49 protein-coding genes (2 of these 49 cut by a window edge) are annotated in these 56499 nt (G+C 69.1%); 17 read left to right on the top strand and 32 right to left on the bottom strand.

All coding sequences use genetic code 11. The annotated features are described in order from the left end of the window. Positions 1-58, bottom strand: the 5' end (the start) of a protein-coding gene (locus MLE64_RS07875; RefSeq protein ID WP_243317230.1) for an aminotransferase-like domain-containing protein. The gene continues 1415 nt to the left of window position 1, outside the view; 58 of the gene's 1473 nt are visible here — the first part of the coding sequence; it begins with the start codon at positions 56-58; its stop codon lies off the left edge, out of view. A gap of 50 nt (positions 59-108) precedes the next feature. Continuing rightward, on the bottom strand, positions 109-1248 hold the full coding sequence (locus MLE64_RS07870) for a TIGR03118 family protein (RefSeq protein WP_243317229.1): 1140 nt from the start codon (positions 1246-1248) through the stop codon (positions 109-111). Positions 1249-1421: 173 nt separating this feature from the next. On the opposite strand from MLE64_RS07870, the gene MLE64_RS07865 reads away from it, so the two are divergent. Next, entirely contained in the window at positions 1422-2480 is a 1059-nt protein-coding gene (locus MLE64_RS07865; protein ID WP_243317228.1) for a hypothetical protein, read from the top strand. Here the strand turns inward: MLE64_RS07865 and MLE64_RS07860 are convergent, their stop codons facing one another. Next, entirely contained in the window at positions 2481-3167 is a 687-nt protein-coding gene (locus MLE64_RS07860) for a cupredoxin domain-containing protein (RefSeq protein ID WP_243317227.1), read from the bottom strand. It lies immediately after the preceding gene. A gap of 54 nt (positions 3168-3221) precedes the next feature. Here MLE64_RS07860 and MLE64_RS07855 point away from each other — a divergent pair, with 54 nt between their 5' ends. Next, entirely contained in the window at positions 3222-5357 is a 2136-nt protein-coding gene (locus MLE64_RS07855; RefSeq protein WP_243317226.1) for a serine/threonine-protein kinase, read from the top strand. 7 nt (positions 5358-5364) lie between these two features. On the opposite strand, the gene MLE64_RS07850 is transcribed toward MLE64_RS07855, so the two are convergent. Next, the gene (locus MLE64_RS07850; RefSeq protein ID WP_243317225.1) at positions 5365-6180 is read right to left on the bottom strand and encodes an alpha/beta fold hydrolase; all 816 of its coding nucleotides are present in this window, start codon (positions 6178-6180) and stop codon (positions 5365-5367) included. A 37-nt stretch (positions 6181-6217) separates the two neighbouring features. Here MLE64_RS07850 and tsaA point away from each other — a divergent pair, with 37 nt between their 5' ends. The 3 genes from tsaA to MLE64_RS07835 all read left to right on the top strand — a co-directional run bounded on the left by tsaA (position 6218) and on the right by MLE64_RS07835 (position 8155). Beyond that, positions 6218-6742 (top strand): tRNA (N6-threonylcarbamoyladenosine(37)-N6)-methyltransferase TrmO, encoded by a 525-nt coding sequence (gene tsaA / locus MLE64_RS07845; protein ID WP_243317224.1) that lies wholly within the window; start codon positions 6218-6220, stop codon positions 6740-6742. 71 nt (positions 6743-6813) lie between these two features. After that, positions 6814-7377 carry a hypothetical protein gene (locus MLE64_RS07840; protein WP_243317223.1) on the top strand — a complete coding sequence of 188 codons (564 nt, stop codon included), beginning with the start codon at positions 6814-6816 and terminating at the stop codon, positions 7375-7377. Positions 7378-7381: 4 nt separating this feature from the next. Next, complete coding sequence (locus MLE64_RS07835; protein ID WP_243317222.1) at positions 7382-8155, top strand: class I SAM-dependent methyltransferase; 774 nt, start codon at positions 7382-7384, stop codon at positions 8153-8155. Here MLE64_RS07835 and trhA read toward each other — a convergent pair. After that, a complete protein-coding gene (gene trhA / locus MLE64_RS07830; RefSeq protein WP_243317221.1) occupies positions 8142-8900 on the bottom strand; it encodes a PAQR family membrane homeostasis protein TrhA in 759 nt (252 codons plus the stop codon). The two genes, MLE64_RS07835 and trhA, sit on opposite strands and share 14 nt — an antisense overlap. 45 nt (positions 8901-8945) lie before the next feature. On the opposite strand from trhA, the gene ggt reads away from it, so the two are divergent. Then, positions 8946-10622 (top strand): gamma-glutamyltransferase, encoded by a 1677-nt coding sequence (gene ggt, locus MLE64_RS07825; RefSeq protein ID WP_243317220.1) that lies wholly within the window; start codon positions 8946-8948, stop codon positions 10620-10622. 39 nt (positions 10623-10661) lie between these two features. Here the strand turns inward: ggt and MLE64_RS07820 are convergent, their stop codons facing one another. The 11 genes from MLE64_RS07820 to MLE64_RS07770 all read right to left on the bottom strand — a co-directional run bounded on the left by MLE64_RS07820 (position 10662) and on the right by MLE64_RS07770 (position 27539). Continuing rightward, on the bottom strand, positions 10662-13025 hold the full coding sequence (locus tag MLE64_RS07820) for a prolyl oligopeptidase family serine peptidase (protein ID WP_243317219.1): 2364 nt from the start codon (positions 13023-13025) through the stop codon (positions 10662-10664). Between the two features lie 352 nt (positions 13026-13377). Then, complete coding sequence (locus tag MLE64_RS07815) at positions 13378-16170, bottom strand: AAA family ATPase (RefSeq protein WP_243317218.1); 2793 nt, start codon at positions 16168-16170, stop codon at positions 13378-13380. Next, positions 16167-17288: an exonuclease SbcCD subunit D gene (locus MLE64_RS07810; RefSeq protein WP_243317217.1), complete on the bottom strand. Its 1122-nt coding sequence runs from the start codon at positions 17286-17288 to the stop codon at positions 16167-16169. The genes MLE64_RS07815 and MLE64_RS07810 overlap by 4 nt, the downstream gene beginning before the upstream one ends. Before the next feature lie 98 nt (positions 17289-17386). After that, positions 17387-19141, bottom strand: coding sequence for a 30S ribosomal protein S1 (locus tag MLE64_RS07805; RefSeq protein WP_243287752.1), 1755 nt, complete (start codon positions 19139-19141; stop codon positions 17387-17389). Between the two features lie 403 nt (positions 19142-19544). Next, complete coding sequence (locus MLE64_RS07800; RefSeq protein WP_243294882.1) at positions 19545-20105, bottom strand: NifU family protein; 561 nt, start codon at positions 20103-20105, stop codon at positions 19545-19547. 84 nt (positions 20106-20189) lie between these two features. Then, the gene (sufU, locus tag MLE64_RS07795; RefSeq protein WP_243317216.1) at positions 20190-20639 is read right to left on the bottom strand and encodes a Fe-S cluster assembly sulfur transfer protein SufU; all 450 of its coding nucleotides are present in this window, start codon (positions 20637-20639) and stop codon (positions 20190-20192) included. Between the two features lie 136 nt (positions 20640-20775). Next, a complete protein-coding gene (locus MLE64_RS07790; RefSeq protein WP_243317215.1) occupies positions 20776-22023 on the bottom strand; it encodes a cysteine desulfurase in 1248 nt (415 codons plus the stop codon). Beyond that, positions 22020-23300 carry a Fe-S cluster assembly protein SufD gene (gene sufD / locus MLE64_RS07785; RefSeq protein ID WP_243317214.1) on the bottom strand — a complete coding sequence of 427 codons (1281 nt, stop codon included), beginning with the start codon at positions 23298-23300 and terminating at the stop codon, positions 22020-22022. The genes MLE64_RS07790 and sufD overlap by 4 nt, the downstream gene beginning before the upstream one ends. Then, the gene (gene sufC, locus MLE64_RS07780) at positions 23297-24061 is read right to left on the bottom strand and encodes a Fe-S cluster assembly ATPase SufC (RefSeq protein WP_243317213.1); all 765 of its coding nucleotides are present in this window, start codon (positions 24059-24061) and stop codon (positions 23297-23299) included. The genes sufD and sufC overlap by 4 nt, the downstream gene beginning before the upstream one ends. Positions 24062-24165: 104 nt before the next feature. Continuing rightward, complete coding sequence (gene sufB, locus MLE64_RS07775; protein WP_243317212.1) at positions 24166-25605, bottom strand: Fe-S cluster assembly protein SufB; 1440 nt, start codon at positions 25603-25605, stop codon at positions 24166-24168. A gap of 80 nt (positions 25606-25685) precedes the next feature. Continuing rightward, complete coding sequence (locus tag MLE64_RS07770; RefSeq protein WP_243317211.1) at positions 25686-27539, bottom strand: tetratricopeptide repeat protein; 1854 nt, start codon at positions 27537-27539, stop codon at positions 25686-25688. Positions 27540-27602: 63 nt separating this feature from the next. Here MLE64_RS07770 and MLE64_RS07765 point away from each other — a divergent pair, with 63 nt between their 5' ends. Continuing rightward, the gene (locus MLE64_RS07765; RefSeq protein WP_243317210.1) at positions 27603-28124 is read left to right on the top strand and encodes a tetratricopeptide repeat protein; all 522 of its coding nucleotides are present in this window, start codon (positions 27603-27605) and stop codon (positions 28122-28124) included. 72 nt (positions 28125-28196) lie between these two features. Here the strand turns inward: MLE64_RS07765 and MLE64_RS07760 are convergent, their stop codons facing one another. Then, positions 28197-30167 (bottom strand): transglutaminase-like domain-containing protein, encoded by a 1971-nt coding sequence (locus MLE64_RS07760; protein ID WP_243317209.1) that lies wholly within the window; start codon positions 30165-30167, stop codon positions 28197-28199. Then, positions 30164-31990: a transglutaminase-like domain-containing protein gene (locus MLE64_RS07755; protein ID WP_243317208.1), complete on the bottom strand. Its 1827-nt coding sequence runs from the start codon at positions 31988-31990 to the stop codon at positions 30164-30166. The genes MLE64_RS07760 and MLE64_RS07755 overlap by 4 nt, the downstream gene beginning before the upstream one ends. Before the next feature lie 212 nt (positions 31991-32202). Between MLE64_RS07755 and MLE64_RS07750 the strand changes: the two genes are divergently transcribed. Continuing rightward, positions 32203-33012, top strand: a complete 810-nt coding sequence (locus MLE64_RS07750) for an MqnA/MqnD/SBP family protein (protein WP_243317207.1) — start codon at positions 32203-32205, stop codon at positions 33010-33012. 80 nt (positions 33013-33092) lie between these two features. Beyond that, the gene (locus tag MLE64_RS07745) at positions 33093-33527 is read left to right on the top strand and encodes an AtaL-like protein (RefSeq protein WP_243317206.1); all 435 of its coding nucleotides are present in this window, start codon (positions 33093-33095) and stop codon (positions 33525-33527) included. A gap of 6 nt (positions 33528-33533) precedes the next feature. Here the strand turns inward: MLE64_RS07745 and MLE64_RS07740 are convergent, their stop codons facing one another. After that, complete coding sequence (locus MLE64_RS07740) at positions 33534-34628, bottom strand: S1C family serine protease (protein ID WP_243317205.1); 1095 nt, start codon at positions 34626-34628, stop codon at positions 33534-33536. A 192-nt stretch (positions 34629-34820) separates the two neighbouring features. Between MLE64_RS07740 and MLE64_RS07735 the strand changes: the two genes are divergently transcribed. After that, entirely contained in the window at positions 34821-35282 is a 462-nt protein-coding gene (locus MLE64_RS07735) for an Hsp20/alpha crystallin family protein (RefSeq protein ID WP_243317204.1), read from the top strand. 48 nt (positions 35283-35330) lie between these two features. On the opposite strand, the gene MLE64_RS07730 is transcribed toward MLE64_RS07735, so the two are convergent. The 8 genes from MLE64_RS07730 to MLE64_RS07695 all read right to left on the bottom strand — a co-directional run bounded on the left by MLE64_RS07730 (position 35331) and on the right by MLE64_RS07695 (position 44606). Then, positions 35331-36530: an FG-GAP repeat domain-containing protein gene (locus MLE64_RS07730; protein WP_243317203.1), complete on the bottom strand. Its 1200-nt coding sequence runs from the start codon at positions 36528-36530 to the stop codon at positions 35331-35333. Positions 36531-36630: 100 nt separating this feature from the next. Further along, positions 36631-37989, bottom strand: a complete 1359-nt coding sequence (locus MLE64_RS07725) for an acyclic terpene utilization AtuA family protein (RefSeq protein ID WP_243317202.1) — start codon at positions 37987-37989, stop codon at positions 36631-36633. Between the two features lie 67 nt (positions 37990-38056). Next, positions 38057-38662, bottom strand: a complete 606-nt coding sequence (locus MLE64_RS07720) for a YiiX family permuted papain-like enzyme (protein WP_243317201.1) — start codon at positions 38660-38662, stop codon at positions 38057-38059. Further along, entirely contained in the window at positions 38659-39924 is a 1266-nt protein-coding gene (locus tag MLE64_RS07715) for an ABC transporter permease (protein WP_243317200.1), read from the bottom strand. Before MLE64_RS07715 ends, MLE64_RS07720 begins: the two co-directional genes overlap by 4 nt. Continuing rightward, positions 39921-41153, bottom strand: a complete 1233-nt coding sequence (locus tag MLE64_RS07710) for an efflux RND transporter periplasmic adaptor subunit (protein WP_243317199.1) — start codon at positions 41151-41153, stop codon at positions 39921-39923. The genes MLE64_RS07715 and MLE64_RS07710 overlap by 4 nt, the downstream gene beginning before the upstream one ends. A 241-nt stretch (positions 41154-41394) precedes the next feature. Beyond that, the gene (locus MLE64_RS07705) at positions 41395-42618 is read right to left on the bottom strand and encodes an ABC transporter permease (RefSeq protein ID WP_243317198.1); all 1224 of its coding nucleotides are present in this window, start codon (positions 42616-42618) and stop codon (positions 41395-41397) included. Beyond that, positions 42618-43865, bottom strand: coding sequence for an efflux RND transporter periplasmic adaptor subunit (locus MLE64_RS07700; RefSeq protein ID WP_243317197.1), 1248 nt, complete (start codon positions 43863-43865; stop codon positions 42618-42620). Before MLE64_RS07700 ends, MLE64_RS07705 begins: the two co-directional genes overlap by 1 nt. Then, positions 43866-44606, bottom strand: a complete 741-nt coding sequence (locus tag MLE64_RS07695; RefSeq protein WP_243317196.1) for a YIP1 family protein — start codon at positions 44604-44606, stop codon at positions 43866-43868. A gap of 227 nt (positions 44607-44833) precedes the next feature. On the opposite strand from MLE64_RS07695, the gene rocD reads away from it, so the two are divergent. The 4 genes from rocD to MLE64_RS07675 all read left to right on the top strand — a co-directional run bounded on the left by rocD (position 44834) and on the right by MLE64_RS07675 (position 49024). Further along, a complete protein-coding gene (gene rocD, locus MLE64_RS07690) occupies positions 44834-46045 on the top strand; it encodes an ornithine--oxo-acid transaminase (protein WP_243317195.1) in 1212 nt (403 codons plus the stop codon). A gap of 101 nt (positions 46046-46146) precedes the next feature. Continuing rightward, positions 46147-46557 carry a hypothetical protein gene (locus tag MLE64_RS07685; RefSeq protein ID WP_243317194.1) on the top strand — a complete coding sequence of 137 codons (411 nt, stop codon included), beginning with the start codon at positions 46147-46149 and terminating at the stop codon, positions 46555-46557. Positions 46558-46647: 90 nt separating this feature from the next. Then, entirely contained in the window at positions 46648-47229 is a 582-nt protein-coding gene (locus MLE64_RS07680; protein WP_243317193.1) for an isochorismatase family protein, read from the top strand. Positions 47230-47386: 157 nt separating this feature from the next. Continuing rightward, positions 47387-49024, top strand: a complete 1638-nt coding sequence (locus tag MLE64_RS07675; protein WP_243317192.1) for an acyl-CoA synthetase — start codon at positions 47387-47389, stop codon at positions 49022-49024. 6 nt (positions 49025-49030) lie between these two features. On the opposite strand, the gene MLE64_RS07670 is transcribed toward MLE64_RS07675, so the two are convergent. The 3 genes from MLE64_RS07670 to MLE64_RS07660 all read right to left on the bottom strand — a co-directional run bounded on the left by MLE64_RS07670 (position 49031) and on the right by MLE64_RS07660 (position 52438). Continuing rightward, the gene (locus tag MLE64_RS07670) at positions 49031-50254 is read right to left on the bottom strand and encodes an ABC transporter permease (protein WP_243317191.1); all 1224 of its coding nucleotides are present in this window, start codon (positions 50252-50254) and stop codon (positions 49031-49033) included. 42 nt (positions 50255-50296) lie between these two features. Then, positions 50297-51487, bottom strand: coding sequence for an MDR family MFS transporter (locus MLE64_RS07665; RefSeq protein WP_243317190.1), 1191 nt, complete (start codon positions 51485-51487; stop codon positions 50297-50299). Positions 51488-51595: 108 nt separating this feature from the next. Next, positions 51596-52438, bottom strand: coding sequence for a sulfurtransferase (locus MLE64_RS07660; RefSeq protein ID WP_243317189.1), 843 nt, complete (start codon positions 52436-52438; stop codon positions 51596-51598). Positions 52439-52499: 61 nt separating this feature from the next. Here MLE64_RS07660 and MLE64_RS07655 point away from each other — a divergent pair, with 61 nt between their 5' ends. Next, positions 52500-53045 (top strand): TlpA family protein disulfide reductase, encoded by a 546-nt coding sequence (locus MLE64_RS07655; protein WP_243317188.1) that lies wholly within the window; start codon positions 52500-52502, stop codon positions 53043-53045. A 55-nt stretch (positions 53046-53100) separates the two neighbouring features. Here the strand turns inward: MLE64_RS07655 and MLE64_RS07650 are convergent, their stop codons facing one another. Further along, the gene (locus MLE64_RS07650) at positions 53101-53751 is read right to left on the bottom strand and encodes an HAD family hydrolase (RefSeq protein ID WP_243317187.1); all 651 of its coding nucleotides are present in this window, start codon (positions 53749-53751) and stop codon (positions 53101-53103) included. Between the two features lie 35 nt (positions 53752-53786). On the opposite strand from MLE64_RS07650, the gene MLE64_RS07645 reads away from it, so the two are divergent. Next, complete coding sequence (locus MLE64_RS07645) at positions 53787-54374, top strand: hypothetical protein (protein ID WP_243317186.1); 588 nt, start codon at positions 53787-53789, stop codon at positions 54372-54374. A 95-nt stretch (positions 54375-54469) separates the two neighbouring features. After that, the gene (gene purF, locus MLE64_RS07640) at positions 54470-55840 is read left to right on the top strand and encodes an amidophosphoribosyltransferase (protein ID WP_243317185.1); all 1371 of its coding nucleotides are present in this window, start codon (positions 54470-54472) and stop codon (positions 55838-55840) included. Positions 55841-55846: 6 nt separating this feature from the next. Here purF and MLE64_RS07635 read toward each other — a convergent pair whose 3' ends face one another. Next, positions 55847-56499, bottom strand: partial view of a hypothetical protein gene (locus MLE64_RS07635; RefSeq protein ID WP_243317184.1) — the 3' portion only. The gene runs 64 nt beyond the window's last position; the window shows 653 of its 717 coding nt (coding positions 65-717); its start codon lies off the right edge, out of view — the gene reads right to left on this strand; its stop codon occupies positions 55847-55849.

The raw sequence follows: 56499 nt of genomic DNA, 5'->3' as shown, positions 1-56499 counted from the left end.
GGTACAGAGGCTCGGCATTGGATCGATCCAGCGCGATGGCGAGATCCCAGTTGCCCATCCGGCTCCCTGTCACGACCAGCATCCGGTTTGGGGATACCCCCGTCAAGGTCAGTAGCCGTATGGGCCGCCGCCCGTGCCGCCGCCCGTTCCGGTGCCGCCGTAGCTGATGGTGGCGAAGAGGCCGTGGGTCTGGCCCTGCGGGCCCGCCGCGAGGTAGAGCTGGGTGGACTTCCCGGCCGAGGCGTCGTTCCCGAAGGCCAGGCCCCAGAGGCCGCTGACGGCGATGGGTGTGCCCGCCGGCCCCATGAGCTGTCCCATCAGGGCCCCGGTGGCGGCGTTGTAGGCGGTGATGCGCCCGTCCCCGAAGTTGCCCACCAACAGCGCGCCACCGAAGGGGCCGAAGCTCGCGGGCGCCAGGGCCAGGCCCCAGGGCGCGTTGAGCGAGCCGCCCGTGGCGAGGCGCTGGACGAAGGTGCCATCGAGGTTGAAGACGCTCACGATGCCAAGCCCCGCACCGGTGGTCTCCCGCGGATTCCCGGCGGTGTACTGGGCGTAGGTCACATAGAGCTTTCCGCCCAGCACCTGGACGTTGTAGGGCGAGTAGCCGGCCGGCAGCGAGGGATCCACGAGCGCGCCCGCCGCCAGTGTCACGGGGGCATAGGCGGCGTCGAACACGTCGATGGTTCCCCCGGCCAGGTTGGCGGCGTACAGGTAGGTCGCGCTGGCCGAGATGCCCTGGGCCAGCCCGGTGTAGATGGCGCCGGAGGCGGAGTGGTCCACCCGGCGGGTGACCGCGGTGCCCGCGCTCCATCCGGAGATGCATCCGTCCAGGGAGGCCATGATGAAGATGTCCCCCTGGAAGCCGGAGCTGGCGTTGAACACCATGCCGGTGGGGCCGCCCACGGCGCGGCCCGCCGCGGGAGGATCGGATACCACCAGGGGCGTCGCCAGCATCTGGCCGAGCCCGTCATACACCGTGGCGTCGGCCGTGCCCTGGTCGGCCACCCAGAACCGCGTGGTGGGGCCGTAGGCCAGGCCCCAGGGGTTCACCAGGTGGGTGTCGGTGGTGGCGCCGGTCGTGGCCTGGTCCGTCACGAGGCTGGTGACCTGGTAGGTGGGCGGAGGCGGGGGCGGTGCGCTGGTGCCGCCGCCGCCACCCCCGCCGCAGGCCGCCAGGCCAATCAGGGCCGAGCCGAGGAGGCCGGTCGAGAGGGAACGCAAGGTGGGACCGGCTGAGTGCATGGGCATGGGTGCCTCCAGTTCGCGGGCGGGTCCCGGAGTCGGGGCCCGGGGTCGAATGGGTCCAGCGTGGGGCGTGGGCGGGTCCCCTCCAGATCCGGTCCGGAGATGGGAGACCCTCCGGTGCCTCGGGGAGGATCGGGGTGGGCTACCATCGCCAGGACCGCTTCCTTCGGAGGCTGATGAGACCGCTCGGCTGGATCCTCCCCCTGGTTGCCCTGGTCCTCGCGGCCCAGGAGTCCAGTCCCTTCGCCCCGGAGGCTGTCAACCCCTGGGTGCCCGCCTGGGAACTGACGCTCCGGGGGGACCGCCTCTCGGCCCCGGACGCGCCGGAGGAGGCCTTCCGCCGCGTGGACGCGCAGCTTCGCCTCCGCTGGGCCTGGGAGTCCGGCCCGCTGCGCCTCGAGGCCGGCGCGCGCTCCGCCGTGGGCTCCGACGGCAACCGCTTCAACGCGGCCCGCTGGGACCAGCAGCCCTCCAACGGGACCCAGGCGGACGTGGCGCGGGGGATCGCATCGTGGGTGTCCGAGCAGGCGTTCGGCTCCCTGAGCCTGGGGCTCCAGGGCAGCGGCCTCCTGGCCCCCCAGGCGCTGTGGGATCCGGAGCTGCGCTTCCTGGGGGTCGGCGGGCGGTTCGGGCTGCGCGGCGCCGGAGGCACGCTCGAGGAGGCGGGCCTCCGCGTGGCCGCGGGCCGGGTCCGCGACCTCCTGGGTGGACGCGTGGACCTCGCCGCCGGGCAGCTGGTCCTCCGGATCGACACCGGGCCCTGGTCCTGGACGGCCCATGCCGGGCGCTGGGATCTGGCCTGGGATCCCGGCGACGAGCGGCTCCGCCGGTTGCCGGGCCATGATCCGGCCGCCCGCCAGCGCCTGGTGGTGGACGCGGCCGGGGCCTCGGGCACCTGGCACGCGATCCTGCCTGTGGAAGCCGGGTGGTCCGGCATTCGGAACCGCGAGACCGGCGAGACGTCGGAGGAGGCCCAGGTCGCCCTGGGCAGCCGCGAGCGGGTCTACTGGCCCCAGCTCACCCTCACCTGGCAACGGCTGTCCTCCACGGGCACCCTCTATCCCGTGAACGGCGACGAGTGGTGGTACTACCGGCGGGTTCGGGGGCCCCGCGCCGACCTGTCCCTGCCGCTGCCCCACCGCTGGATCGCCTCGCTCGTGGTCCTCCGGCAGCGGACGGACGGCACGGATGAGTCCGTCACCCGGACGATGCTGGTGGTGCAGAAGCGGTTCTGATCAGTAGGCCCGGTCGTCCGCCAGGGGCGGATAGTCCTGCCCGAACTTGTTCTTGTGGGGCTCCAGGGCGGGCAGGGACAGGTCCAGGTCCCAGCTGCCGTGGGCCACTTCGGCGCCGATCCGCACGGTCCAGGCCTTCTCGCCGGATTCCGGATGCCAGAGGCGCAGCCGGTAGGTGCCCGGCGGGACCCGGTCGAAGGCCACCCCGGCGCGGCCGTCCAGCACCTGGGCGAAGGGCGTCGTCACCACCCAGAGGAAGGCGTTCATCTGGTGGTGGACGTTGCAGTAGAGCTTCACGAGGCCCGGCCGGGCCACCGTCACCTTCGGCGCGTCCCCGGGCCGGTACTGCCCCGTGTCGAAGCGGTTGCCCTGGGTGACGCTGAACACGTTGTGGAGGATGTGGTCGAGGTTGGGGAAGGCCACTTCGGTGCCGGGCGTGGCCAGGGAGACCCGGGGCTGGAACTGCTTGCCCAGGGTGCGGATGGCCACGGGCCGCGAGGGCCCGGGCGGCGGCACTGGCGCGTCGATGGGCTCCAGGATGGCCACGCAGTCCTTCAGGGAGGCTCGGATCCGGCCGTCCTTCTCGTGCAGCCGTACGGGGCCTTCCAGTCCGCCCGCCCGCAGGGGGACGGCCAGGGCCACGGCCAGGGCCAAGGTCCACAGGCCGTTCACGGGGACTCGAATCATGCTGGGCATCCGGGGTAGATTCGAGCCAGTATAGCCACCGACCGAGGAAGGCCGATGCCGCAGCCCATGAGCTGGTACCGAACGCTGGCGTGGACCTTCTTCCTCCGGCAGGCGGCGGCCATCGCCGCCCTCATCGCGCTCATCCTCTGGGTGGCCTACAGCGAGGCGGAGCGCGGCGCACGGGCCACGGCGGCCGCGAGCCTCTCCGCCGGACGGTACGTCGTGGAGCGCGCCTTCGAGCAGCAGGGCCGGTCGCTGGACGCGGGCCTGGAGGTCTTCACCGAATATTCGGGCAACCTCGCCCTCGTGGAACAGGCGCTGGAATCGGGCGCCTCCGCGAGCCTGGCGGACACGCTGGCGGACAACCTCCCGCGCCTCGGGGCCGACCTCGCCCTGGTGGTGAAGCCGGACGGCACCCTACTGGCCACCACCGGCCCCGGCGGCCGCACGGATTTCCCCGAGGCGGGGATCCTGCAGATGGCCCTGGCCCCCGAGGAGGCCGAGACGGCCGGCCATGCCGGACCCTCGTACCGGGGCTTCCTGCGCGTGGACTGGGGGAACCGCCCCGGGGTCTACCACGCGGTGGCCCGGCCGCTGCGGTCCCCCGGGGGCCGCGCCCTCGGGGCCATGCTCGTGGGCGTGCGGGTGGATGACCGGATCGCCCTGGACCTGCGACGCCTGGCTGTGGCCGGGCCCCAGCGGGGCGATCCCGCGCCCCATCTGGTCCTGCTCAGCCGCTTCCAGACGCTGGGCGCCACCCTCCCGGGCTCCGGGGAACTGGATCGCCTCCTGGCCCGGGAGCCGTCGCTCCTGGCGGTGCGGGGCCGGGTCCTCGATGGCCAGGGCTCCGGCGTGCTGCGCTTCCGGGTGGGCGGGCTGAGCTACCTGGGGCTGGTCTCCCCCATCCGGGGGGTGAACGCCCTCGACCTGGAGATGGCCGAGGTTCTGCTGATGCCCGTGGATCCCCTGCTGGCGCCGTTCCGCAACCTTCAGCGGGCCATCCTCGCCGCCGGGGCCGCGGGGCTCCTCGTGACCCTGGGCCTCAGCCTGCGCTCGGCCCGGAAGGTGACGGCCCCGCTGAAGGAGCTCGCCACGGCCACGGAGGCCCTGGCGGCTGGGGAGCATCCCGGGCCCCTGGCCCTGATGCCCAGCCAGGACGAGGTGGGCGTGCTGACCCGGACCTTCAAGTCGATGGTGGCGGAGCTGAAGGCCAAGGATGAGCTCCTGGCCCTGCTGGCCGCGACCCGGCGGCCGTCCGCCTCTTCCCCGCCGGTCCGCGACGACGAGGCCACCCTGCGCCTGGCGCCGCCCGCGGCCATGCCGGCGGACGAGCCGCTGCCCGGCCCGCTCCGGATCGGGGGGACCTTCGCCGGCCGCTACAGGGTGGAACGGCTGCTGGGCCGGGGCGGGATGGGCGTGGTCCTCCAGGTGCGCGACCTGCAGCTCGACGAGGAGGTGGCCCTGAAGGTGGTCCGACCGGCCCTGGCCTCGGTCCCGGCTTTCCTCGACCGGCTCAAGCAGGAGATCCGCCTGGCCCGGCGGATCACCCACCGCTACGTGCTCCGCATCCACGACTTCGGCGAGAGCGAGGGCATCCCCTTCGTGACGATGGAATACCTGCGTGGCACCACCTTGCGGGAGCTGCTGGAAGGGCGAGGGCGGCTGCCCCTGCCGCTGGCCCTTCGGATCACCCGCCAGGTCGCCGAGGGCCTGGAGGCGGCCCACCTCGTGGGCGTGATCCACCGGGACATCAAGCCGGCGAACGTGCTGTTCGACACCCGGGGCGACGCCAAGATCATGGACTTCGGCCTCGCCGCGCCGGCCACCACCCCGGCCCCCGGGGACTCCGGGAACCTCCTCGGATCGCCGCGGTACATGTCCCCCGAGCAGATCCGGGGCGGGGCGGTGGATGCCCGGACCGACCTGTACGCGCTGGGGGTCATGCTCTTCGAGCTGTGCGCCGGCAGCGCGCCCTTCGACACCCCCCGCATCGAGGATCTGCTGGCCCTGCACCTGGACGCGCCGCCGCCCTCCCTGGCCGAGGCCGTGCCGGACCTCCCCCCGGACCTGGGCCTCCTGGTGGCCCGGCTCATGGCGAAGCGCCCGGAGGACCGGCCCCAGTCCGCCGCCGAGGTGGTGGAGATCCTGAAGGCGCTGGCCGCCAGTGGCGGCGCCACGTCCCGCTTGTAAGCCGCCCTCAGCGCCGGGGCAGCCCGCCGACGAAGTCCGCCAGCGCCGCGAGCACCTGCGCCTCCTGATCCTGGTGGGGGGCATGCCCGCACCGGGGCAGCTTGAGCAGCCGTGTCTCCGGCACCTGCTCGGCGATGACATCGATCTGCCGCAGGGTGGCGTAGGCGTCGTCTTCGCCCTGGATGGCCAGGACCGGACAGCGGATGTCGCGCAGGCAGGCCTCGATGTTCCAGTCGCGGAAGGCCGGCGACAGCCAGGTGTCGTTCCACTCGTGGAACACCCGGGCCGCGTCCGCGTGGTGGCGGGCCAGCTTCCGGGGCCAGTGCGTGGCGGTCCAGGCCTTCCGGGCCGTCCGCAGGCCCGCCAGAGTCTCCTCCTCGACGAATTCGTGGGGGGCCAGGACGGCCACGCCCAGAGGCGCGTCCGGGAAGGCCCCGGCGAAGAGCAGCGCGATGCTGCCGCCGTCGCTGTGGCCGATGAGCACCGGGTGCTCGATGCCCAGGGTCGCGAGGAAGGCGGGCAGGGCCTCCTCCGCCTCGCGGTGCAGGTAGCGGGGCGTGCGCGGCTCGGGGTAGGGGTCGGAACCACCGTAGCCCGCGCGGGATCCCGCCACCACCCGGCATCCCGTGGCCTCCGCCAGCTTCCGGGGGAAGTCCCGCCACAGGGCTGCGCAGCCGAGGCCTTCGTGCAGCAGCACGAGGGTGGGCCGCCCTTCGGCGGTGGCGGGGAAGTCGCAGCATTCGAGGCGCAGGCCGGCGACGGTGAGGTGCATCAGCGGCGCAGTCATGGGCTCAGGTCGGCGCGCGGGGTTCAGGGCGTCCATGGCCCCAGGATAGCCGCCGGGACGCTACCCTTCGGACATGGCCTCTTTCACCTTCCACCCCATCGGAATCCTGCGCTCGCCCTACGTGACGCGCATCGATGCGCCCCACCAGCCCACGGTGGTCGAGGGCACGGAGACGGGCGCGCCGGCCGAGGCCACGCTGGAGCTGGACCCCTCGCTGCCGGAGACGGTGCTGCGCGACCTGGAGGGCTTCGAGCGCGTGTGGCTCCTCTTCGCCTTCCACCTGAGCGAAGGCTGGGCGCCCCTGGTGCAACCGCCGCGGGGGCCCCGGGCCAAGCGCGGCGTGCTGGCCACGCGCTCGCCCCACCGGCCCAACCCCATCGGCCTCTCCTGCGTGGAGCTGGTGGCCGTGGAGGGCCGCACCCTGCGCCTGCGGGGCGTGGACCTGCTGGACGGCACGCCGGTGCTGGACCTGAAGCCCTACGTGCCCTACGCGGACGCCTTTCCGGAGGCCCGGGCCGGGTGGATCGACGCCGTGGACGCGGACACGGGACACCGCTCCGCGCCCGGGCCCCGGAAGCCGCGGCGGCCGAAGGCTTGAGGCGGACTTGACGCGCCCGGGAGCCCAGGGCCACCCTACGGGCACCCCAACCCCTCACAGGAGCCCACCCCATGGTCCCGCTTTCCCATCTCTGGCTGCCCATCGTGCTGTCGGCCGTCGTCGTCTTCGTCGCCAGCAGCCTCATCCACATGGTGCTCAAGTGGCACAACTCGGACTACCGCGCCTTGCCCAACGAGGATGAGGTCCGCGCGGCCATCCGCAAGGGCTCCCCCGAACCCGGCCAGTACGTGATGCCCCGTTGCAACGACATGAAGGACATGGGCAAGCCCGAGGTCCAGCAGAAGTACAAGGAAGGCCCCGTGGGTTTCCTGGTGCTGGTCCCCAACGGCGTGCCCAAGATGGGCAAGGCCATGATCCAGTGGTTCCTCTTCGCCGCGGCCGTGGCCTTCATGGCGGCCTACGTGGCGGGGCACACCCTGGGCGCCGGCACCCACTACCTCCAGGTGTTCCGCGTCGTGGGCACGGTGTCCTTCCTCACCTATGCGGGCGGCAGCGTCCAGGCGGGAATCTGGATGGGCAAGCCCTGCGGCGCCGTGCTCAAGGATCTGCTGGACGGCCTCATCTACGGTCTGCTGAGCGCCGGTGTCTTCGGCTGGCTCTGGCCGAGGATCTGACGCCGTGGAACCCAAGCCCGACCGCTACGGCCGCATCGCCTACCGGAGCCTCATCGACTGGCCCCAGCGCCTGAAGCGCGAGGCGCCCCTCCTCCAGCGCGTGCTGGCCGGGGCGCCTTCGCGGCGGGTGCTGGACCTGGGCTGCGGCACCGGAGAGCACGCCCGTCTGCTGGCCTCGCTGGGCTTCGAGCCCACCGGCGTGGACGCCTCGCCCGCCCAGCTCGAGGCGGCCCGCGAGGCCGATCCGCAGGGCCGCTACGTCCAGGGCAGCCTGACGGATCTGGCGGGCCTGGTGGAAGCGGGCCAGGGCGGGGCCCTCTGCGTGGGCAACACGTTGCCCCACCTCACGGAGGAGGCGGACCTGCGCCGCTGCTTCGAGGGGCTGGCTTCGCGGCTGCTGCCGGGCGGGCTCTTCCTGCTCCAGACCTTGAACTACGATCGGATCCTGGATCGCGGCGAGCGCGCCCTGCCCGCGGTGGTCCTGCCCGGAGCGGACGGTGCGGAGACGGTCTTCCTGCGCCTGATGACCGCCCGGCCCGGCGGCCGACTGACCTTCACGCCCGTGCGCCTGCGTTGGTGCCCCGGCGTCCAGCCGCCCGTGGAGGTGGTGTCCGCCGAGGAGGTCCAGCTGCGCGCCTGGCGCCGGGCCGAGGTGGAGGCCCTGCTCGCCGCCGCGGGCTTCGAGGTGCGCGAGGCCCTCGGCACCATGACCGGCGAGCCCTGGAGCCCGGCCTCATCGGACCTGGTGCTGGTGGTGGAGAAGCTCAGCCAGGGATGACGTGGAAGAGCACCGCGAAGACGTGGCAGGCGCTTCCCGCCACCACGAAGAGGTGCCAGAGCGCGTGGTGGAAACGCAGCTTCTTCAGGCTGTAGATGGCGGCGCCCACGCTGTAGAAGATGCCGCCGCCGAAGAGCCAGTAGAGGCCGTGGGCGGACAGCGAGCGGCCCAGGGGCGCCGCGGCGATGACGATGATCCAGCCCATGAGCAGGTAGATGCCCGTGGAGATCCAGCCCATGCGCTTCACGAAGGCGGGATCCACGGAGGTGTCCGGCAGCGCGTGCAGGTGGTCCACCGGGGCGGGGCGCAAGGCCACCTTGGCGATGCGGCCGTAGAAGACGCCCTTGAAGGTGATGCCCGCCGCGGCGAGGGCCCACACCAGCCCGAAGACGGTCCAGCCCCAGCCCGGACTGACGCGTCCCAGGGCCGAGAGGCAGAAGGGCGTGTAGGTGCCGGCGATGAGCAGGAAGATGGCCGAGTGGTCGAAGACCTTGAAGACCAGCTTCACGCGGGGGCCGCGGAAGGCGTGGTAGAGGGTGCTCATGAGGTAGAGCAGGATGAGGGTCGAGCCGAAGATGGCCGCGCCCACCACGTCCCGGGCCGTGCCGTGGAGGGCGGCCTCCACCACCATGAGCACGAGGCCCGCGATGGCCAGGGCCGCGCCCAGCCCGTGCGTGAGGCTGTTGGCCAGCTCCTCGCTGGAGGTCTGCGGCGTCGAGCCGGGAATGACGGCGCTTCGGGACATGCCCCAAGGATGACAGACTCGAGGCATCCCCTGCTCGGAGCTCCCGTGCCCTTCCGCCCTTTTCTGGCCCTCGTTCTCGCCCTGACTCTCGGGCCGACCCTCGCCCTGCCATTGGGCGCCCAGCCTCCCCGCGGCATGGTGGTGAGTCAGGAACGCCTGGCCTCCGAGGCCGGCGCCCAGGTGCTCCGCGAGGGCGGCAGCGCCGTGGATGCGGCCGTGGCCACGGCCTTCGCCCTGGCTGTCGTTCATCCCGCCGCCGGCAACCTGGGCGGGGGCGGCTTCTTGCTGTCGAGGCCTACCCGGGGTCAGGCCTCGTTCATCGATTTCCGCGAGGTGGCGCCGGCCTCCGCCCACTCCCGCATGTGGCTCAAGTCGGACGGCGCCTACGATGAGGCGAAGCATCACGACAGCCTGGCCAGCGTGGGTGTGCCCGGCACGGTGGCGGGGCTGCACGAGGCGTGGCGGCGCGAGGGCCGGCTGCCATGGGCGAGGCTGCTGCGGTCCTCCATCCGCCTGGCGCAGGAGGGCTTCGTGCTGTCGGAGAACCAGGCCGCCAGCCTCGCGGAGCAGCTGCCCGCCTTCGCCCGTCATGCGCCGACCCTGGCCCAGTTCAGCCGGAAGGGCTCACCCCTCCGCGCCGGGGACCGCCTGGTGCAGCGGGACCTGGCCCGAACCCTGCAGCGGCTGGCCAAGGACTGGACCGACTTCTACCGCGGCCGGACCGCAACCCTGATCGTCCACGACATGAAGTCGAACGGCGGTCCGATCACCGCGAAGGACCTGCGTGGCTACCGGCCCGTGCGGCGCGAGCCCCTGCGCGGAACCTACCGCGGCTTCGAGCTTCTGGCCGCGCCGCCCCCCAGCTCCGGCGGCCAGGTGCTGATCGAGTCCCTGAACCTCCTCGAGGGCTTCGACCTGAAGGCCGCCGGTCCGGGTTCGCCCGCGGCGATCCACCTGGCGGCGGAGGCCCTGCGCCGCGCCTTCGCGGACCGGGCGCAGTTCCTCGGCGATCCTGCCTTCGCCGGGGACATCCCGATGGTGCGCCTGCTCTCGAAGGACTACGCCACGGAGCTGCGTACCACCATCCGGCCCGACCGGGCGTCTGTCTCGGATCCGTCCCGGTTCACCTGGGAGCCGGACCGCCCGCACACCACGCACCTGTCCGTCCTCGACCGTGCAGGCAATGCCGTGAGCCTCACCTACACCCTGGAGGAGAGCTACGGCCTCAAGCGCGTCGTTCCCGGCGCGGGCTTCCTGCTGAACAACGAGCTGGGCGACTTCAACGCCGTGCCCGGCCTCACGGACGCCACGGGCCGCATCGGCACGGCGCCGAACCTGGCCCAGCCGGGCAAGCGACCTCTGTCGAGCATGTGCCCCGTGATCCTCGTGAAGGACGGGTCCGTCGTCATGGTGAGCGGCAGCCCCGGCGGCCGCACCATCCCCGCCACGGTGCTGAACACCGTGCTCAACGTGGTGGACTTCGGCCTGGACGCCCGCGCCGCCGTGGACGCCCCGCGCTTCCACCACCAATGGCTGCCAGACCGCATCCAGGTGGAAGCGGACCTCCCCGCCGCCACCCGCGAGGCCCTGAAGGCCATGGGCCACACGCTCAAGGAAGTCCCGAAGCAGGGTTGCGCCCAGGTGATCCTGGTGCGACACGGCCAGGCCGAAGGCGCTGCCGACACCAATAGGTGGTCCGACAGCGGCGCCGTGGGGGAATAGGTCATTCCGAGGTGAATCAACCGATGGGATTCCCGAGCCCTACTTCAGGTGCTTGTCGAACCAGTGGAGCATCTCCCAGAGGGTGTGCTCGACGGATTCGCGGGCGACGTAGCCGTGGCTCTCCAGGGGCAGGGTGACGTAGCGGGCGGTCTGGCCGTTGCCCTTGAGGGCGGCGTAGAGGCGCTCGCTCTGGATGGGGAAGGTGCCCTGATTGTTGTCCGCCTCGCCGTGGATGAGCAGGATGGGCGCGTTGAAGTGGCTGGCGGACATGAAGGGGGACACCTTCAGGTACATCTCGGGGGCCTCCCACAGCGTGCGTCGCTCGCTCTGGAAGCCGAAGGGCGTCAGGGTGCGATTGTAGGCGCCGCTGCGTGCGATGCCCGCCTTGAAGAGCTTGGAGTGCGCCAGCAGGTTCGCCGTCATGAAGGCGCCGTAGCTGTGGCCGCCCACGCCCACGCGTTTCGGATCGATGACGCCCAGCTCGTCGGCCTTGTCGATGGCGGCCTTGGCGCTGGCCACGACCTGCTCCAGGTAGGTGTCGTTCACGGTCTTGGGATCGCCCACCACGGGCATGGTGGCGTTGTCGAGCACCACGTAGCCTGACAGCAGGAAGAACAGGTGGGACATGCCGCCGATGGTGGTGAACCGGTCCGTGGAGCCGCTCACCTGGCCGGCGGTACCCGCGTCCGTGAACTCCAGCGGGTAGGCCCAGACCACGGCGGGGCGGCGCTCGCCGGGCTTGTAGTCGGGCGGCAGGTACAGCGTGAAGCTGAGGGCCACGCCATCGGGCCGCGTGTACGTCACGAGCTTCTTCTGGATCTTCCGCAGCTCGGGCAGGGGGTCGGTGAAGGCGGTGAGCGCCGTCTTCCGGGCGTCCGGCGCCGAGGCATGCAGGATGTAGTTCGGCGCTTCCGTGGGGCTTTCGCGCCGCGTGATGAAGGTGCCGTCCCGCAGCAGCGCCACGGGAGCCTCGTAGACCCCTTCGCCGCAGCGAAAGAGGCGCTCGGTCTGGAGGGTGGCGGGATCGAAGCGGGCCAGGAAGGGGCGGTCGCCGGAGGGCGTGGCGCCGGATCCCGTGAGGAAGAGCTTTCCGGCCTCCTCGCGCAGGGCCGTGTGGCCGTTGGGCAGCAGGCGGGCGAGGAAGGTGCCCGGGGCCTTGTAGCGGTCGTTGGCGCTGAGGTCGAAGGCCAGGCGGGCCTCCGCGGGCTTCGCGAGATCCACGAGCCAGGTGCGGGTCCAGCGGCGGTCGCGCTCGAATTCGCGCACCACGGCCAGGCCGCCGCCTTCGCTCCAGTCGAGGGTCGCCATGCGGGCCTTGAGGCGGATCAGCTCCGCAGGCGCGATCTGGAAGGGCGCGGCCTGCGTCAACACGTGGTCGCGGAACTCGGCCTTCTGCCGAGGGTCGCCGCCGTCCAGGGCCTCCACCCAAGCCAGGGTCGCCGGCTCTGTGGGCCGCCAGTGCAGGCGGCGCGGCCCCGTGCGCACGCCCTCGATGGGAATCCCTTCAGCCAGGGGCAGGTCCGCGGCGGTGTGGACGAGCTTGCCGGCACGATCCCAGACCTCCTCGCGGACGGGGAACTGGGAGGCCGGCACCAGGAAGGAGAAGGGGCGCTGGAGGCGCGCCACCAGGAGCAGCTTCCCGTCGGGGGAGGGCTGGAGGTCGGCGTAGAGCCCCGGCCGGCCGATGGGCTTCAGCGCCCCGGTGGCGGGCTCCACGCGCACCACCTGGGCCTGGCCCAGGAACTCGAACAGGCGCTCGTCGAAGGCGTCCTTGAGCAGGTCCTGGTAGGTGGGCGCGGGGGCGGACTTGCCTTCGGTCTCCTGGATGCGGGGGCCGATGGGCACCTCCGGCGCCTTGGGTTCCGGCCCCTGGCCCGCGGGCACGGCCTTGGCGATGAGGCTGCCGTCCGGCAGCCAGTCGAAGGGATCCCCCAGCACGGCGTTGAGCTTCAGGCCTGGCACCCGGCGGAGCGTTCCGGTGGCGGCCTCCCCGATCCACAACTCCGTGGCCCCGGCGGCGGTTCCCGTCAGCGCGAACCGCGTGCCGTCCGGCGACCAGCGGGGCTGGCCCAGCGCCACGTCAGGCGGCAGCGCGACGAGCCGGGCGGGACCGCCCTTCACGTCCTGGAGGGCCAGGGCCTTCAGCCGCGGCGGGTTGTGGGGGCCGCGGGTGCGGGGGTTCAGCCGCAGGCCCGCCAGCCGCGCCATGGGCTGGGCCAGGGCCTTGATCGGCGGATGGCGCTCGAACTCCGCCAGCAGGAAGCGGTCGCCCGTGGGGCTGGCCAGCAGGGAGGGCGTGCCCGGCGCATCCAGCACCCGCTCGATGGCCTTGGGCGCCTTCTGGTAGGACGTGGGCTGGGCGGCGAGCGCCAGGCACAGGAAGGGAGCGAAGGCGCGCCGCATGGGAACTCCGTGGTTTTTGGGAGCATACCACTTTATGCGATGTATTAAAGCCGAGACCTCCTGGAAACCTCGACCATCCCTCCGTCCTCGTGCTGGTCACGGAAGCCACGGAATTCCACGGAAGGCACGGAAGGGTCCGTAGTTCTCGCCGCTCGGGCCCGCCGGAGGCGGCTTCCGGCGAAGCCGGAAGTGATCCCGGGGGCGCCGTGTCCTCGGAAGCACGGCCCCGGCGCCCCCGGGATGCAGCCCGCGCTTTCGGAGTGGACGTCCCTACCCCTTTTCCGTGTCTTCCAGCTTGTTTCCGTGGCTTCCGTGACCAGCGTTTTGCGCCGTGGCGCTCAGGCCCTTGGGCTCAGTCGACCCGGAACCGGGCGTGGCTGCCACCGGGCCCGGGCGTCACCTCCAGGCGGGCGGGGATGCGGGCCTTCACGTCGTCCAGGTGGCTGATGAGGCCCACCAGGCGGCCGCCCTGGTTGAGGTCCTCCAGGGTGCGGAGGGCCAGGTCCAGGGCCTCGGGGTCCAGGCTGCCGAAGCCCTCGTCGATGAAGACCGTGTCCAGCCGGATGCCGCCGGCATGGCGCTGCACCACGTCCGAGAGGCCCAGGGCCAGGGCCAGGCTGGCCTGGAAGCCCTCGCCGCCCGACAGCGAGCTCACGGCCCGGGCGCGGCCCGTGTGGGCGTCCGTGATCTCCAGCTCCAGGCCCCCGGCCCGCCGCAGGTCGCCGCCGGTGGTGGCCCGCCGCAGGGCGTAGCGCTGCTTGCTCATGCGGCGCAGCCGCTCCGAGGCCGAGACCAGCACCTCGTCCAGGAGGGCGCCCTGGACGTAGCGTTCGAAGGAGACGCGGATCCCCTCCTCGCCCCGGGCCACCCGAGCCAGGCTGGCGGCCGCGCGGTGGCGGCGCTCCTCCGCGCCCTGACGAGCTCCGAGCTCCGCCAGGGACGCCTCCAGGCGCTGGAGGGCGGCCTGTTCAGATCGGGCATGGCCCAGGGCCTCGCCGGTCTGGGCGAAGCGGGCCTGGGCGCTGTTTCGCGCCGCCTGGAGGGCCGGCAGGTCCGGCATGGGCACGCCTTCGGGCGGAGGCTCGCCGCCCGCCGCCGCCAGGGCCGCCGCGAACTCGGCTTCCGTCCGGCGGGCTTCCCTCCGGGCGGCCTCCAGGCGGTCTCTGTGTGATTTGAGGGCGGCCTCTGCCTCGATGGCCGCGGCCTGGGCCGCTTCCCGGGCTTCGCGGGCCGCCTTCAGTCCGGATTCGGATTGGGCTAGCTCCTCCTCTGCCTTCCCCCGCCGGGCCGCGAGCGCCCCGGGAACCCGCAGATCCTCCGACAGGGCCTCCTCGTGGACCTTCACCCTCGCCTGCGCGCCGGCCTCCAGAAGCGCCACCTCCGATAGGCGGTGGGTGGTGGCGGCGAGCTGAGCTTCGGCCTCCTTCTGAGCCTCCTCTGCCTCGGTCAGGATCCGCTCGGCCATGGTCAGGCTGGTCTCGGCCTGGCGGCTGCGTTCCAGAGCTTCCAAGGATCGCACCTCCTCGGCCGCCAGGCTCTCGAGGGCAACCTCCGTGGCCTCGCCCAGATGATGAGCCAGATCCTGTTGGCGGTTGCGGGCGGTCTCCCGGGCCGAGGAACAGGCGGCGGCGGCCTCCTGGGTGCGGGCCAGGGTTGCCTCTGCTTCATCCTGTTGCGCCTGAGCCTGCCGGATTTCCTGCTCGCCCGGTAGATCCACGGAGGGCCCGGCTGGCCGGGGATGGGCTTCGCTGCCGCAGACAGGGCACGGCTCGCCGGGTCTCAGGTTCCGGGCCAGATGGGCCGCCTGGGCCGCCAGGCGTCGTTCCTGGAGGTCGCGGAAGTGGTCGCGTGCATTCTTCACGGCCTGCTCGGCGGTGTCCCGGGCGGCGCGGGCAGTGTCCAGGGCGGCGGAGGCGCGCTCGACCGCCTGCTGGGCCTGATCGAACTGCCCACGCTGCGTCCGCTTCTGGTGGGCCAGGCGGAGCAGACCCTCGCGGCCTGCCAACTGGGAAGCCTCGGTCCGAAGCTCCTGCAGGAGGGCTTTCTGGCGCGCGGCCTCCTGTTCGGCGGCATCTCGGCGCCGGGTCTGCTCCTCGGCCAGCCGCTTGAGGTGCTGGTCCTGCCGGACAGCCTCCGCGGTTTCCTTTCTGGCCTGCTCGAGGGCTGCCAGCTTGGGTTCAAGGTCCTTCAACCGGCCGATGGCGCGGCGCAGATCCTCGCGGCGGGGCTCCTCGCGTTCCACCCCGACCAGGGCGCCTTCGGCTCTGGTGTTGGCCAGGGCCCGCGATGCCGCGGCCTCCGCCAGCCGGTCGACCTCCTGTTCCAGCGTGTGTACCCGGGCGAGGGCCTCCTCCAAACGCGTCCCCTCGCTCAGGACAGCCTCCGCCCGATCCAGGGCGCCCTGGGCTTCCTGCTGCTCTTGGATCCGCGCCTCCACCAGCTGGGCCGTGGCTTCGAGGTGCTCCGGCAGCTCCTGGGCGGCGGCCACGCCGGCCTGGGCGAGGAGCTGGCGTTCCTCGGCCTGGGCCGCGAGCAGGGCCTCCCGCAGGGCCTTCTCCCGCTCCGCCAGGGCCTCGGCGAGGGCGGCGTAGCGGGCGGTCTGGAAGAGGGTCTGGAGGATGGCCTGGCGCTCGGCGGAGCCCGCCAGCATGAACTCCTGGAAGCGGCCCTGGGGCAGCAGGACCACCTGCCGGAACTGGCTGGCCCTGAAGCCCAGCAGGTCCGCCACCGCCGCGTCCACCACCGTGGGCTTCTCCGTGGCCAGGGGCACCTCGGCGCCGTCCGCCAGCTCCCATAGGTGCGCCGCGTAGGGCTGCTTCTTGGTGCCGCCGCCGCGCACCTTCGGCACCTGCTGTTCTGGCGTCCGCTCCACCCGGTAGGTCTTCGCGCCCAGGGCGAAGTCGAAGGTCACGCGGGTGGGCGTGTCCGCTGGGGCGAAGTGGCTGCGTAGGTCGCGGGTCTCCCGCTGGCCGCCGCTGGTCTGGCCGTAGAGGGCGTAGCTGATGCCGTCCAGGATGCTGGTCTTGCCGGCGCCCGTGGGGCCGTGGATGAGGAAGAAGGACTGGTCGCCCAGGTCCGCGAAGTCCAGATCCTGTCTTCCCGCATAGGGACCGAAGGCTTCCAGGCTGAGCCGCAGGGGCTTCATTCGGCCTCCCCGGCGAGCAGCTTCCCGGCCACGTCCTGGAAGAGGGCCCGTTCCTCGCCGTCCATGGGGCGGCCGGCGGTGTCCTGGAAGAAGGCCTCGAAGAGGGCCGCGGGATCCAGGTCGCGGTCCGCGGCGCGCGCGATCTCCTGGGGCGCTGCCGCCGGCGAAGCGGGCTGGAGGCCGAGGATGTTCGGATAGACCTGGCGCAGGCGGGCCATGGCGTCCAGCACCGGACCCTCGTCCAGCAGGTCCAGGAACAGGTAGTCGTCGGAGTTTCCCTGGGGGCCGCGCATCAGGTCATCGAAATGGCCGCGCAGGCGCCGCAGGTCGCGGCGGGGCGTGAGGGGCAGGGACTCGATGTGGGCGGGACCGCGTTCCGGCAGCTCCACCAGGGTGACGGCCTTAGCGTGGGTGGCCTCGGAGGCGCTGTACTTGAGCAGGCTGCCGGCGTAGCGCACGTGGGGGAAGCCGGCCGCCTGCGGGCGGTGGAGGTGGCCCAGGGCCGCGTAGTCGCAGTCCCGGAAGAGCGCCGCGTCCACCTCGCCGGTGCCGCCCACGGCCAGGCCCAGCTCGGAGTCCGAGCCCTCGCCTCCGGCCACGAAGGCGTGCGCCACGGCGACGAAGCGGCGGCCCTCCGGATGGGCGGCGCGGGCCCGGGCCAGCTGAGCCGCCAGGGCGTCCTGATGGGTGCGGATGGCCTCGTCCTGGAAGGCGTGGCGGGCCATGACCGGATCCGCGTAGGGCAGGAGGTGGAAGGCGGCGCTGCCGATGAGGACCGGCTCCGGCGGCCCCAGGGGCCCGGCCACGTGGAGACCCTGGGTTCCCAGGAAGCTGGAGGCGAAGCCCAGGCGCTCGGGGCTGTCGTGGTTCCCCGCGATGATGAGCACGGGCACACCCAGGCCCCGCACGAGGCGGTCGAGGGTATCGTCCAGCAGGGCCACGGCCTCCTTGGGCGGCACCGCGCGGTCGTAGAGGTCCCCGGCCACCACCAGCGCTTCGGCGCGGGTCTCCTTCGCCATGGCCGCCACCTGGTCCAGGGCGTGGGCCTGGTCTTCCAGGAGGTTCGCATTGCAGAGGGTCTTGCCGAGGTGCCAGTCGGAGGTGTGGAGGAAGCGCATGGGATCCGTGAAAGCCAGAGGGGGCTTCCGAGTATCGCATCCCATCACGACGAAGCCCCCTCGCGGGGGCCTCGTCGTGATGAGTTGAGGAAGGAACGCTACTCGCGCTCGGCCTTGTTGAAGGCGTCGGCCAGCGTCGCCTTTTTGAACTCGGGCTGACGGGCCTTGGCGGCTTCCATGTCGCCGCGCTCCTGGTCCTGCTCCAGCTGCTTCACGGAGAGGCCGATGCGGCGCTCGGTGGGATCGAGCTTCACGATCTTCATGGTGAGATCCTGGCCGGCGGCGAACTCCTTCTGGATGTCCTCCACCCGCTTGCGGGAGAGCTCGGAGACGTGGACCAAGCCCTCGATGCCGTCGCCGAGGTCGACGAAGGCGCCGAAGTCGGTCAGGCGGGCGATCTTGCCGGTGAGGACGTCACCCACGTGGTGGCCTTCGAAGAAGATCTCCCAGACGTTGGGCTCCATCTGCTTCACGCCGAGGCTCATGCGCTGGGCCAGGGGGTCCAGGTTGAGGACCTTGGCGGTGACGCTGTCGCCCTTCTTCACGATCTCGCCGGGGTGCTTGATCTTCTTGGTCCAGCTGAAGTCGGAGACGTGGATGAGGCCGTCGATGCCCTCTTCCAGCTCCACGAAGGCACCGAACTCCGTGATGTTGCGCACGGTGCCCGTGACGATCATGCCGGGCTGGTACTTCTCGGCGATGGCCATCCAGGGGTTCGGGGTGATCTGCTTCATGCCGAGGCTGATGCGGCGGTTCTCGGAATCCACCTGCAGGATCAGGGCCTCGACCTGGTCGCCCAGGTTGACCATGCCCTTGGCGGACTTGACCTTCTTGGTCCAGCTCATCTCGGAGACGTGGACCAGGCCCTCGATGCCGGGCTCCAGCTCAACAAATGCGCCGTAGTCGGTGATCGAGACGACCTTGCCCTTGACGGTGGCCTGGATGGGATAGCGCTCCTCGACGGAGAGCCAGGGATCCGGGAACTTCTGCTTGTAGCCCAAGGACACGCGCTCGGTGTCCTTGTCGTACTTGAGCACGGCCACTTCGACCTTGTCGCCCACCTGGAACATCTCGCTGGGGTGGTTGAGCCGGCCCCAGGACATGTCGGTGATGTGCAGCAGGCCGTCCACGCCACCCAGGTCGACGAAGGCGCCGTACTCGGTGATGTTCTTGATGGTGCCCTCGACCAGCTTGCCTTCCTCGAGGCCCGCCAGGGTCTCTTCCTTCAGGCTCGCGTTGATGGTTTCGAGGAACAGCTTGCGGGACAGCACGATGTTGCCCCGGCGGCGGTTGACCTTGATGACCTTCATGTCGAAGGACTTGCCGAGGTAGGGATCCAGGTTGCGGACGGGCTTCATGTCCACCTGGCTGCCGGGCAGGAAGGCGCGGATGCCGATGTCCACGGCCAGGCCGCCCTTGACCTTCTCGAGCACGGTGCCGTGCACGGTCATGTTGGAACGGAAGGCCTTCTCGACCTCGTCCCAGATCTTCATCTTCTCGGCGCGCTCGCGGCTGAGGCGCACGTTGCCGTGGGCGTCCTCCAGCATCTCGAGCAGCACTTCGACCACGTCGCCCACCTGGACGCCCTGGGTGCCATCGGGATTGTTGAACTCGTCAAGGTTGACGGTGCCCGACCCCTTGTAGCCGATGTCGACGATGACGTCCTTGCCGCGGATCTCCACGACGACGCCACGGACGACCTCCTCCTCGCGGAGGCCCCGGGTCTCACCCTGCAGCGCGGCCAGGAACTCCTGGTTCTCTGGGCTGTCCTCTTCGAACGCCGCGTCGAGCACGCTGATGCGGCCCACCTGCTTGCGGGCCTGGCCCTTGATGATTGCTTCTAGCTTGGACATGAAGTCCACCTCGTTTGGTTGCGCCCGCTCTCTGGCGGTGCGCTGGAATCCCGGCACGCGAAGTCCGGCAGAACGCCCAGATTAGCCCAGAAAGCCTTCAGGGGCCATGAAATATCCGGAAAGGCCGACGGGGGAGGGTGACTCGAAAGGCTGTTTCACCGCGGTTGGCGTCTGTTTTTCCCGTGGACGGCCTCAGACGGAGATCACCACGATCTCCGGGTCCACTTCCTTCTGGAGCATGCCCTCGATGGCGACCAGGGTGCCGGTGAGGCTGGCGGGGCAGGAGCCGCAGGCGCCCCCATGTGAGCATCCATCCGGATCATCACCTGCTTCTCGTGCCGCCCGATCAACTCCAGGTCGCCGCCGTCCGCGGCGAGGGCCGATGGGGGCAGTTCAGGCCTTCTCAGACTGAGATGACCACGATCTCCGGGTCCACTTCCTTCTGGAGCATGCCCTCGATGGCCACCAGGGTACCCGTGAGGCTAGCGGGGCAGGAGCCGCAGGCGCCCATGTACCGGATCATCACCTGCTTTTCGTGCCGCCCGATCAGTTCCAGGCCGCCACCGTCCGCCGCCAGGGCGGGCAGGATGGCGCTCTCCAGCACCATGCGGATGTCCTTGAGCATGGGGTCGTTCTCGTCATCCACCTTGCTGAAGACCCGGGGACCGCCAGGAGGCGGAGCCTGTCCGCCGCCCGCGCCCGCCGCGGCCCGAATGGGCGCGGCCAGCAGGGGCAGCATCTCCGGCCAGCCCTTGTCGTCGGTCTTGGTGACGGTGAGGAACTTGTCCTGCATGAACACCGAGGTGACGTTCCCCACGGCGAAGAGGCCCTTGGCCAGCTCGTCCTGCTCGGCGGTCTCCGCGTTGGGGAAGGACTTCGGGAAGCCCAGGGCCACGGGCTCCTTCAGCACGAACTTCACCGCGTTGGGGTTGGGGGTGTATTCGATCTCGGCAATCTTAGGCATCGCATTCACCGCAGAGAACGCGGAGAACGCAGAGGAGAACCGATTTCTTTTCTCGGCGTTCTCTGCGCTCTCCGCGGTGAGGGTTCATTCCGTGCTCGCTTCCTCTTCGCCCTTCAGCGCGGCGTGGAGGGTGGCCCAGGGGAGGATGGCGCACTTCACGCGGCTGGGGAGGTCCTTGACGCCGCTGAAGAGGGTGAGCTTGCCCAGCAGGGGCGTCTGGGTGGCGGGATCGAGCTCGCCGCGCACCATGCCGCGGAACTGCTCGATCATGGCCTCGGCCTCGGCCACGGGCTTCCCCTTCACCGCACTGGTCATGAGGCTGGCGCTGGCGACATCGATGGCGCAGCCGCTGCCCTCGAACTTCACGTCCCGCACCACGCCTTCCTCGACCACCAGCGTCAGGTCCAGCTGGTCGCCGCAGAGGGGGTTGTGGCCCTCCGCGTGGTGCGTGCAGGGTTCAAGCTTCCCGAAGTTCCGGGGCTTCTTGTTGTGCTCCAGGATCACCTGCTGGTACAGCTCGCGCGGGTCGGTCATCGGGAAGATCCAGACGTAGAAAAGACATCCACGAAGGACACGAAGGGGAAAGGCAGGGCACGAAGATCCGGGGATGCCTCGTACGCACTTCCTTCGTGCTCTTGATTCATCTTCGTGTTCTTCGTGGAGATCCTTTTCATTTGAATAGCTCGATGGCCTTGAGGACGGCCGACACCAGGATGTCCACTTCCTCGCGGGTGTTGAAGTAGGCGAAGGAGGCGCGGGTGGTGGCGGGGACGTGGAAGCGGGTCATGATGGGCTGGGCGCAGTGGTGGCCGGCGCGGACCACGACGCCTTCGCCGTCCAACAGGCTGCCCATGTCGTGGGGGTGGATGCCGTCCACCACGAAAGAGAGGACACTGGCCTTGTCCCTGGCGGTGCCGAGGATGCGGAGGCCGGGGATGGCGGCGAGCTTCTCCGTGGCGTAGGCCAGCAGTTCGTGCTCGTGGGCGGCGATGCGGTCCAGGCCCAGGGCGGTCACATAGTCGATGGCGGCGCCGAGGCCGATGGCATCGGCGATGGGGGGCGTGCCGGCCTCGAACTTGCCCGGCGCGGGCAGGTAGGTGGTCTTCTCCCAGCTCACGGAGCGGATCATGCTGCCGCCCCCGTGCCAGGGGGGCATGGCCTCCAGGAGGGCCAGCTTGCCGTAGAGGATGCCGATGCCCGTGGGCCCCGAGAGCTTGTGGCCGCTGAAGACGTAGAAGTCCGCGTCCAGGTCCTGCACGTCCACCTTCAGGTGCGGCACGGCCTGGGCGCCGTCCACCAGCACGGGCACGCCCTTGGCGTGGGCCCGGGCGACGATCTCCCTCACGGGGTTGATGGTGCCGAGGACGTTGCTGACGTGCACCACGCCCAGAATCTTCGTGCGGTCGGTGATCAGCTCGTCGAGGGACTCCAGGATCAGCTCCCCGGCGTCGTTCATGGGGATGACCTTGATCGTGGCGCCCTTTTCCTGGGCCAGCATCTGCCAGGGCACGATGTTGGCGTGGTGCTCCATGGCCGACAGGAGGATCTCGTCGCCCTCCTTCACGGTCATCCGGCCGAAGGTCTGGGCCACGAGGTTGATGGCCTCGGTGGTCCCGCGGGTCCAGACGATCTCGCGCGCGGAGGCGGCGCCGATGAACTTCCGCACCTTCTCGCGGGCGGCCTCGTAGAAGTCCGTGGCCTCCTGGCTGAGGGTGCTCACGCCGCGGTGGACGTTGGTGTGCTCCTCGCGCTCGTACTTCGCCATGCGCTCGATGACCTGGACAGGCATCTGGCCGCTCACGGCGCTGTCAAGGTAGACCACGGGCTTGCCGTGGAAGACCCGGGAGAGCAGGGGGAAGTCCTGGCGGATGGCCTGGACGTCGAGGGGCTGGAGGCCGATGTTCGAGGGGGAGCTCATGCCAGGTCTCCCAGCGAGCCGGCCTGGGTGCGGGCCATGACGAGCTGGCGCAGGCTCCGGCGCAGGCTGGCCACGGGGACGTGGGTGAGCACGTCCGCCGCGAAGCCGTAGGTGAGGAGGTTGCGGGCGTCGTCGGCGTTCATGCCGCGACTCTGCAGGTAGAACAGCTCCTCGGGATCGAGCTGGCCCACGGCGGCGCCGTGGCTGCACTTGACGTCGTCGGCATAGATCTCCAGCTGGGGCTTGGTGTCCACGCGGGCGGCCTCGGAGAGCAGCAGGTTGCGGCTCTGCTGCTGGGCGTCCGTGCCCTGGGCGCCCTTGGCCACGAGGACCTGGCCGTTGAAGATGGCGCGGGCCCGCCCATCCACGATGCACTTGTGCAGCTGGCGGCTGGTGGCGCCGGGTTCGGCGTGGTGCAGGAAGCTGTGGGTATCGGCCACCTGGACCCCGTCGAGCAGGGCCAGGCCGTCCAGGGTGGCCTCGGCGCCCTCGGCCAGCCGCACGCGGGGCTCCTGCCGGGAGAGGCGGGCGCCGAAGCTGAGGGTGCGGGAATGGTACTGGCCGCCCTTGCCGACCTCGGCCTTGAGGGTGGCGAGGTGGAAGGCCTCGGGGCTCTCCCGCTGCACGCGCTCATGGCGGAGGACGGCGCCTTCGGCCACATGCACCTCGACCACGGGACAGCTGAGGTAGGCGCCCTCGCCGTGGTGTTCCTCCACCAGCTCCAGCTCCGCGCCCCGCTCCAGCACCACCAGGAGGCGGGGGAACACGGCCACGGGGGATTCGGCCTTCGTCACGAAGAGGAGGTGCAGGGGCAGGGCCACCTTGAGGTTCTTGGGCACGAGGATGACCGCGCCATCCTCGAAGCGGGCGGTGTTCAGGTCCTCGAAGAGACCCTTCGCCGCGCCGTTGCCGACGCTGCCCAGCGCGTGGCAGGCCTCGCTCGCATGGGACATGGGGAAGTAGCGCACCCCGGCCGGCACGGCGGAGGCGCAGCTCGCGTGGGGGGCGTGGTGCCCGTTCACGAAGACCTGGCGCGTGCCCACCATCTCGGGGAGCAGGTGCCCGGAGATGTCCACGGTGGTCTTCGGGGCGGGCCCGAAAGCACCGGCGGCCAGGGCCTTCAGGTCCGTGTACTTCCAGTCCTCGTCCCGGGTCGCGGGCAGTGCGCGTCCGGCCAACCGCAGCTCTGCCGCTTCGCGCAGCGAAGTCCATTCGGCGGGCCTGGGCGCGCTGAGCAGATCCACCAGCAGGCTGGAACCGACAACGGCCGTGGTCATCGGGCGCCCCCGGCGGCGGCCTCTTCCAGGACCCAGTCGTAGCCGCGGTCCTCGAGCTCGGTGGCCAGCTCCTTGCCGGCGCTCTTGAGGATGCGGCCGCCGGAGAGCACATGCACGAACTGGGGCTGGATGGTCTCCAGAATGCGGGGGAAGTGGGTGATGATCAGCAGGGCGCGGTCCGGGCGCTGGAGCTTGTTGACAGCGTCGCCCAGCACGCGCAGGGCGTCGATGTCCAGGCCGCTGTCCAGCTCGTCCAGGATGGCCAGCTTGGGTTCCAGCACCGCCATCTGGAGGATCTCGTTGCGCTTCTTCTCGCCGCCGGAGAAGCCCTCGTTGAGGCTGCGGTCGAGGAATTCCTCCTTCATCGACACGAGCTTGATCTTCTCGTGGATGAAGTCGTCGAACTCCAGGGGATCCAGCTCGTCACGGCCCTCGGCCTCGGCCTTCTTGTTGTAGGCCAGGCGCAGGAAGGCGGCGTTGCTCACGCCCGGCACCTCGATGGGGTGCTGGAACCCCATGAAGATCCCGGCGCGGGCCCGCTCATCGGCCGCCAGCTCGAAGAGGTTCCGGCCTTCGTAGAGGACCTCGCCGCCGGTGACTTCGTAGGCCGGATGGCCCACCAGCACCTTGCCCAGCGTGGACTTGCCCGAGCCGTTGGGGCCCATGATGGCGTGGATCTCCCCCGCCTTGATCTCCAGGTCGATTCCCTTCAGCACCGGCGTGCCGTTGATCGAGGCGGTGAGGTTACGAATCGAGAGCATCTAAAACTCCAAGAACAACAAATCAACCGCGAAAGGCGCGAAGGTTCGCGAAAGGCAATGGCCGTGAGATTTCGCGTCCATTCGCGTCTTTCGCGGTTTCATCGCTAGCCCACGCTCCCTTCGAGCTTCAGGGAGAGCAGGCGGGTGGCTTCGACGGCGAACTCCATGGGGAGCTCGCGGAAGACGTCCTTGCAGAAGCCGTTGATGATCATGCTGATGGCTTCCTCGGCGGGGATGCCGCGCTGCTGGAAGTAGAGCAGCTGCTCCTCGCCGATCTTGCTGGTGGTGGCCTCGTGCTCCACGCGGGCGCTGCGGTTCTGCACCTCGATGTAGGGGAAGGTGCTGGCGCTGCAGGACTGGCCGATGAGCATGGAGTCGCACTGGCTGAAGTTCCTCGCGCCCTCGGCCTTCGGCTGCACCTTCACCAGGCCGCGGTAGCTGTTGGAGCTGTCGCCGGCGCTGATGCCCTTGCTGACGATGGTGCTCTTGGTGTTGCGGCCGATGTGGATCATCTTGGTGCCGGTGTCGGCCTGCTGCTTGTGGTTGGTGAGGGCCACGCTGTAGAACTCGCCGATGCTGTCGTCGCCCAGCAGCACGCAGCTGGGGTACTTCCAGGTGATGGCGCTGCCGGTCTCCACCTGGGTCCAGCTGATGTGCGAAGCCTTGCCCTTGCAGAGGCCGCGCTTGGTCACGAAGTTGAAGATGCCGCCCTTGCCGTCCTTGTCGCCGGCGTACCAGTTCTGCACGGTGCTGTACTTGATGGAGGCCCGGTCCAGGGCCACCAGCTCCACCACGGCCGCATGCAGCTGGTTGGTGTCGAACTGGGGTGCGGTGCACCCCTCCAGGTAGCTCACGCTGGCGCCTTCCTCGGCCACGATGAGGGTGCGCTCGAACTGGCCCGATTCCTTGTTGTTGATGCGGAAGTAGGTGCTCAAGTCCATGGGGCAGGCCACGCCCTTGGGGATGAAGACGAAGCTGCCGTCCGTGAACACCGCGCTGTTGAGGGCGGCGTAGAAGTTGTCGGAGGAGGGCACCACGCTGCCCAGGTACTGCTTCACCAGGTCCGGATGGGACTTCACGGCCTCGCTGAAGCTGCAGAAAATGATGCCGACCGCCGCCAGCTTCTCCCGGTAGGTGGTGGTCACGCTGACGGAGTCGAAGACCACGTCCACGGCCACGCCCGCCAGGGCCTCCTGCTCATGGATGGGCACGCCCAGCTTCTCGAAGGTGCGCCGCAGCTCGGGATCCACCTCGTCCATGGAGGCGTACTGGGGCTTCTTGGGCTTGGGGGCGCTGTAGTAGACGATCTTCTGGAAGTCGGGCTTCGGGTACTCGACCTTGGCCCACTCGGGCTCGGCCATGGTCAGCCAGTGGCGGTAGGCCTTGAGCCGGAACTCCAGCAGCCAGTCGGGTTCTCCCTTCTTGGCCGAGATGAAGCGGATGACCTCCTCGCTGAGGCCGGGCGCGACGCTGTCCGCCTCGATATCCGTGACGAAGCCGTACTTGTATTCCTGACTGGTGACCACGTTGAAGGTCGAGGTCATACACCACTCCCGAGACATCCCATTCTGGAATCTCGACTAAAATTGTCAACTTAATACCCGGTGAGGTCGGTCACGCCTGCTCAGGCCTCGCCGGCCCCGTTCAATTCCTTCAACAGGCCGCGGATCTGGTTCTTCACACCCTTGGCCTGGGTGTCATTGAGATCGCCGGCCTCCGCGTCCAGCCCGGCCTTGAGCAGGACCCGGGCCTCCTCCCGCTCCCCCAGGCCCGCCAGGGCGGCGCCGAGCTGGAAGTGGTTGATGAGGGTGGGTTCTTTCTCGATGAGGGGGTCGATCAGCTCCAGCACCTCCTGGTGCCGCTTGAGGGCCAGGAGGTACTGGCCCAGCAGGGTTCGGGCCCGGGGTTCCATGCCCGGCAGGGGGTGGGCGTGGAGACGGCGGACCTCGATCAGGTCCTGCTCCGTGGCCTGGCCGTTCATCAGGCGGTAGGCCTGCCGCATGAGGGCGGCCTCCCAGGCGCCGGTGCTCTTGGGGTGGCGGGTGAGGAAGGCATCCAAGGTCCGGGCGATCTCGGCCTCGCGCTTCTGGGCCATGAGGTGCTCCAGGGCCAGGCGCAGGGCCAGGAAGCAGAGGCGCGGGTGGCGGTCCGAGCAGGCGAAGGCCAGGGCGGAGCGCAGGGTCTTCTCCGGGTCCTGGAGGAAGGAGAGGCGCAGGTCCAGCCACTCGGAGCGCTGGCTCTTCCCCTTCCGCCGGGCGCGCTTGAGCAGCATGGCGGCGGATTCCAGCTGGTTCTCATCCAGCAGGGTCTCGGCCTCGTCCAGCAGGACCTGGGTGCCGGCCTTGCCGTCCCGGGCTTCGCGTAGCTGGAGGTGGTCCTCGGCGTCCACCATGAGGAGGAGGTGGGGATCGCCGGGGTTCTGCGTGAGCAGCTCCTGGAGGATGGCGAAGGCCTTGGATCGGTCGCCCTGGAGGAGGTAGGCCTCGGCCAGGGACTCGCGCACGTGGAGGTCGCCGGGCAGGTAGGAGCTGGCCTCCTTGAGGGCGGGGACGGCCATGCCGCTCTCGCCCCGGGCCAGATGGACCTGGCCCAGCAGTAGCAGGGTCTCACCGTCCTTGCGGCGGGCCACGGCCTCCTGGGCCGCCTCCAGGGCGCCCTGGAGATCCTCCTCGTCCAGCAGAAGCTCCGCCAGCAGCATGCGGGGCTCGGCATCCTCGGGCCGCAGGTCCGAGGCCTGGTGCAGGGCCTCGATGGCCTGGTCCGCGTGCTCGGGCAGTTCCTGGAGCAGCTTGGCCAGCAGCATCCAGGCCTCGAAGTGGCGGGGGCTCAGGCCCACGGCCTTGCGGGCGAGGCTCTCGGCCTCCTCGAAGTTCTGGGCGGCCTCGTGCAGGGAGGCCGCCGTGAAGATCAGCTCGTAGTTCTTCGGATCCAGGGGCAGGGCCTGGCCCAGGCGCTGGGCGGCGCCGGGGAGGTCGGCCGCCTCCAGCAGGGCCGTGGTCTCCAGCAGGGCTCGCTTGAGCTGGGACATGGACTTGGGCCGGGCGATGGGCAGGATGCGGGCCCGGTAGCGGGTGAACAGCTCCCGGGCGCTGATGAGGTGCAGGTTCTCCTCGACGAGGCTCTCCCACCGTTCCGAGAAGGCGTGGGCGTCCAACTGGCGCTTCTGCTCCATCTCCTGTACGAGGGCCATGAGGCCGTTGCGCAGCATCACCTCGCTGCGCTCCAGCTTGCCCAGCTGGTCGGAGACGGTCTCCAGGTAGGTCTCCACGCGGCGGAGGGTCTCCTCCAGCCCCGTGATGCGCTCCAGGAGGTGCTCCTCGAGATCCTCGCCGCCCTCCGTCTCCTCGGGCTCGTCCTCCCAGGTCTGGTCCCCGGCGAGGATGAGCAGGCGGGTGCCGCACTTCACGCAAGTCTCCCGATCCCCGGGGTTCCAGGTCAGGCAGTTCTGGCAATAGGAACCGGGCAGGTCGTTGGCCATGATTCCAGGATAGCTGGCCCCAGGGGGCTGAAGGTTTTATCCTGATGCCCGCGAGGGCGGCCCATGAGCGACGAGCAGGAACGCCAGGACAAGCGGCAGGAGGCCATGGAGTGGGTGGGCAAGGCCTACCAGCTCCAGATGAAGGGGGAGATCCAGAAGGCCCTCGCCCTCTACACCAAGTCCATCGAGATCTGTCCCACGGCCGAGGCCTACACCTTCCGGGGCTGGACGCGGTCCTTCGAGAAGGACTACGCCTCGGCCATCGAGGACTGCCACCGGGCCATCGACCTGGACCCCGAGTTCGGGAACCCCTACAACGACATCGGCGCCTACTACGTGGAGCAGGGGGAGCCCGACGAGGCCATCCCCTGGCTGCGCATGGCCCTGAAGGCCAAGCGCTACGAGAGCTACTGCTTCCCCCACTTCAACCTGGGCCGCGTGTACGAGGCCAAGGGCCAGCTGGACAAGGCCCTGGAGCACTACCGGAAGGCCCTGGAGGAGAACCCCCGCTACACCCTGGCCGCCAAGGCCGTGGAGCGCGTCAAGGGCAAACTGGCGCCGAAGGATCCGGAGACCATCGGCTGAGGGGTGATGACGTCCGGCGAACACGCCCAGGCCGCGGAGCGGAACTGGGCGGCTGGTTGGCCGTCCGGTGACTCACCCCTTCACTTTGAACACCAGGGTGGGGACATAGAGCTTGGAATGATTCCCGGTCAGTTCCAGGAGTTCCTCGATCCGCTCCTTGGACTCGAAGCTCTTCTTCAGCGTCAGGGCTTGTTGGACCTGGAGTTTCCGCGAGCTGCTCTTGTAGGAGCCGCTGATCGATCCGAAACGGTTCTCCAACCGGAAGTCCTGGGGGACACGGGAGAGCCTCCAGGAGGCGGGGAAGGTCAGGACGATGTTCTTCCTGGAGGCCTCATCGTAGTAGATGCGGACCGGGTTCTGGCGATCCTTGGGGGCCACCTTGGTCTTCAGCCGTGAGGCAGGGGCGAAGAGGCCGCCCGTATTGAAGAGGACCTCCTCTGGGGTGAGGGTGACCAGGTTGTCGATGACATATTCCAGGTGCACCTTCAGCGGTTTCTTGTAGTCGCTTTGGTCCACGAATTCATACTTCGTGAACTCGACCTTGCCTTCGGTGTAGGTCAGCAGGCCCTTCAGCAGCTTCTCGGTCTCCTCCCGGTTCAGGTCGGCAAGGCTCCGCCGCACGCTGTAGGCGTTGGACCCCTGGAAGGTCTTCTCTTCGGTGACCCGGACTTTGCCGTCTTCGGAGAAGGTGAGCGAGTAGTCTTCGGACACTTCGTTGGTGGCCAGGTTGCCGGTGGGGACCGTGATGAGCTGGGCCGCGCCGGATGGCTCGATGGCAAGGGCTGTCTGCCCCTGGAACCGCTCGGGGATGATGTCCACGGGGAGGTTCTTGGCGTAGGGGAGCACCACGTAGGACCGGCCGCCGAGATCGGCCATCAGGGCCGGGATGTAGAGCTCTTCACTGGAGATGAAATCCTTGTCGAAGTAACCGTCTTCCGCGGAGTGGATGAGCAGGAAGCGGCTGTTGATCCCTGCCTTCCGAAGCATGCTCTGCGCCAGCCCCGTGAGCTGGTAGACCGAGCCCCTCTTGGCGGCCAGCACATCCGCGAAATTTCCTTTGGTGGCGCCGATTTCCATGTTGGCCTGGATCCAGCCCACCAGGGCCTCGAGACGCTCGCGGTCCGTCTTGCAGGATTGGGTGGCCTCGAGGGTGGTGCGGTCCACCCGCTGCGAGAAGATGGGGTTCTTGTCCATGACGTAGCCTTTGAACTCTTTGGCGTAGGCCTCCCAGGTCAAAGGGGCTGCGTAATAGGCTTTGCCGAGACTCAGCTGGACGACCATGATCTCCGCGTAATTGGAGACCTCCTTGAAGAAGGGGGAGAAAGGCTCCTTCTCGACGGCCGGGATGTCCTTGGCGGTGTAGGTCATGATGGTCTTTTTCGCCTGCTCATCCTTCTTCACCTCCACGGGCAGCGTCCGGCCCGGGCCTAGGGCCTTCACCTTGGTCGCCCACCAGTTGGGATAGAGGAACCGGTAGCTCGCCTGAAGGCAGGGGATCGAGAATTGCAGCGGAACCTCGTGATGGAGCGGAGGGGCGGCCCAGCAGTTCGCCTTCTTGATGACGTAGGCCTCGGTGATGACGCAGCCCTTCCGGACGTCCGGGTAGGCCAGCTTGTAGGTCACGAGGCCCTTGGAGTCCTTCTCCTGCTTGAGGTCTCCCACGCCGAACTGGCGGGCCTTCCCGTCCGTTCCGCGGATCTCCAGGGCCACCCGTTCCAGCTCGGAACCGGGAGATACCTGGACTTCAAACGTGGAGAGCCATTTCGCATCGGGGTTGAATACGACGTAGCTGCGGGTCTGGGTCTCGAAGAACGTCCAGGTGATGCCGCCTGGCCACCCGTCACTGGTGACATGTTCGAAGGACGTGTCGCGTTGAAGGTAGACACCGTCCTGCCCGGGGAAGCGCTTCTCGAGGGCTGGGACATCGAGTGGTGCTTTGACATCGGCGGCGGTCTGGGAGGGGAACGTGATGAGGCGTTCGGAGGTCTGGCAGCCGACAGCCAACAGGGCGAGCGCGGCGACGAGGACGAGGGCGGATTTCACGATTCGCTCCTTTGGAGGACGAAGAGCCTTCGGTTCAGCTGGAGGTACTGTGTGCAGAACGCCATGAATTCCGCCCTGGCTCCCTTGGGCAACAGCCGGAAGGGCTGCCTGAAGGTGTAGGAGAGACGGATATTCCCGGCCTTTCCGGAACAGGTGGCGGTGTGGTTCGCCGCACCCGTGCGGCCCAGCGAAAGGCGGTCCGGCCGCGGGCGTAGGCTGTCCGACTTCAGGTCAAGCTCGAGGCGATAGGCGTCGGGTCCTTGGGTATCCAGTGGGTGAGTGTCCCCCTCCCGCTCCAAGTAATCCGGCGAGATGGCGCGGAAGGGCGCGGATGGGGCATAGACACGAAGGTCGGTGCGGATGAAGAAATCCGTCAGGTCCGCATTTGCTTCGAGGACGACCTTCTCGCGGTCCACGTCCTTGAACCGGAAACCGTCCAGCGATAGCTTGGCCAGCAGCCGGTTCAGGCGGTTGGAGAGCGTGTTTTCCAGGTCCATGGATTTCAGGTCCCTGCGGGACCGGATGGCCTGGGTCCTCCAACTGTGGCGGAGGGTGATCCTGGCCTTGGCCTCGCGGGGCTTCGCCAGATCGCCTTCGATCTGGATCTCGACCCCCTCAGACTGCTGCTGCGAGGGGATGGTGACCATGCGTGGCCGGGCGGGGTCCAGCACCAGCGCTTTCACCAGGAGGTCGGGATCTGGAAGGTCCCCCATCTCGCTGTAGGTGGCCGTGGGGTCCATGAAGGTCAGCTGACCCTGCTCCTCCAGGGCGCAGATCACGTGATTGAAGAGCCCGGGGGCCAGCTCCGGGAAATCCGGTGAGGGGACCGTGGATAGCAGGACGGGATGGATGGATAGGCCATGGATCCGGCCCAGGGCCGTCAGGAGCCAGGCCTTGTCCTTGCAGTCTCCGTATTTCTTCTCCAGCACTGAGGCCGGGTCGTGGGGGACGAAGGCGTGCATGGCGCCTTCGTCCGCGATGTACCGGATCTCGGATTTCACGTAGTCGAACAGGATCCGGGCCTTCTCCCGGGGGGACGCGGCCCGGCGGAGTTCCTCGGCCAGCAACTGGTTCATGGCCTCGCTGGGCTTGGGCATGTCGCGGAGGAGCCCCAGGTACCAGGTCGAGAAGGCGTCCGGCGTTCCCGGGGTGAGGGGCGCGGCCCCCCTGCGGACGCCCAACAGCACGGCCGCCTGTAGGCCCTGATAGGGGTCGCAGGGGAACAGGCCGATCCGGGGAAGGTTCTGGAATACGAGGACGGTCCGGGTGGGAGCGCTACGGTCCTCCTTGAAGGGAAGATCGCCGTGCGGGAAGAAAGGCGTGAAGGTGATCTGGAGATCCGCAGGATGGTCGATCCTGATCTCGAATCGGACCACCTGGTCGATCGCCGGGATACTCGCGATCGGAAGAAACGCCAGGTCTTTGTAGTCCTCATGCCAGGAGTAGGTGATCGTGTCGCCGATCTTGAGATCGGCCGGGAACTCGAGCTCATGCACCCGGGCCGGGGGGATGAACGTATCTTCGAGCCGCGGGAAATGGAAGGTGATACGGTCCTGCTTCAGATCACGTCCCCGGCTTTCCCCCCTGAGCCCGCTGATGGTGGTGAAAGGCTGCTCCACCACATCAAAGGCATGAGCTCGGGCGGCCCGTTCCGTCAGCGCCGTCCGCTGGACCGTGGTTTCTGAGCTCAGACGGTAGCCCGCTGGCCCCCCCTTGATTTGGTAGTGGATCGTCTTCGAATAGGAAAGGTCCGGACCATCCGCGCCGGAGGCGACCGTCATGGTGCTGAAGGCGAGGAGGAAGGTAAGGAGACGTCTGATCATGGGGTCCGGGCATAAGCAGGCTCCGGAGGAACGAAAGTCCGGCGGGGATAGACAGCCGTTTCCAAAGCGGGGAATGGACCATCATAGACTAGGGCATCGGGAATGCGGTTCCCATCCTTGTCCACTTCCGGATTCGGCTGTTCCGTGACCCTCTGGGCCGGGTTCTGGATCGGACTCTGTGAATCTGTGCTGAACTGGAGGGGAGGTCCGCCATGAAGTTCACCATCGCCCACAGCCCCGATTCCGACGATGCCTACATGATGGCCCCCCTGGCCCTGGGGTGGCTGGACCCGGAGGAGTTCGAGATCACCTTCGTCCGCAAGGACATCGAGACGCTCAACGCCGAGGCGACGGAGAGCCGCTACGACGTCACGGCCATCAGCTTCGGCGCCTACCCGGAGCTGATGGGCCGCTACGACCTGCTGACGGCCGGCTCCAGCATCCAGGAGGGTACGGGGCCCCTGGTGGTAAGCGGGAAGCCCCTGGAGCCCGCGGGGCTGAAGGGGCTCACCATCGCCATTCCCGGGCGGCGCACCAGCGCCTACCTGGCCATGCGGATCTGGTGCAAATCCCTGGGCTTCGAGCCCAAGGTCGAGCTGGTGCCCTTCGACCAGATCCTGCCCGCGGTGGCCGAGGGCCGCTTCCAGGCGGGCCTGCTCATCCACGAGAGCCAGCTCATGTACCACGATGCCGGCCTGCGCCTGGTGGTGGATCTGGGCGCCTGGTGGAAGCACGCCTACGATCTGCCCCTGCCCATGGGCGGCAACGCCATCCGGCGCGACCTGCCTGCGGACGTGAAGCAGCGCTTCGCCGTGCTCATGCGCAGGAGCGTGGAGATGGCCCGCGCGCGCCACTGGGAGAGCGTGGACTACAGCCAGTCCTTCGGCCGCGGCATGGACCGCGAGATGATCGGTCGCTACGTGAACGCCTGGGTGAACGACTTCACGGTCGATCCCGGCCCTCGCGGCCGCGAGGCCGTGGAGAAGCTGCTGGGCCTCGAACCCGTGTGGATCCAGGGCTAGGATCCAGGGCCAGGATCCTGGAGTAGGCCCTGGCACGGGGGGGCCGGCGGGCGTAGCCTGGGGTCCCTTCCGGGGATCCCATGCCCAGGCACCGGGTTACCAGCCGCGTCGACGCCTCGCCCGAGACCGTGTGGGCGGTCCTCTTGGACAAGATGGAGCACCCCCAGCGCTACATCGAGGACGCGCTGGACGCCGAGATCCTGGAGCGGGGCGCCTCGGGCGTGGTGCGGCAGCTGGTGCTGCCCGGGGGCGTGGCCTTCCAGGAGCGCATCACGGCGGATCCCCGTCGGCAGACCGTCACCTTCACCTTGCTGGACCACCCGGTCTACGAAGGGACGGTGGTGAACCAGCTCCAGGTCTCGCCGGAGGGCGAGGTGGAGCTGGCCTTCGAGCTCGATTGGACGGCCCGTCCGGGCTGTGTGGATGATCGGGATCCCGAGGAACCACTGGCTCTCATCCGCAGCTCGGTGATGCACACCAAGCGGATCGCCGAGGCGCTCGAGAACGGCCGCTGAGGGCGCCTATTCCCGCGCCGCCTCCAGCCGGACCGGCACGCGCATCCGCCGGCCTTCGCGCTGGATGTCCAGCTGGGCGGAGCCGCCCAGGGGCAGGGCCTCGATGGCGTCCAGCAGGGAATCCCAGTCCTCGATGGCCTTGCCGTTCACGGCCTGGATGAGGTCGCCGGGAAGGACCCGGCGGCCCTCGGCGCCCACGCCCTGGAGGCCAGCCCGGGCGGCGGGCCCGCCGCGATAGACCTTCCCCACCATCACGCCCTTCTGGGGGCCGAAGGCGCGTTCCACGAGGCGGGGGGCCACGGGCTCGAAGCCCAGGTCCGCCCGCTCCAGCTTCCCGCGGGCGATGAGCTGAGGGACGACGCGGTTCACGGTGTCCACGGGCACGGCGAAGCCGATGCCGGCGCTGGCTCCGCTGGGGCTCTGGATGGCCGTGTTCACGCCCACGAGCCGGCCGGCGCTGTCCAACAGGGGGCCGCCGCTGTTGCCGGGGTTGATGGCGGCGTCGGTCTGGATGACGCCCGAGATGCGGCGCTGCGTCACACTCTGGATCTCGCGTCCCAGGGCCGACACCACGCCGGTGGTGAGGGTCTGATCCAGGCCGAAGGGGTTGCCGATGGCCAGCACCGCCTGGCCCACCTGCAGGTCCGCGCTGGCGCCCAGGGGAATGGGCCGCAGCCTGGGCGGGGTCTTCGTCATGAGGAGCACGGCCAGATCCTTGTCCGGGGCGCCTCCCACGTAGGCGGCTTCGTGGCGGCTGCCGTCCGCCAGCGTGATGAAGGCCCGGGCCGCGCCCTGGATCACGTGGAAGTTCGTCACCACATGCCCTTCGGCATCCCAGATGAAGCCCGTGCCGGATCCCGCGGGAACCTCCACCACATCGAGCCCGAAGAAGTCCCGGGCCCGTTCCTCGGTGGTGGTGATGTAGACGACGCTGGGGGCAGCCTCCTTGAACCGCTGGACCTGGATCTTCTCCCACTCGTAGAGGGCCCCCCGGGCCTCCACGGGCCGGGGCTTCGCGGGGCTGGGCGCGAGGGCGTGCCCGCACCAGCCGGCGAGGAGGCCCACCGACAACAGGCCGAGGATGAGGACGTTCCGACGCATGGGACCTCCAGGGCGGAACCCAATCTATCCGCTTCCGCGTGCGGGTCAACCCTTTGTAATCGAGTGTTTATGATTTTTTAGACCAGAGACTTGACATATGACTTACATGCACTAAGATTTTATTAAGGAACGCCATCATGGCCTGCGTCTCAGGCACATGAACGGGCGGATCCACGTTCAAAGGAGGACCTCATGACCATCCTTCGCACCCGCAACCCCCAGGCGCTGCCGGCCACGGCCGCCTCTCTGGAGCCCTTCCGCTTCATGCGCGACTTCATGCGCTGGGATCCGCTCCGGGACTACGACCTTGGTGCCCCGGCGGCCGCCTTCATGCCCAGCTTCGACGTGAAGGAGACCCCGGATGCCTACCAGTTCAGGGCTGACCTGCCTGGCATCCTCGAGGCGGACCTGGAGATCAGCCTCGAAGGCACCCGCCTCACCGTCGCCGGCAAGCGCGATGAGGAGGCCGTGAAGGACGGCGAGCGCATCCATCTCGCCGAGCGCAGCCACGGCCGCTTCAGCCGCACCTTCACCCTTCCGGAGGACGTGGAGGGCGAGAAGGTGGTGGCCGAGCTCCGCAACGGCGTGCTCACCCTCATGGTGCCGAAGCGTCCCGAGGTGCGGCCCCGCAAGATCAGCGTCCACCTCGGATAAGGTTGTCGCCAGACACGAAAAGGCCCCGGTCTCCGGGGCCTTTTCGTGTCAGTTGTAGAAGAACTGCGGGGGACCGAAGGTCCCGGGAGCGGCCGGGTTGTTGAACCGCACCACGATGTCGCCGTCCGCCAGCACCAGGTCCGGAAGGCCATCCCCGTTCATGTCACCGAGGGCCACGCCCATGGGACCCCAGGCGCCCCGGTAGCTCGTGGGCGTCAGCAGGGCGCCGGGGGTGGCAGGATCCTGGAGGAAGACAGACACGCTGCCGGGATCGCCGGGCAGGCCGGAATTGGCCACGGCCACGTCCAGCTTGCCGTCGCCGTTGAGATCCCCCACCACCAGGGCGGCGGAGCGGTAGCCGGTGGTGTAGTGGACCGGCGCCTGGAAGGTGCCGGCCGTCGCTCCCTGCAGCAGGACGCTGAGGCCCTGGGTGCCGGGGCTGAGGGTGGCGCCGTAGTTGGCGGTGAGCAGGTCCAGCTTGCCATCGCCGTCGAGGTCCGCGGCCTTGATGGCCACGGGCTGGACGCCGGTGGCGTAGTCCACGGCGCTCTGGGCGACGAGGGTTGGGGAAAACTGGAGCTGACGCAGGACGGAGACGGTGTTCGCGGTCGTGGCGACGGCGATGTCCAGCGTGCCGTCCCCGTCCAGATCCGCCACGGTGACCGCCTGGGGATCGCCGCCCACAGGGAACGTGACGGGGGCGAGGAAGGTGCCGAGGGTGGATCCCTGGAGGAACACCATGACGTTATTGGCGCCGCTGGCCGCCACCACGATGTCCATCTTCCCGTCGCCGTTGAGGTCACCCACCGCCACGTCCAGAGGAGTGCGGCCAGGCGTGGCGAGCAGGACGGCGGGCAGGAAGAACCCGGGCTTGGCGGGATCGGCCAGCCGCACGCTCACGGTCTGGTCCGTCGCGTTGGCCACCACGAGATCGGGGCGGCCGTCCCCGTCCACGTCCGCCACCACCAGGTTGGCCGGCTCGGTGCCGACGCCGAAGCGGGTGGGGAGGGCGAAGGTGCCGGCGGGCCCCTGGAGGCGGGTCGACACATAGCCCTGGGTGGCTACGCCGCCCAGGTCCGTGGAGACCAGGCCGAGGATATCGGGCTGCCCATTGGCATCGATGTCCGCCACGGCGATGGCGTTCACCAGGTAGCCGGACGAGGGACCGCCGTTGGAGTCGGATCCCGAGCAGCCCATGAGGGTGAGCAGGCCGAGAGAGCCGAGGAGGAAGGATGGGAGTAGGCGCATGGCGGCTCCGTGAACCTGTGGGAACAAAGATGTGCGATGAACCACGGACTTGCAAGAAGGCTGGAGAATGGACCCCGGGAGAGGTCCCGCGGTTGAGCCCTCAGACCGCCTCGACGCTCACCTTCCACTGGACCAGTTCCCGGGGCAGCAGGGCCGGCCAGTAGGCCACGATCTCCTGGGCCTTGGGCCGGCCCCCGGCGAAGCCGGTGACGCCCGCGGGGCCAGCGGTGACCAGCGGCGCGATCTCGCGGCCGAAGCGCTCCACTTTTTTCCGATCCGAGTCCTTCACGCTCAGGCGCAGGACGATCTCGGCGGGATCCTCCGGGGCGGGGGCGATGCCCGCGTGGACCGTGCTGGCGCCCAGGAACTCCGCGTCCGTGTGCTCGTAGACGAAGCCCGCCGCCTCCAGGCGCTTCCAGACGATGTCGGCGCAGAGCCGGGCCTTCTCCAGGGCGCGGGGGCCGCACAGGGTCAGCTGGCCCGAAGCCTTGTAGCCCTTGAGGTAGGCGCCGCTCACCTTGAGGAAGGGCGTGCGGGGCTTGCCCGTCACCCCGAAGACGCGCACCCGGTCGGGACCCGCCTGGTCCAGGCGGATGCTGGTGAAGTCCGCCACCACGTCAGGGGTGATGTAGTTCTGGGGATCCCCCATCTCGTAGACTAGCTGCTCGCTGACGGTGTCCACGGTGACCATGCCGCCGGTTCCCGCGTGCTTGGTGATGACGAAGGTGCCATCCTCCGAGACTTCAGCGATGGGGTAGCCCACGTTCCAGAGCTCGGGCACCTCCCACCAGCGGGTGAAGTTGCCGCCGGTGCTCTGGGCGCCGCACTCCAGGATGTGGCCGGCCACGGTGCCCGCGGCGAGCCGGTTCCAATCATCCGCGGCCCAGCCGAACTCATGGATGAGCGGCGCCAGGGTGAGGCCGGGGTCCGTGCAGCGGCCGGTGAGCACGATGTCCGCGCCGGTGTCGAGGGCCTCCACCATGGCCTGGGTCTGGAGGTAGACGTTGGCGCTGAGGATCTCCCGGGGCGCGTCGAAGAGACCCTCGCCCGTGTCCATGTTGGCCAGCTTGAGGCCCTTCTCCTTGAACTCCGGCAGCCGCGCCAGCACGTCGTCGCCGGTCACCGTGGCGATCTTCACGCCCTTCACGCCGAGTTTCCGCGCCACCTCCAGCACCGCCGTGCGGCATGCCTCCGGGTTCACGCCGCCGGCGTTCGCCACCACGCGGATGCCCTTGGCCTTGAGCTGGGGCAGCACCCGCTTCATGAGGTCCACGAAATCGCTGGCGTAGCCCAGCTGCGGGTCCTTCCGCCGCTGCTTCTGCATGATGGAGAGGGTCACTTCCGCGAGGTAGTCCAGCGTGAGGTAGTCGATCTCCCCCGCTTCCACCAGCCGCACCGGGGCGTCGATGCTATCCCCCCAGAAACCCTGCCCGTTGGCGATGCGCACAACCTTCGACATATGGAACTCCGATCGAGACGGACTTCCAGTCTAGCGGCCGGGACGGATCGGCCAAGGGGCGGACGGCTCACCGGGTGGCCACGGTCTCCAGCTCCGGACACTCGAACATGCGCTGGGGGGAGATCACGGGCTCGTCCAGCGGAGGCCGGCCCTGGTAGCGCTCCCGGAGCTTGGCGCGCACCGCCGGGTTCGACAGGTCGAACTCGCGGAGCGTCTGGAGGGCGCCCAGCTCGATGCCCGCGCCCTCCCGGTAGATCTTCCAGACCAGCTCGGAACAGTAGATGCGGTCGTCCGACCACTCGAAGGTCAGGTCGTAGGGACGGCCGAGGAAGTGCGCGCCGATGGACCGCATGTGGCCCAGCACCTCGGGCGTCAGCCGCTGGTCGCGGTCCTTCAGGCGCTTGACCACCACATGGCCCCCGACCCCCCGGTCGATCCACGCCTGGAGGGGCGTCCGCTTCACGGGCTGGACGGCTTCGTACACCAGCCAGCGCCGCCCGTCCCGGAAGAGGATCCCCATGTGGCTGTACCGGGAGTGGGTGGCCAGTTGGATGGCCCGGCTCTGCGGGGAGCGGGAGGTCTGGAAGAGGATGTCCCCCTCACGCAGCCCGGGCAGAGGCGCTCCGATCAGCCTGAGCGCTGCGAATAGGAGGAGGGCGACCCGAGACCTCACTCGTACCTCAGGGCCTCGATGGGATCCAGCTTGCTGGCCTTGGCGGCGGGGTAGAGGCCGAAGCCCAGCCCGACCGCGGCGGGGACGAGGAAGGCCGAGGCCACGGTCCAGGGGGGTACAAGGCCCACCTGCTTGAGCAGCACCTGGCTGAGGACGCCGCCCAACGAAAGGCCGAGCCCAAGGCCGATGAGCCCACCCACGAGACACAGCAGGGTGGCCTCGATGAGGAACTGGAGGAGGATGGTGCGGCGTCGTGCGCCCAGGGCCTTGCGGATGCCGATCTCGCGGGTTCGCTCGGTGACGCTCACCAACATGATGTTCATGACGCCGATGCCGCCTACCAGCAGGCTGATGGAGACCATCCCCCCGGCTGCCAGCATGAGGCTGCTGGTCAGTTTCTCGACCATCTCCACCTGCTTCTGGTTGGTGGACAGATCGAAGTTGTCCACGTCATCGCCCCGAAGTCCCCGCGCGCGGCGCAGGCTGGTGCGGAGAAGCTCTTCAGCCTCGACCATCTTGAGGGAGGGATCGACCTGCAACCGGTAGCTGATGTTGTCCCACATCCAGGGCTGCATGAACTCCTTGAAGCTGCCGAAGGGAATGAGCACCTCATTGTCGGTGCCCCACATGGCCTCGTCGTCCTGCGAGGCCTGGAAGGGGATATCCCCCTGCTTCTTGAGGATGCCGATGACCTCGGCGGTCTGGCCGTTGATGGTGAAGGTCTTCCCGACCGCGTGCTCCAGGCCCATCTCTTCGGCGATCTTGGCGCCGAGGACGACCACCGGGGCGCGGGTGCTGCGGTCTGTGGGGGTGAAGGGGCGCCCCTCCGCGAGCTTGAGGTTGGCGAGGTCCAGCCCGTTCTCGCCGATGGCGTGCAGCAGCACTCGGCGGCTCACATCACCCGCCTTGGCCACATTGCGGCCCCAGATCATGACGTCGGGGGACACCTCCCGGATCTGCGGCACCATCGTGCGAAGGTCGCGGATGGTCTCCGCATCCAGCGGCTGGCGCTTGATCTTCTTGCCGGCCCGCCAGTCCTTGTTGGACATGCCTGGACTCAGGAAAAACGTGAGGCTGCCCTCCTGGTTCACATCGGCCATGATGCGGGCCTCGAGGCTCTTGGTGAGGTTCACCACGGTGATGACGGAAGCCACGCCGATGATGATGCCCAGGGTCGTGAGCACCGACCGCAGGCGGTGGGACCAGATGCTCTGGAGGGCCGCGCGGAGCTGCTCCTGGGCCCGGAAGCGCCAGGCGATCACTTGGCCGCCCCGGCCTTCGCCAGCTTCACCTTCTGGCCGGCGGCCAGTCCGTTCAGGCCTTTGGCCGGGCCGGTGATGAGGGTCTCGCCTTCTTTCAGCCCTTCCAGCACTTCGGCCGTGCGGCGGGTGGAGGCCCCCAGGCGGATGGTGCGTTCCTCGGCGGTTCCGTCCTTCACCAGGAAGACCGTGGTTCGGGTGCGCGGCATGAGACCCAGCCCTCCGGATCGGTCCTCCCGTTCCATCACGGCCTGGAGAGGTACCGCGAGCGTGTTCTTGATCTCGTTGGCCAGCACCGCCACGCGGGCGCTCATGCCGGGACGGAGGCGGTCCAGGTCCGCGCGGTCGCCCTGCAGGATGACCCGCACCTTGTAGTTCTGAGGCTCCTGGTTGCTGCCACCGAAGAGGCTCTGGTTCTGGCCGCGATCAGAGCTGCTGGCCACGTTGAACACCTTGGCCTGGAAGACGACTCCGGGAAGGGCGTCCACCTGCACTTCCGCCGGCTGGCCCAGCCGCAGCTTGGAGACTTCCAGCTCGCCCACCTTCGCCTCGGCGAGGATCTCGCCCAGGTCCGAGATCACCATGAGCACGGCCCCGGCGATGGAGGTCTGGCCGGCGATGGCCATCTCCCCCTTCTCGGCCTTGAGGCCCGTCACCCGGCCAGCCATGGGAGCGCGCAGCACGGTCTTGTCCAGGGCATCCCTCGAGAGGGCCACCTGGGCCTCGGCCTGCTGCACGGCCACCTTGGCCCGCTGGAGCGCGATGTCGGCGTTGTCGCGGGCGAGCTTGGCGTCCTGGTACTGATCCAGGGAAAGCAGATCCTGCTTGAAGAGGGCCTCCTGGCGCTGGAAGCTGCCCTGCTGCTTCCGGTAGACCGCCTCGGCGTTCTCCCGATCCTGGTGGGCCATGCGCAGGCTCAGATCGGCGCGGTTCAGGTCCTGCTTGAAGCGCTCCTGGTCCAGGGTCACGAGGAGGTCGCCGGCCCTCACCGTCTGGCCGTCCTTCACGTGGATCTGCTTGATCTCCCCAGTGACGGTCGTGCCGACATTCACCTTCGACAGGGCCTGGATCTCACCGTTCGCCGTGACGCTCTCCTTTACGTCCTGCCGGCGGACGGTCTCCACCGTGAAGGCCAGGTCGGCCACCGAAGGGCCCGCGTAGGCCTTCCACGTGATGGCCCCTCCCACGAGAAGGGCGGCGCCACTGATGTAGAGCCATTTTCTGCGCGTCATGGGTTCTTCCTGAAACAGGCGTCGATCGATGGAGTCTTATTGAAGTGGCGAATTTGCCCATTTTAGGACATTTGCATCGCCTATGTTTGGAAAAACAGTGCCGGAGCCCGCCCCTACTCGTAGCGCAGCGCCTCGATGGGACGGGGCCCCATCCGTGAGCCGGAGGCGAACGGGAGGACACGCCGGGGGCGTGTCCGATCTGGGGGTTGTCGGCGGAGCCGCGGGATCCAGGGGCGCGGAGCTACTCGTAGCGGAGCGCCTCGATGGGATCCAGCTTGCTGGCCTTGGCGGCGGGGTAGAGACCGAAGAGGAGGCCGATGCCGGCGGGCACGGCCAGGGCGCTCACGAGGGCCCAGACGGGGACCGACCCCATGGTGCCCAGCAGCGCCTTGCCGATGGCCGCGCCCAGGATGAAGCCCAGGCCCACGCCCAGGGCGCCGCCCAGGATGCAGAGGAAGGCGGCCTCGATGAGGAACTGCAGCATCACGTCCCGGCGCTTGGCGCCCACGGCCTTGCGCACGCCGATCTCGCGGGTGCGTTCGGTGACGCTCACCAGCATGATGTTCATGATCCCGATGCCGCCCACCAGCAGGGCGATGGAGACCATGCCCCCGGCCACGGCGGTGATAGTGCCGGTGATGCCGCTGATGATGCCGGTGATCTGCTTGGGGCTGAAGACCTTGAAGCCGCTGGGCTCGGCGCCGCGCAGGCCCTTGATGCGGCGCAGGGATTCCTCCACCAGCTCGGCGCCGTCGTCGGCGGAGAGGCGGGGGTCCACCCGGGCCTGGAAGAAGAGCTGGCGCCGCTGGGCCTCTGTGAGCTGGGCCATGCCGGTGGTGAGGGGGATGAGGATGTTCTGGTCGGGGTCGTTGCCCAGCTGGGCGCCCTGTTCCTCCAGCACGCCGATGATCTCGAGGCTGAGGGTGGGCGTGCTGATGAGGCGTCCCAGAGGGTTGCCCTTGAGGCCCAGCTTCTCGATGACCCGGGGGCCGATGATGGCCACCTTGTTGCCCAGGCGCAGGTCCGAGGGCACGAAGTTGCGGCCGGCCACCAGGGCGATGCTGTTCAGCTCCAGGTAGGTCTCGTCGGTCATGATCAGGTTGACGTTGGCGCTACGGCCCTCGGCCTTCACCTCGGTGCCGTTGAAGAAGAGGGGCGTCACCTGGGTAATCTGCGGCACGGAGCGGGCCAGCCGGCGCATCTCGTCCAGCGTCATATCCTTGTTCTTGATCTTCGTGTACTCGGCGAAGGGCATGTCCATGGGGAAGACGGGACGGATGAAGATGGTCTGGCTGCCGGCCCGTTCCACCTGCTTCAGGACGCTGGTCTTGAGGCCCTGGACGAGGCTCACCACCACGATGACCGCGGCCACGCCAATGATGATGCCCAGCGTCGTGAGCGCCGAGCGCAGCTTGTTGGCCTTGAGGGCCCGGATGGCGGCGGAGAGAGGTTCGCGGACGTCCATTACTTCTTCACGTCCTTGGTCCGGGCCAGCTCGCTGTCGGACCTGACCCGCAGACTCACGGAGGCCCTGTCCTTCAACTCCTTCAGCTTGCGGATGGGGCCCGTGAGCACCTTGTCGCCCTCGGCCAGGCCCTCCTTCAGCTCGAAGAACTGGGTGTTGGCGATGCCCACCTGCACGGTGCGCTCCTCGGCCTTGCCGCCTCGGAAGACCATCACGATGTTGCGCGACGCCGGGGCCAGAAGGCCCTGCTTCTGGGCCTCCTCCAGGCTGCCTTCGCGCTCCAACACGGCCTGGAGGGGCACGCGCAGGACGCCCTTGACCTCGTGGGTGAGGATGACGGCGCGGGCGCTCATGCCGGGCCGCAGGTTGTCCAGATCCTCCCGATGGCCCTGGAGCACCACCTTCACCTTGTAGAGGTTGGCGTCGGTGCCGGTCTTCTCGGTGCCCGTGGCCACCTCGATGACCGAGCCCTGGAAGAGCTTGCCGGGCAGCGATTCCACCGTCACCTGGGCGGTCTGGCCCACCTTGGTGCGGACCACCTCGCTTTCGTTGACCTTGATCTCCGCCTGCATCTCGCTCATGTCGGAGATGATCATGAGCGTGGCGCCGGGCAGGTTGCTCATGCCAGGGATGGCCGTCTCGCCCTTCTCCGCCTTGAGGCTTGTGACGCGGCCCGTGATGGGGGCGCGCAGCGTGGCCTTGGAGAGGCCGTCCTGCATGCCCTTCAGGTTGGCCTCGCTCTGGGCCACGGCGGCGCGCGCGCTGCTGTACGACAGCACGGCGCTCTCCTTGGCCAGCTTCTGCTGGCGGAAGTCCTCGTCGGACATGAGGCCGTCCCGGCGCAGGGCTTCATAGCGGGGGAAGCTGTCCACGGAGCGCTTCATGGCGGCCTCCAGGCGGGAGGCGTCCTGGCGGGCGGCCTCGACGGCGGCCTGGGCCTGGACCATGGCCTGCTTCAGGCGCTCCTGGTCGATGGTCACGAGCAGGTCGCCGGCCTTCACGTCCTGGCCGTCCTTCACGTGGATGGCCTTGATTTCGCCGGCCACGGAGGTGCCGATGTTGATCTGGGTCTTGGCGCGGATCTCGCCGCTGGCGCTGATGGTTTCGCGGATGTCGCCGCGGCCCACCGCGTCCCAGGAGTAGGCGCTGTCCTCGTCCCGGGCGCCGCCGAAGGCGAGACCCAGGACGATCAGGACCAGGAGGGCGGCGCCGCCGCTGAGGAGGAGCTTGGTGTTCCTGGAGGCCATCTACTGCGCCCTCATCAGGCCGAAGCCGAGGGAGAGGAGCAGGGGCAGCAGCACACAGATCAGGGCGCCGGCAGTCTTCATGCGGACCAGGTAGCGGAGTGCCAGGAAGGCCAGGACCGCTTCGGCCAGCCGGAACAGCTCCACGTTGAAGAGGGCGGCCTGGAGGCGCAGACTCTCCGGGCGCAGGAAGTAGCCCAGGGACGTTGGCGCGATCCGATCGGGCGTGAGGCCGCCGATGGGCCGCATCAGGCAGATCGCGGCGATGAGGAGCATGAGGGGCAGCTTCACCAGGCCGGGCACCACCGCAGCGCTGAAGGCCTGGAGGTAGGAGGGGCTCTCATCCTGGGGCAGGGCCTTGCCCACCAGCCAGTAGAAGAGGCCCAGCACGGCCAGCACCGCGGGGGTGCCGAACAGGGCGCCCAGGATGCCGAAGGGCATGATGAACTTCTTCTGCATCTCGATGATCGTGTCGATCTGGGCGGACTGGACCTGGGGGTTCCGCTCCAGGATGGGCCGCAGCATCTCGTCCACGTCCACCTTCAGGCCCCAGATCACGGCCACCACCAGGCTGACGACGATGATGGCGCCCAGGGCCCAGCCCCAGCTGGGGGCCTTGTTGAGGCGCTGGAAGAGCTCCACGGGGGCCGTGAACACGCCGGCGATCTGGTCCACCAGGCCCGGCGGCTGCGGTCGGGGCGATTCGGGCTGGGTGCCGTACAGGGAGGAGGGCTGCTCAGTCATGGGGAGTCTCCAGGGGCATGGCGGCAGGGATAGAAGACGGCATTGTCTCACCTCTTCTTGTGATGGCCAGATCTCCCGTCCATCTCCCGTCTGCGGCGCGGAAGCGGGTCTTTCCGGGAATGACACTTCGTCAAGACCTTCCGGGGAATCCTGGTGGACTGGCCCGCCGGGCCTAAAATGGGCCTTTTCCCCCAGAGCCTCTTCATCCTTCCCCTTTCGGAGATCCCATGGCCACTTCCACCAAGTCCGAAGCCCTGATCCAGCAGGAGAACCAGTTCGGCGCCCACAACTACCATCCGCTGGACGTGGTCTGCACCAAGGGCGAGGGCGTTTTCCTCACCGACGTGGACGGCAAGAAGTACATGGACTTCCTGGCCGCCTACTCCGCCGTGAACCAGGGCCACAACCACCCGAAGATCGGCGAGGCCATGATCGCCCAGGTGAAGACCCTGGCCCTCACCAGCCGCGCCTTCCGCAACGACCAGTTCCCGCCCCTGCTCGAGAAGCTCTGCAAGCTCACGGGCTTCCAGAAGGCCCTGATGATGAACAGCGGGGCCGAGGCCGTCGAAACCGCCCTGAAGGCCATGCGCAAGTGGGGCTACGACAAGAAGGGCATCGAGTACGGCAAGGCCGAGATCATCGTGGCCGACGGCAACTTCCACGGTCGCACCACCACCATCGTGGGCTTCAGCACGGATCCCGACAGCACCAGCCGCTTCGGCCCCTTCACGCCCGGCTTTGTCATCGTGCCCTACGGCGACCTCGACGCCGTGAAGAAGGCTGTCAACAAGAACACCTGCGCCATCTTCATGGAGCCCATCCAGGGTGAGGGCGGCGTCATCATCCCGCCCAAGGGCTTCCTCAAGGGCCTGCGCGAGGTGGCGGACCAGAACAACCTGCTCCTGGTGCTGGACGAGATCCAGTCGGGCCTGGGCCGCACGGGCAAGCTCTTCGCCTTCGAGCACGAGGGCATCCGCCCCGACGGCGTCACCATCGGCAAGGCCCTCAGCGGCGGCTACTACCCCGTGAGCGCCTTCCTGGCCAATGACGAGGTGATGGATGTCTTCACCCCCGGCATCCACGGCAGCACCTACGGCGGCAATCCCCTGGCCTGCGCCGTGGCCAGCGCCGCCCTCGACGTGCTGGTGGACGAGAAGCTGGTGGAGAAGACCGCCGAGCTGGGCAAGCACCTGGAGGCCCGCCTCAAGGGCATGAAGACCGACAAGCTCAAGGAGGTCCGCGTCATCGGCCTCTGGGCCGGCGTGCAGCTCAAGCCCGAGGCCGGCGGCGCCCGCAAGTACTGCTACCTGCTCAAGGACCGCGGCATGCTCTGCAAGGACACCCACGTGGACACCATCCGCCTGGCGCCCCCCCTCGTCATCACCAAGGAGCAGGTCGACTGGGCCGTGGACCAGCTCGAGGCCGTGCTCCAGGCCTGATCGAACCTCGAAGTCACAACCCCGTGACTGACATGGTCTCGGGGAAATGGGAAAATAGGCCTCTGAGACGGGAATTTCACATCCCTCGACGAGGCCTTCCCATGCTCGAAACCCTCCTGACCTGTTTGGTGGCCCTGGCTTCCGCGCAGGCCGCTCCGCCCCTGGAGCCGGCCGGAGTCCACCTCTCCGGCACCATCCCCGCGTACCGGGGAGAACCCGCGCCCCCGGACTGGGTGCGGCTGGACTCCCATGCCCTGGCCGACCCGGACTGCCGCCACTATGGCTACGAGGTCTATGCGGGCGAAACCCAATGGCTGGTGCGGTACGTGATGTTCCCGGAGGGGAGGGAGGAGTTCCGCGAGATCGAGCAGGTGTTCCTGTTCCCGATGGTGAGGGGGAAGGCCAAGGCCGAGCGGATCGCCCCCACCGACCTCGTGATCGAGCCCACCGCGGCCCGGTGTAAGGGGCGGGTCTTCAAGCTGGTGGATCGTCGGGATCTGATCCGGGAGTGATCGCGCCTGACGGGAGGTCCCACCTCTCCGGGCATTGGTTCCCGGCGGAGGCCATGATCGAATGACTGGCCAGACCCGGAGGAGCGCCCCATGCCCGTGACAACCCTGGATCCGGGAACCGCTCTGGTCGTCATCGACCTGCAGAAGGGCATCGTCGCCATGCCGGTCGTCCACCCGGTACGGGAGGTGATCGCGAACGCGGTCCGGCTGGTTGACGCCTTCCGCAAGCGGGCGCGGCCCGTCGTGCTCGTCCGAGTGGGCTGGGCGGAGGATCGCCTTGATGTCATCCGCACCCGGACCGATGTGCCCCCGCCCGCAGGCGCGCCGGCCCCGGGGTTCTCGGACTACCTGGAGGAGCTGTGCGCCGATCCGCGGCGGGACATCCTGGTGCAGAAGCGCCAGTGGGGCGCCTTCTACGGTACCGATCTGGATTTGCAGTTGCGTCGCAGGCACATCACCAACCTGGTGCTCTGCGGCATCGCCACCAGCATCGGGGTGGAGTCCACGGCACGGGATGCCTGGGAGCGGTCGTACCACCTCGCCTTCGCCGTGGACGCGATGACGGACCGCGTGGCGGAAGCCCATGAACGGGCGGTCGGTACCATCTTCCCGCGGCTTGGAGAAATCGGGACCACGTCGGACATCCTGACGCTGCTCGACCGGCACACCTAGCCCAGCCAGAGAGACCACCCGTGCCGCGCTGGAGGGGCAGGGTGGATCGCGGCCCCGGGTGGCGGGTGGCCGTTGTGAGGCCCCGGATCCCGGGGTAGGCTTGCAACCAGATCACCCCGCACACCATCGCCGCGAACTGCTCCCTTGGAGGATGACCATGGGCCTCAACCCCTTCGCCACGGGTCTAGACAAGAACCAGGCCAACCACGTGCAGCTGTCGCCGCTCACCTTCATGGAGCGCGCCGCCATGGTCTTCCCGCGCAAGAAGGCCATCGTCCACGGCGACCGGACCATCACCTGGTCCGAGACCTACGCCCGCTGCCGGCGCCTGGCCTCGGCCCTGATCCGCCGGGGTGTCCAGCCCGGAGACACCGTGGCGGCCATGCTGCCCAACGTGCCCGCCATGTTCGAGGCCCACTTCGGCGTGCCCATGGCCGGGGCCGTGCTCAACACGCTCAACACCCGCCTTGATGCCGAATCCATCGCCTTCATGCTCAAGCACGGTGAGGCGAAGGTGCTGCTCACGGACCGGGACTTCGCCCCGACCATCCGCCGGGCCCTGGAGCTGCTGGAGGTCCGGGAGATCCTGGTGGTGGACGTGGACGATCCGGCGGCCAAGGGCGACCTGCTGGGTTCCATCGAGTACGAGCAGTTCCTCCGGGAGGGCGATCCCGACTTCGAGTGGCGGCTGCCCGCGGACGAGTGGGACGCCATCTCCCTCAACTACACCTCGGGCACCACGGGGAACCCCAAGGGCGTGGTCTACCACCACCGGGGCGCCTACCTCAACGCCGTGGCCAACGTCCTCAGCTGGAACATGCCGCCCCACTCGGTCTACCTGTGGACCCTGCCCATGTTCCACTGCAACGGCTGGTGCTTCCCCTGGACCGTGGCGGCCCTCTCCGGTGTCAACGTCTGCCTGCGCCAGGTGGACCCCAAGGCCATCTTCGACCTGATCCAGCGCCACGGCGTCACCCACTTCTGCGGGGCCCCCGTGGTCCTCGGCATGCTCATCAACGCCGCCCACCTCATCCCCGAGGGCCTGGGCCACCCGGTGTCCGCCGCCGTGGCCGGGGCCGCGCCGCCGGCCGCCATCATCGAGGGCATGGAGAAGCTGGGCCTCAGCATCACCCACGTCTACGGCCTCACGGAGACCTACGGCCCCGCGGGCGTCTGCGTGAAGCGGGAAGAGTGGGCCGACCTGCCCCTTGGCGAGCGCGCCCGCCTGAATGGACGCCAAGGCATCCCCTACCTGCTGCAGGAGGCCATGACCGTGATGGACCCGACCACCATGCAGCCCGTGCCTGCCGACGGCCAGACCATGGGCGAGATCATGTTCCGCGGCAACATCGTCATGAAGGGCTACCTCAAGAATCCCGCCGCCACGGAGGAGGCCTTCGCCGGCGGCTGGTTCCACACCGGGGACCTGGCGGTGCTGGAGCCCGACGGCTACGTGAAGATCAAGGACCGCAGCAAGGACATCATCATCTCCGGCGGCGAGAACATCTCCTCGCTGGAGGTGGAGGACGTGCTCTACCGCCACCCCGACGTGCTGGTGGCCGCCATCGTGGCCAAGCCTGATCCCAAGTGGGGCGAGGTGCCCTGCGCCTTCGTGGAGCTGAAGGACGGCGCCACGACGAAGGAGGAGGACATCATCGCCCACTGCCGGGCCCACCTGGCGCGCTTCAAGGTGCCGCCCATGGTGGTCTTCGGCCCCATCCCCAAGACCTCCACGGGCAAGATCCAGAAGTACGTCCTGCGGCAGCGCATGAAGTCCACGGAGGCGTTGAAGTAGCCCCGCTCACTCGTATCTCAGCGCGTCGATCACGTCCAGGCGGGCGGCTTTCAGCGCGGGCAGGAGGCCGGCCACGAGGCCGACCGCGCCACTGAAGCCCAGGCCCAGCAGGATGGCCCATCCCTCCGTGACCGCCGGGACCTGCAAACGGGCCAGGAGGGCGATGGCCACGAAGGCGAGCGCGACGCCGAGGACCCCGCCAAGCCCAGCGAGGGCCACGGTCTCCGAGAGGAACTGCCAGAGGATGGCCCGTCTCGTGGCGCCCACGGCCCGGCGCATGCCGATCTCCCGGGTCCGCTCGGTCACGCTCACGAGCATGATGTTCGAGATGCCGATGCCGCCGACCACCAGGGAGATGCTTGCGGCGACCGCGAGAAGGGCCGTGAGGATGCCTGCCTGCCGCTCCATGGCCTGGACCATCTCGTCCTGCTTCCGGATGTTGAAGGGCGTCACCTGGCTGAGGGGCACCTTCAGGTGCTGCCGGAGCAGGGCGGTGATCTCCGCCTCGGCGAGGCCTGTCTCGCCCTCGTGCGCGCTGACCACGATCCGCTGGATGGTGGTCCGTCCCATGACCTTGCGCATCACCGTCGTGTAGGGGGCCACGACGAGGTCGTCCTGATCGCCCCACATGCCGGCACCCTTGCGCTCCAGCAGCCCGACGACCTGGAAGGGGAGCGTGCCGACGCGGATGGTCTGCCCCAGCGGATCATCCCCGTACGGGAAGAGGGTGGCCTTGACGGTCTGGCCGATGACGCAGACCAGGGCCTGGCCCTTCACTTCGCCTTCGGTGAAGAAGCGCCCGGCCTCCAGTTCCCAGGCGCGGATGGTCTGGAACTCGGGCCCGGTCCCCTGGACATGGGTGATGAAGGTGGCGTTCTGGTAGATCACCGGGCGCGTGGTCTGGACCTGGGGCGTCGCGGCCCGCACGCTGGAATCCTGCAGCTCCGTCTGGATCAGCGCGGCGTCGTCGTCCTTGAGGATCTCGGCGCTGCCCATGGCCTGAGGGCCATGGTGGGTGTGGGTTCCGGGGGCACCCGGGAAGATGGTCAGCATGTTGGAGCCCATGTTCCGGATGATCGCGACCGAGGCCCGCTTGGACCCCTCGCCGATGCCGATCATTGCGATGACGGCGCCCACGCCGATGATGATTCCGAGCATGGTCAGCATGGCCCGGAGCTTGTTCCGCGCCGTGGCTACCAGGGCTTCCTTGAGCAATTCGAGAACCCCCATGGGCGCCTCCCGAATCCCGCTATGTTCCCGCTGGAGACCATTCTAGCCGGTCGGTCCAGGCGCCTTCTGGGTCATCGGCGTCCGGAACCTCGCCAGCATCAGGCCCGCGGCGAGGGAGATGCCGAAGGTGGCGATCCACAGGGCCCGCGGCCCGGCCTTGGCGTAGGCCAGCACGCCCAGCCAGGGGCCCAGGGCCAGGCCCACGGCGAAGCAGAGCGAGAGCAGGCCCATGTACTCGCCCCGCCGATCTGGCGGGGCCAGGGTGGCCACGGCGTCGCTCATGGCCGGGAAGAGGGTCATCTCGCCGAAGGTCCAGATCATCGTGGTGAGGATCAGCGTGGCGTGTCCCGTGGCCCAGGCCGTGAGGCCGAAGCCGAAGGCGAGGAACAGCGAGCCCAGGAAGAGCTGGCGTCCATGGGGCCAGCGGGCCATGGCCAGGTTGAGGGCCACCTCCAGGGCCACGATGAGGAGGGTATTCACGGTGAACAGCAGGCCGTAGAAGCGGCTGCCCAGGCCCAGGTCGCGCACCACCCAGAGCGGCAGCGTGCCCTCGATCTGGAAGAACACCATCAGCATGGGGATGAAGGGCAGCAGCAGGAAGGCCAGGCGGCGGTCCCGCCAGGGGCTCGCGCCCGGCGCATGCCCCTGGGGAGCTGTGGGACGGGGAGCCGCGGTGAACAGCAGGCCCAGCAGCACGGCGCCGGCCAGGGTGCTGAGGCCGTCGGTCCAGAACACCCAGGTGTAGCTGTGGTGGGCGATGACGCCGCCCAGGGCCGGGCCCACGGCCATGCCCAGGTTCACCGACAACCGGTGCAGGGCGTAGACCGCCTTGCGCTGCTCCGGCGCGGCGAGGTCCGCCAGCAGGGCCATGGCGCTGGGCCAGAAGGCCTGGGTGAAGGCCGCCCAGAGGAAGATGAGCACGAAGAGGAGGGGGCGCGCGCCCGCGAAGGGCAGCACCAGCATCAGCGCGCCGGAGATCCAGAGGCTGGCCTTCAGCACCCGGACGTGACCCAGACGGTCCGCCAGCCGGCCGGCGAAGGGGCCCGCCGTCAGCGCGCCGGTGCCGTAGACCATCATGCCGAAGGCTGCCTGCTCCGGCGTCCAGCGGCGGGCTTCCGTGAGGTAGAGCACCAGGAAGGGCAGGGCCATGGTACCCAGCCGGTTCACCAGCGTACTGGCACATACCAGCCACACTTCGCGGGGGAGGCCTCGGAGGCCGCGCCAGGGATTCATAGATTTAAGGATCTCCACGAAGGGCACCAAGACATGAATCAAGAACACGAAGGGGGATGGGGCAGGTGGAGCGGGTGGCGTCGACCTTTCTTCGCGGCCATACCTTCTTTACTTCGTGTCCTTCGTGGGCCCGCTTTTCTCTCGTGAAGACCGGCACCACTCGCTCCAGCTCCCCACGTAGAGGGCCGCGCCCGGGAGGCCGGCCACGGCCATGGCCAGCAGGTTGTGGCAGGCGGTGACGCCGCTGCCGCAGTGGATGGCCAGGCGATCCGGCGACACGCCGCCCAGGGCCGCCTCGTACTGGGCCCGCAGGGCCTCCGGGGACTTGAAGCGGCCATCGGGGCCCAGGTTGTCGGCCCAGTAGAGGTTCACGGATCCGGGGATGTGGCCGGGAACGGGGTCGAGGGTCTCGTTCTCGCCGCGCCAGCGCTCGGGGGAGCGGGCGTCCATCAGCTTCCGCGCGGGGTCGCGGCGGATGGCCTCCACCGCTTCCGCGTCCACCAGGGGCAGCCGCCAGCGGTCCGCGGGATGGGGCGGAAGGGTGCTCGCGGTGGGAATATCGACAGTCAATGTCAAGCCAGCCTCCAGGGCCGCGGGCAGGCCCCCGTCCAGGACGGCGACCCGCTCATGTCCCAGCGCCCGCAGCATCCACCAGAGCCGGGCAGAGGCGTTGCTTCCACCCGCGGCATCGTAGGCCACCACCTCGGTGTCCGGTCCGATGTCCCAGGCGCCGAGCTGGGCGGCGAAGCGCGCCAGGGGCGGCAGAGGATGGCGCCCGCCCCGGGCCGGGTCGTGGTCCAGATCGCTGGCCGCGCTGAGCTGGCGGTTCAGGTCCGCGTGGAAGGCTCCAGGCAGGTGGCCGGCGGCATAGTCGGCGGGATCCTGGCGGGCGTCCAGCAGGCGGATCGAGGCGAGGCGGTCGCGGAGGTCGGAAGCGGAGATCAGCGGCATCGAACCAGTATGAAGTCCCGGAGCGGGACAGTACCCTGAAGACTTGCTGGCGGGAGTTCCCATGTCCGATGCCTACGTTCCCGAATCGCGCTGGCGCACGGCTGCCGCGGTGGCCCTGGTGGGCGGCGGCCTGCTGCTGGCGGGGGTGATGGGCTTCCGGACCCTCCGCGGGGACGGGGCGTCCACGGGCACGGACGTGAGCCGGGTGGCCTTCCTCGACGCCGAGGGGACGCGACACACCGTGGCCGAGTACAAGGGCAAGGTGGTGCTGGTGGATGTGTGGGCCACCTGGTGCCCGCCCTGCCGCAGGTCCCTGCCGGAAGTGGCGGAGCTCCAGAGAGCCGGCGGCGACCGCTACGTGGTGCTTCCCATCTCGGTGGACCGGAACGGCTGGGCCGACGTGACGCCCTTCCTCTCGAAAAATCCCCAGCTGGGACTCAATGCCTACGTGCCAGATGGAAAGGGCGGGCTGGAACCCCTGGGCGAGATCCGCGGCATTCCGACCACCTTCGTCATCGACCGCGAGGGCCGGGTGGTCAAGCGCTGGGCGGGCTACGGCGAAGGCATGGCGAAGCGGGCGCTGGACGAGGCCCTGCAGGGACACTGACGAGGTTGCCCGCTGGGCGAAGAAGTCTCGCGCCCGGGTCGCATCCGGTGAGGCTTCAGGCCCTCATTTGCCCGGTTACGGAGGCGATGACTTGCTCGGGCGCGGCGTCCGGGGGAAGGCTGAGGTGGTCGCCCGGCACGGCGGGCCCCACGCCCAGGAAGGGCAGGCCCGCGGCCTGGGCGGCCGCCAGGTCGTGGGGGCGGTCCCCGACGTAGAGGTGGGGGCCGGGGCAGCCCAGTAGGGCCCGCCGCAGCAGATCCGCGCGGTCGTGGCGGGGCAGGGAGCCCAGGCGGGGGATGGCCGGGTCGATGCCCAGGGTGTCGGCCTTGAAGGCCAACAGATCCGGCGCGTTGCCCGAGACCACCCAGACGGCGTGGCGCTCCGCCAGGCGGTGCAGGGCGGCGAGGATGCCGCCATAGGCCACAGCCTCCCGTCCGCCGGGCGCGAAAGCCGCCCGGAAGCGCGACACGCAGGCGGCCTGGTAGGCCTCGTAGCCGGCTTCGTCCAGCGCCGGGCCGAAGCGCATGCGGTGCAGCTCGTCCACGATCTCCCAGTCGGTGGAGCCCGAGCAGCGGCCCAGGTCCTCCGCGGTGGGTGGCGCGCCCCAGAGATCGCCCAGGGCCTCCCTCAGCAGCACGAATCCGGAACTGAAGTGGCCCAGGGTCCCGTCGAGGTCGAAGCAGAGCGGCATGGCCCAGGATCGCATGAGATGGCATGCTCGAAGGTGAGGATGGTGGTTCCTTGATCCGATTGGCGCTCCTTCTGGCTCTCTCCCTTCCCGCGGCGGCACAGGAAGGGCTCCGGTACCGCATGCAGATGTGGCTGCGCGGCGAGGCCGCGCCGCTGGAGACCCGGTTCCGCCTCGTGGCCACCGAGGGCACCACCAGCCACAACCGCGTGAAGAAGCCCCGCATGGGCGGCTGGCGGCTGGAGGCGGACCGCGGCCAGGGCACGCCCTATTCCCAGGCGCTCCTCCTGGGCCGGGCCGAGCGCCTGCTCTATCTCGCGGGTCCTTCGCCGCAGACCCACGCGGAGCCCATCGCCCTGCGTTTCGGTGCCCGGAGCGTGCCGGTCTGGAGCCTGGAGATGCCCAAGGGGCTGCATGCTTCCACGGTGCTGGTGGAGGTGGCGCCGGGCCTGCTGGCCCTCTGCGACCTCAGCGCCCGCTTCGAGCAGGGCGACCTGGCCCGGATCGAGCTGCACCTGGAGAGCCTGGACGGCTCCGGTTCCCTGGCCCCCGCCGAGGCCGGGACCGTGCTGCTCAGCACCCTGAGGAGCTGGGCCCAGGAGGCCCGCCAGGACCCCGAGGACGGCAGCACGGTCCGCTGACCGGGGTGGACGCATCCCACTGAGGGTCGTGGCCTTCGGCATCCGATCTGGGTGTTCGGGCCCCCAGGGTTTAATCTGGAAGGCTCGGAGGGGTCATGCCGTTCAGGGACGAGTGCGGGGTATTCGGGATCTGTCCCCAGACGGAAGCTTCGCGGCAGACCTATTTGGGCCTCTACGCCCTGCAGCACCGGGGCCAGGAGGCGGCCGGCATCTGCTCCGGCGACGCCGAAGGGCTGCACCTGCACAAGGCCCTGGGCTACGTGGCGGACGTGTTCTCCGAAGCGGTGCTGGATGCCCTGCCGGGCGACGCGGCCATCGGCCACACGCGATACTCCACCACCGGCGGCAACGTGGCCTCCGCCGCCCATCCCTTCCTCATCCACGGCCGCTTCGGCCAGGTGGCCCTCTGCCACAACGGGAACCTGACCAACACGGAGACCCTGCGCGCCGCCCTGATCGCGGACGGCCACACCTTCACCAGCCCCTCGGATTCCGAGGTGCTGCTGGCCCTCATCAACCGGGCCCAGGCGGACACGCTGGAGGATGCCGTGGTCTCGGCCCTCCGGCAGGCCGAGGGGGCGTACTCCCTGCTCATCCTGACGGACCACACCCTCATCGCGGCCCGGGATCCGCATGGATTCCGGCCCCTGGCCATGGGACACATGAACGGCACCACCGTGTTCAGCTCGGAGACTTGCGCCTTCGACCTGGTGGGCGCGGCCTACATCCGCGACGTGGCCCCCGGCGAGATGGTGGTGGTGCCCCGGGACGGCAGCACGCTCCGCTCCGTCTTCCCCCTGCCCAAGGTCCAGCCGAAACCCTGCGTGTTCGAGCACATCTACTTCGCCCGGCCCGATTCGCTGGTGTACGGCAAGAGCGTCATGGTGGCCCGCCGCGAGATGGGACGGCTCCTGGCCCTGCGCCATCCCGTGGAGGCGGATCTCATCGTGCCCGTGCCCGACAGCGGCGTGAGCGCGGCCCTAGGCTACTCCGAGCAGTCCGGCATCCCCTTCGACTTCGGCATCATCCGCAACCACTACGTGGGCCGCACCTTCATCGAGCCCAAGCAGACCATCCGCAGCTTCGGGGTGAAGGTGAAGCTGAACCCCGTGCGGCACCTGCTGGCGGGCAAGCGGGTGGTGCTGGTGGACGACAGCATCGTGCGCGGCACCACCAGCAAGAAGATCGTGCAGATGGTCCGCGAGGCCGGCGCCAAGGAAGTGCACCTGCGCATCGCCTGCCCGCCCACGACGCATTCCTGCTTCTACGGCATCGACACGCCCAAGCGGCAGCACCTCATCGCCTCGTACATGTCGCTGAAGGAGATCGAGGGCTTCGTGGAGGCCGACAGCCTCGGCTACCTGGACCTGAAGGACCTGGAATCCTGCATGGGCGACGACGGCCATGGATACTGCTACGCCTGCTTCACCGGCGACTACCCGGTGGTGCCCGAAACCAAGCCGTAACGCCGTTCACAGCACGGTGCAGCGGGTCGTCTCCTTCGCGCTGAATGACTTCCCCAGGGCCGCGCCCTGGACGTCCGCATGCTCTTCGAGCACCAGTAGCCGGTTCTGGACGCGCTGGAAGCGGCGCCGGATGTCGACCTTCGTCCAGACGCTGGCGAGGAGCAGCACCCGCGCCCGGACCTCGATGCGGTGATCCATGGCCAGGGGTAGGCCGTCGGGTCCGACCCAGACCGTGGCCTCGTAGTCGGCCTTCTTCAGGTGGCTGCGGGCCTCGGCGTCTAGGTCCAGGTCCATGGCCAGCCGCAGCCGGCGGGCGGGCCGGCCTTCGTAGGCCTCGGCCTTCTCCTCCAGCAGCCGCGCCTTCTCCAGCTGCTCCAGCAGGCCCTCGGCGGGCCGCAGCTCGTCGTGGAACTCGCCGGAGCCCTTCTTAGCCGCTCCCGGGGCCCGGGTGCCTCCTTTCTCCTTCGCCTTCGCCGGGGCGGCCGCGGGGCGGCTGTCCTCCAGGATCCGCAGCCCCTCCGAGCCATCCTCCACCACGGTGGTCCGGCGTTCCGTGCTGTCCTTACCGGACTCCCGTTCGAGGCTCTCCGCCTCCACCTTCACCTTGACCTTCGCCGGAGCCGGCAGGCCCTTGAGCGCGGCCTTCAGGTCTGAAAGGC

Origin of the sequence: Geothrix paludis, assembly GCF_022808815.1 — a bacterium.
GTDB lineage: Bacteria > Acidobacteriota > Holophagae > Holophagales > Holophagaceae > Geothrix > Geothrix paludis.
This window is presented reverse-complemented; position numbering and strand designations above follow the sequence as displayed.

What these genes read in the sequence shown, in the direction of transcription:
- MLE64_RS07870 (WP_243317229.1), bottom strand. Translation starts at nt 1,248, where the DNA reads ATGCCCATGCACTCAGCCGGTCCCACCTTGCGTTCCCTCTCGACCGGC.
- MLE64_RS07865 (WP_243317228.1), top strand. Translation starts at nt 1,422, where the DNA reads ATGAGACCGCTCGGCTGGATCCTCCCCCTGGTTGCCCTGGTCCTCGCG.
- MLE64_RS07860 (WP_243317227.1), bottom strand. Translation starts at nt 3,167, where the DNA reads ATGATTCGAGTCCCCGTGAACGGCCTGTGGACCTTGGCCCTGGCCGTG.
- MLE64_RS07855 (WP_243317226.1), top strand. Translation starts at nt 3,222, where the DNA reads ATGCCGCAGCCCATGAGCTGGTACCGAACGCTGGCGTGGACCTTCTTC.
- MLE64_RS07850 (WP_243317225.1), bottom strand. Translation starts at nt 6,180, where the DNA reads ATGGACGCCCTGAACCCCGCGCGCCGACCTGAGCCCATGACTGCGCCG.
- tsaA (WP_243317224.1), top strand. Translation starts at nt 6,218, where the DNA reads ATGGCCTCTTTCACCTTCCACCCCATCGGAATCCTGCGCTCGCCCTAC.
- MLE64_RS07840 (WP_243317223.1), top strand. Translation starts at nt 6,814, where the DNA reads ATGGTCCCGCTTTCCCATCTCTGGCTGCCCATCGTGCTGTCGGCCGTC.
- trhA (WP_243317221.1), bottom strand. Translation starts at nt 8,900, where the DNA reads ATGTCCCGAAGCGCCGTCATTCCCGGCTCGACGCCGCAGACCTCCAGC.
- MLE64_RS07820 (WP_243317219.1), bottom strand. Translation starts at nt 13,025, where the DNA reads ATGCGGCGCGCCTTCGCTCCCTTCCTGTGCCTGGCGCTCGCCGCCCAG.
- MLE64_RS07815 (WP_243317218.1), bottom strand. Translation starts at nt 16,170, where the DNA reads ATGAAGCCCCTGCGGCTCAGCCTGGAAGCCTTCGGTCCCTATGCGGGA.
- MLE64_RS07810 (WP_243317217.1), bottom strand. Translation starts at nt 17,288, where the DNA reads ATGCGCTTCCTCCACACCTCCGACTGGCACCTCGGCAAGACCCTCTGC.
- MLE64_RS07805 (WP_243287752.1), bottom strand. Translation starts at nt 19,141, where the DNA reads ATGTCCAAGCTAGAAGCAATCATCAAGGGCCAGGCCCGCAAGCAGGTG.
- MLE64_RS07800 (WP_243294882.1), bottom strand. Translation starts at nt 20,105, where the DNA reads ATGCCTAAGATTGCCGAGATCGAATACACCCCCAACCCCAACGCGGTG.
- sufU (WP_243317216.1), bottom strand. Translation starts at nt 20,639, where the DNA reads ATGACCGACCCGCGCGAGCTGTACCAGCAGGTGATCCTGGAGCACAAC.
- MLE64_RS07790 (WP_243317215.1), bottom strand. Translation starts at nt 22,023, where the DNA reads ATGAGCTCCCCCTCGAACATCGGCCTCCAGCCCCTCGACGTCCAGGCC.
- sufD (WP_243317214.1), bottom strand. Translation starts at nt 23,300, where the DNA reads ATGACCACGGCCGTTGTCGGTTCCAGCCTGCTGGTGGATCTGCTCAGC.
- sufC (WP_243317213.1), bottom strand. Translation starts at nt 24,061, where the DNA reads ATGCTCTCGATTCGTAACCTCACCGCCTCGATCAACGGCACGCCGGTG.
- sufB (WP_243317212.1), bottom strand. Translation starts at nt 25,605, where the DNA reads ATGACCTCGACCTTCAACGTGGTCACCAGTCAGGAATACAAGTACGGC.
- MLE64_RS07770 (WP_243317211.1), bottom strand. Translation starts at nt 27,539, where the DNA reads ATGGCCAACGACCTGCCCGGTTCCTATTGCCAGAACTGCCTGACCTGG.
- MLE64_RS07765 (WP_243317210.1), top strand. Translation starts at nt 27,603, where the DNA reads ATGAGCGACGAGCAGGAACGCCAGGACAAGCGGCAGGAGGCCATGGAG.
- MLE64_RS07755 (WP_243317208.1), bottom strand. Translation starts at nt 31,990, where the DNA reads ATGATCAGACGTCTCCTTACCTTCCTCCTCGCCTTCAGCACCATGACG.
- MLE64_RS07750 (WP_243317207.1), top strand. Translation starts at nt 32,203, where the DNA reads ATGAAGTTCACCATCGCCCACAGCCCCGATTCCGACGATGCCTACATG.
- MLE64_RS07745 (WP_243317206.1), top strand. Translation starts at nt 33,093, where the DNA reads ATGCCCAGGCACCGGGTTACCAGCCGCGTCGACGCCTCGCCCGAGACC.
- MLE64_RS07740 (WP_243317205.1), bottom strand. Translation starts at nt 34,628, where the DNA reads ATGCGTCGGAACGTCCTCATCCTCGGCCTGTTGTCGGTGGGCCTCCTC.
- MLE64_RS07735 (WP_243317204.1), top strand. Translation starts at nt 34,821, where the DNA reads ATGACCATCCTTCGCACCCGCAACCCCCAGGCGCTGCCGGCCACGGCC.
- MLE64_RS07730 (WP_243317203.1), bottom strand. Translation starts at nt 36,530, where the DNA reads ATGCGCCTACTCCCATCCTTCCTCCTCGGCTCTCTCGGCCTGCTCACC.
- MLE64_RS07725 (WP_243317202.1), bottom strand. Translation starts at nt 37,989, where the DNA reads ATGTCGAAGGTTGTGCGCATCGCCAACGGGCAGGGTTTCTGGGGGGAT.
- MLE64_RS07710 (WP_243317199.1), bottom strand. Translation starts at nt 41,153, where the DNA reads ATGACGCGCAGAAAATGGCTCTACATCAGTGGCGCCGCCCTTCTCGTG.
- MLE64_RS07705 (WP_243317198.1), bottom strand. Translation starts at nt 42,618, where the DNA reads ATGGACGTCCGCGAACCTCTCTCCGCCGCCATCCGGGCCCTCAAGGCC.
- MLE64_RS07700 (WP_243317197.1), bottom strand. Translation starts at nt 43,865, where the DNA reads ATGGCCTCCAGGAACACCAAGCTCCTCCTCAGCGGCGGCGCCGCCCTC.
- MLE64_RS07695 (WP_243317196.1), bottom strand. Translation starts at nt 44,606, where the DNA reads ATGACTGAGCAGCCCTCCTCCCTGTACGGCACCCAGCCCGAATCGCCC.
- rocD (WP_243317195.1), top strand. Translation starts at nt 44,834, where the DNA reads ATGGCCACTTCCACCAAGTCCGAAGCCCTGATCCAGCAGGAGAACCAG.
- MLE64_RS07685 (WP_243317194.1), top strand. Translation starts at nt 46,147, where the DNA reads ATGCTCGAAACCCTCCTGACCTGTTTGGTGGCCCTGGCTTCCGCGCAG.
- MLE64_RS07680 (WP_243317193.1), top strand. Translation starts at nt 46,648, where the DNA reads ATGCCCGTGACAACCCTGGATCCGGGAACCGCTCTGGTCGTCATCGAC.
- MLE64_RS07675 (WP_243317192.1), top strand. Translation starts at nt 47,387, where the DNA reads ATGGGCCTCAACCCCTTCGCCACGGGTCTAGACAAGAACCAGGCCAAC.
- MLE64_RS07670 (WP_243317191.1), bottom strand. Translation starts at nt 50,254, where the DNA reads ATGGGGGTTCTCGAATTGCTCAAGGAAGCCCTGGTAGCCACGGCGCGG.
- MLE64_RS07665 (WP_243317190.1), bottom strand. Translation starts at nt 51,487, where the DNA reads ATGAATCCCTGGCGCGGCCTCCGAGGCCTCCCCCGCGAAGTGTGGCTG.
- MLE64_RS07660 (WP_243317189.1), bottom strand. Translation starts at nt 52,438, where the DNA reads ATGCCGCTGATCTCCGCTTCCGACCTCCGCGACCGCCTCGCCTCGATC.
- MLE64_RS07655 (WP_243317188.1), top strand. Translation starts at nt 52,500, where the DNA reads ATGTCCGATGCCTACGTTCCCGAATCGCGCTGGCGCACGGCTGCCGCG.
- MLE64_RS07650 (WP_243317187.1), bottom strand. Translation starts at nt 53,751, where the DNA reads ATGCGATCCTGGGCCATGCCGCTCTGCTTCGACCTCGACGGGACCCTG.
- purF (WP_243317185.1), top strand. Translation starts at nt 54,470, where the DNA reads ATGCCGTTCAGGGACGAGTGCGGGGTATTCGGGATCTGTCCCCAGACG.